Genomic DNA, 55,880 nt, shown 5'->3' with positions numbered 1-55,880 from the left:
TCCCAGGGCAGCCACGCGCGCAGCCGGAACTCCCCGTCCGAGCGGCCGTGTTCCAGCCGGCCGTCCGCCAGCCGGGCACGTTCGGCGAGGCCGGTGAGACCCTGCCCGGCGCCCGGGAGGCCGCCGCCCGGGACACCGCCGCGCGAGGCACCGCCGCCCGGGAGGCCGGCGCCGAGGGTGCCGCCGCCTCGCAGGACGCCACCCGGCAGGACGCCACCCGGAAGGGCGGCGGCCGGCACCGGCGCGGGCACCGCGTTGCGCACCTCCACCACCAGCCCGGTGCCGGGGCCGCCCTCGACGGTCACGGTGACGTCCGCGCCGGGCGCGTGCTTACGGGCGTTGGTGAGCCCCTCCTGGACGATCCGGTACGCGGTACGCCCGGTGACGTCGGCCGGCGGCCCGCCGGCGGACGTACCGGCGGCGGCCCGCGCCCCGGCCTCGACCCGCACCTCGGCCTCGACACGCATCCCCGCCTCCCGCGACTCGTCGACGAGCCGCGGGATGTCGTCGAGGGTCGGCTGCGGCCGGTCCGGGGCGTCCCCGGCGGGCAGCCGCAGGACGCCGATGATCTCGCGCAGGTCCTCCAGGGCCTGGTACGCCGCGTCCCGGATGATCCCGGACGCCCGCCGGACGTCCTCGGCGGGCGCGTCCGGCCGGAACTCCAGCGCACCCGCGTGCACGCTGAGCAGCGAGAGGCGGTGCGCGAGCACGTCGTGCATCTCGCGCGCGATCTCCTCGCGCACCTGCCGCCGCGCCTCCTCCGCCGCCCGGTCGGCGCGCTCCCGCAGCCCGGCGACGAGCCGGCCGCGGGAACGGACGTAGAGGCCCCAGCCGAAGGCGCCCGCGACCAGGGCGAAGTAGGTGAACGCGGAGGCGGTGCCGGGCTCGTCGAACGCCGGCCGGCCGAGCAGGAAGACGGGCAGCGGCAGGGCCGTGAACGCGGCCACCCATCCGGTGACGCGCGGCGGCCGGTGGGCCGCGACGGTGAACAGGGCGACCATGATCGGCCCGGCGGCGAAGTGCGAGAAGGACCCGGTCACCACGAGCGCCACCGCGACCTGGACCGGCCACCGCCGCCGCAGGAACAGCGCCGCGCACGCGAGCCCGCCCGCCAACTGGTCGGCGAACAGGACCGCTTCGGACAGCCGGCGGCCGTCCAGCGCGTCCTCGGCGGTGGCCACCGAGAAGGCGGCGGCGAGCAGGAAGCACCCGAGGTCGGCGAGCCGGTCGCGGGTGGCGGGACGGAGGCGGGTCATGACCGGACGGTACGCGCTCGGGGCGGCGGGCGTACGGCCCGCCGGCCGGCCCGGTACCTTCGCCCGACACCTTCGGCGCGTCCCGATACCTTTGGACGACACCGGACCCTCCAGAGGCCTCCTTCGGCCGGCGCACCGCCTCCCGACGGCCGACGCCGCGCCCGCACGCCACCTCCTACCTTCGCCGCATGAAGAGTGCGCTGGGTTTTCTGAGTTTCGTCCTGACGGCCGGCGGAATCACCGGTCTGCTGCACGAATGGCTGGGCTGGTTCCGGCTCTTCGGCTTCCTCCGGTATCTCGCCCCCGACGGTTACGCGGTCTACGCGAACACCGTCTTCGTGGTGCTGGGCATCGCCCTGGGCCTCCTCGGCGGTTCCCTGGGCCGGCGCGGCACCCCCTCCTGACCGGCAGGGCACCCCTTCTGACGGGCGGGGACGCGTACCCGGCCGGCGCCGAAAAGCCCTGGCGCTCCGCCCCTCCCCCGTGCAGGATCACGGCCATGCAGATCCGAGAGGCCACCGGGCACGACTGGCCCGCCATCTGGCCGTTCCTCCGCGAGATCACCGCCGCCGGCGAGACGTTCGTCTACCCGCTCGACCTCGACGAGGAGGCGGCCCGCGCCCTGTGGCTGCTCCCGGCCCCGAACCGCACGGTCGTCGCCGTCGACGACGCCGGTACGGTCCTGGGCACCGCCAACATGACGGTCAACCGGCCGGGCAACGGCGCCCACATCGCCAGTGCCAGTTACATGGTGGACCCGGCGCACGCCGGCCGGGGCGTGGGCCGGGCCCTGTGCGCGCACACCCTGGAGTGGGCGCGGGCGGCGGGCTTCCGGGGGATGCAGTTCAACGCGGTCGTGGAGTGCAACGAGCCGGCCGTGCGGCTGTACCGGTCACTGGGCTTCGAGGTGGTGGGCACCGTGCCGGGCGCGTTCCGGCATCCGCGGGAGGGCTACGTCGGGCTGCACGTGATGTACCGGGAGCTGTGAGCGGGCGGCCCGGCGACGGCCGTCCCCGCGCGCCCCGCGCCCGTCACCCGCGCGCCGCGCACAACTCCTTCTCCGCCTTCTCCGCCTTCTTCGCCATCTCCCCTTCCCTCGCCTCCTCCGTCACCGCAGGCCCACCGCTCCCCCGGCGCCGCAGGTCGGGGACGAGGGTGAGCAGGCCCAGGACGGCCAGACCGGCGCCGAGCCACACCGGCCCGCGCAGGCCGTAGCCGGAGACGGTCAGCCCGCCGACCGAGGACCCGATGATGATGCCGAGGGTGATGAAGGAGGAGTGGATGGTGTTGACCAGGGGACGGGCGTTGGCGGTGCGGTGAACGCGGGTGATCATCGCCGGGTTCATGGTCACGCCGACCAGTCCGATGCCCATCATGCAGATCACCGCGGGTACGGCGAGGTGGGCGAGCAGGGCGAGGCCGGTGAGGAAGAGGGCGTTCAGCGTCAGGCCGGTGAGCAGCACCGGGAGGGTGTGGCGGTCGGCGAGCCGGGCGACGACGGAGTTGCCGAGCACGGTGGCGGCGCCGTAGGCGATCAGCAGCAGCGGCACGGTGCCGGTGCCGAAGCCCGTGACCTCGGTGAGCAGCGGGTTGAAGTAGCTGAACGCGGCGAAGGTGGCCCCGATGATCAGGGTGCTGGTGGACAGGACCAGCCACAGCCGGGGGTTGCGGAAGGTCTCCAGCTCCTGCCGGAAGCTCTCGCCGCCCTGGGGCCGGCCCGGGCGGGGGACGCCGACGGCGGTGCACACCGCGGCGAGGGCGGTGAGCAGGCTGATCGCCCAGAACGCGGCCCGCCAGCCGAGGTGTTCGCCGACGAGGGTGGCGAGCGGCAGGCCCAGCAGCGTCCCGAGCATCAGCCCGTTCATGGCCGTGCCGAGCGCCCGGCCGCGCGCCTCGGGGCTCGCGAGCTGGGCCGCGAGGGAGAGGCCTATGCCGAAGAACGCCTGGGAGGCGACGCCGGTGACGATCCGGGCGATCAGCATCACCGGGTAGTCGGTGGCGGTGGCGGCCAGCACGTTCCCGGCCAGGAAGACGGCGAACAGCACGTACAGGGCGCTCTTCTGGCACATCCTCATCAGCGCGACGGTGAGGAAGGGGCCGCCGAGGGCCATGGCGGCGGCATAGGCCGTGATCAGGTACCCGACCTCGGGCACGGTGGCGTCCAGCCCCTCCGCGAGCTGCGGCATCAGCCCGGCGACCACGAACTCGCTGGTGACCATGGCGAAGATGCCCAGCGCGAGCACGTAGACGGGCCGGGGGACGGTGGTGGCTCGGCTCATACGGCAACACCTTTCCTAACCGATCGTTCCAATAAAAGGGCGAAGGAAAACCCCCTGGAGCACAGGGGGGTTCGGGACGCCGGGGCAGGCTCAGCGGAGCACGCTCAGCGCCCCGTCGACCGCGTCCTCCAGCCGCCGGCGCCCGCCGGCGGTCTTGCCGACGACGCGCAGGCCCTGGAGGAAGGTGACGAAGAACCGGGCGAGGGCGCGCGGATCGGCGCCCTCCGTCAGCTCACCCTGGTTGCGGGCCCGGACGAGGGCGCCGGCGACGGCCGTCTCCAGTTCGTCCAGGGCCGAGGCGACCCGCCGCTCGGCCTGCTCGTCGCCGGGCAGCACCTCGACGGCGGCGTTGGTGACCAGGCAGCCCTTGCGGTCCGGGTCGTCCATGGTCTCGGCGGCGTAGCGCAGCAGCAGTTCACGGACGGCGGGCAGGGCGGGACCCGGCCGGCCGAGCAGCTCCAGGGTGGCCTCGCCCTTGAGTTCGCAGTACCGGTCGAGGGCACGCAGGTAGAGGGCGTGCTTGCTGCCGAAGGCCGCGTAGAGGCTCCCCCGGTTGATGCCGAGGTGGTCCACCAGGTCCTGCATCGAGGTGGCCTCGTACCCCTTGCGCCAGAACAGGTCCAGCGCGGACCGCAGCGCGGCGTCGGGGTCGAACTCCTTGTTCCTGCCCATGGACGGGACGCTATACGAATCTAACCGAACGTTCAAGAATTGACGGGAGCGGGTCGCGGCTCCCCGAACCACCGGCGGAGTGCGGGGTCCAGCCCCTCTCGGTCGCCCTCCGCGTCAGCCGCCCAGGCGACGACGCCGTCCGGCCGGACGAGCAGGCCGGCGAGCCCCGGCCGGTCCGGGCACGCGACGGTGACCGTCTCGACCCGGCCCCCGTATCCGTCGGCGCGGGCCCGGAGTTCCGGGTCGTCGCGGAGGTCGACGAGCAGGGCGCGGCCGTGGTGCAGGTGGTCGCCCAGCCTGCTGCCGTCGGCGAAGGCCAGGTCGGGGGCGCTGCGGCCGGTCAGCGGGTGGTCGCCGGGGAGGTCGTACCGCTGCCACACGCCGGAGATCTTCTTGACGAGGTGGGTGGTGCCGTCGACGGTCCCGGCCAAGTCGCGGACGACCGCCCGCAGCGCGCGGGCGTGCGGATCGGGCCGCATCATGGCCACTTGGGCCCGCGTCCACTCCAGCACCCAGGCGCCGATCGGGTGCCGTTCGGCGGAGTAGGTGTCGAGCAGGCCGTCGGGCGCCCACCCCCGGACGGTGGCGGCGAGCTTCCAGCCGAGGTTCACGGCGTCGCCGATGCCGAGGTTGAGGCCCTGGCCGCCGAACGGCGAGTGGACGTGGGCGGCGTCGCCGGCGAGCAGGACGCGGCCCTTGCGGTAGGTGGACGCCTGACGGGTGTTGTCGGTGAACCGGGTGGCGGTGTGCACGGCGGTGACGGTCACGTCGACGCCGGTGACCCGGCGCAGGCTGTCCTCGATCTCCCGGGCGGTGACCGGGGATTCGCGGTCGGCGGGCGGCCCGTCGAACTCGACGGTGAGGACGCGGCCGGGCATCGGCCCGTGGACGTAGTGCCCGGTGGGGGTGGTCTGCCAGCCGGAGCCGAGCGCTTCCGCACCGGTCATCTCGACGAGCGCCTGCCGGCCGGTGATCTCGGGGTCGGTGCCGGGGAAGGGGAAGCCGGCGAGCTTGCGGACGGTGCTCCGGCCGCCGTCGCAGCCGACGAGCCAGCCGGCACGGACCGGGCCCGCGTCCGTATGGACGGTCACGCCGGTGTCGTCGGCGACGAAGCCGGTGAGGGTCACGCCGCGGCGGATGCCGACTCCGAGCCCGGCAGCCCGCTCGGCGAGCAGCCGCTCCAGGGGCTCCTGGGGGACGAGGCCGACGTCCGCCGCCGGTCCGGCGTTCCCGAAGTCGGGGTCGGACGCGTCGAAGAGGTCGGCCCGGAGCGGTATCGCCGCGAAGTGCCCGGCGAACCGGGGCGGCGGCGTGGGGGTGGACGCCCCGGCGGCCCGGCGGCCGGCGAGGAAGGAACTGAAACGGCCCATCGCCTCCCGCTGGATCTCGGCGAGGGCCGGCAGCATGCCCCGGCGGTAGAAGGCCTCCGCGCTGGGGGTGTTGATGGCGCCGGCCTTGATGGTCCGGTCCACCTCGGTGAGGCGTTCGAAGACCAGGACGCGGGTGCCGGCCAGGGCGAGTTCGCAGGCGAGGGTGAGGCCGACGGGGCCCCCGCCGGCCACGATGACGTCGTGCTCCGAGGAATCCATGAGCTGCGTGGGGTTCATGGTGTCACTGTAGTCACTAAAACTTTGTGTTCGGTATAGCCTCCTGCTCATGAGTGGACGGAAGGCACCGGATCCGGCGGAGCTGCCGCTCCGGGAACGCAAGAAACTGCGGACGCGGCAGCGGATCTCGGACGTGGCCACGCGGCTGTTCTTCGAGCGCGGCTTCGAGGAGGTGACGGTGGCGGAGGTGGCCGAGGCGGCCGAGGTTTCCGCCATGACCGTCTTCAACCACTTCCCGCGCAAGGAGGACCTGTTCCTCGACCGGATCCCCGAGGGCGTCGACCTCGCCGTCGCGGCCGTCCGGGACCGCGCCCCCGGAGAGACCCCGGTCGCCGCGCTCCGCGGTCTCGCGCTGCGGCTCGTCGACGAGGGACACCCCCTGTCGGCCGTCGGGCATCCGCCGTTCTGGCGGATCGTGTACGGGTCGCCTGCGCTGCAGGCTCGCTTGCGCGAGGGGGTCGACGAACTGGAGGCCGCTCTGACGGCGGCGATCGCGGCCCGCCCCGGGCCCGGCGATCCTCAGCCCCGAATGACCGCGGCTCTTGTGGTCGCCGCGTATCGGGGGGCTTGTGCGACGTCGTTGCGGCGGATGTTCGCGGGGGACGCGCCGGAGGAAGTTCTGTCCGCGCATCGGGCCTTGTTGGTGCGGGTGTTCGGGGAGTTGGAGCGGGTGTTGCCGCTCGGGGGGTAGGTGCCCCGGTCCCGCCCTTTCACCGTTTCTTGCGGGGGCCAGCCCCCGCACCCCCGAAACCGCGCTCCGCGCGCTCGCCCTCAAACGCCGGACAGGCTGAAAAATCAGCCTGTCCGGCGTTTGAGGACGAGCGGCGAAGCCGCGATGCGACGCACCCCCTCCACCAGCTCCGCCTCCCCCGCAACCGCCGCCACACACACCCGCACATAAGCCGCCGGCGGCTCCGCCGCGTAGTACAGCCGGCCGGGCGCGACGGCGACCCCCGCGCGCAGCGCCGCCGAGACGAAAGCGGCCTCCTCCGTGCCGTCGGGCAGCCGCAACCACAGGTGGAAGCCGCCCGGCGGCACATGGTCGACCGCCACGGAGGGCAGTTCCCTCCGCACCGCGGCGAGGAACACCCGCTGCCGAGCCTGGAGTTCGGCCGCGACCGTCCGCGCGTGCCGCGCCCAGGCAGGCGCACCCACCAGTTCAAGAGCCGCCTCCTGAAGGGGCCGCGGCACGAAGAAGCTGTCGATCAACTGGACCGCGCGCAGCCGCTCGACCACCGGCCCCCGGGCCGCGAGCGCGCCGACCCGCAGGCTGGGCGAGACGAACTTCGTCAGGGACGTCACGTGCACCACGACGCCGTCCGGGTCCTCGGACGCCAGGGTGGGCGGCTGCGCGGGAGCGTCCGCGTGGACCAGGCTGCGGGCGAAGTCGTCCTCGACGACGAACGCCCCGGCGGCCCGGGCGATGCGCAGGACCTCGCGGCGGCGCTCGGCGGAGAGGACGGCGCCGGTCGGGTTCTGGAAGAGGGGCTGGCAGAAGAAGACCCGCGCACCGGTGGCCCGGAACGCGTCGGCCAGCAGGTCGGTGCGGACCCCGTCGGCGTCCACCGGGACGGGCACGGGGCGCAGCCCGGAGGCGTACGCGGCGGCGAGTACGCCGGGGTACGTGGGTGACTCGACGAGCACGGGAGCGCCCGGGGGCGCCAGAGCGCGCAGCGCGGTGGTGAGGGCGCTCTGGCCGCCGGCGGTGATCAGGACGCCGGAGGCGGCGACCGTGCCGTCCGGCCCGCCGATCGCCCGCGCGAACCAGGCGCGGAGCTCGTCGACGCCCTCGACCGGGGGCCGGTCCCAGGCGCCGGGGCGGCGGCCCGCCCGGCCGAGGGCCGCGGCGAGGGCGCGTTCCGGTTGCAGCGAGGTGTGCAGGTAGCCGCCGGCGAGGTCGATCGTCCCGGAGGGTGTGGGGGTGAACGTCGCGCAGATCCGGGCCGCCTCGACGGAACGCGGCACCGTGCGGTCGCCCGGTTCGGCGCTCAGCGCCACCTGCTGCCAGGAGGTGTCCCCCAGCGGCGCGCGGCCGGCGGCCGTCCGCGCCTCGGCGCGGAACGCGCCCGCCCCCGGCCGGGTGACCACCAGCCCCTCCGCCGCGAGGACGGCGAGGGCCCGGGAGACGGTGACGGGGCTGACCCGGAAGCGGTCGATCAGGGCCCGACTGGACGGCAGCTTCTCACCGGGTGAGTAGCGGTTGACCTCCTGCCGCAGGAGTCCGGCCAGTTCGGAGACGCTGCTACGCTCGTGCATGACAGCACAAGATAGCGCTACTCCCCGGATGCCGATAGCGGTCAACGCCAGCCTGGTGAACGGCGGCACGCTCCTCGCCCTGCTCGCCGTGGGCATGTTCTCGCTGACCTTCCCGGCGACCGTCTGGGCCCTGGACGGGCTCGGCCCCTGGTCGGTGGTCGCCTGCCGCGCCGTCCTCGCCGCCCTGCTCGCGGGGGGCTTCCTGCTCGCCGGCCGGGTGCCGCCACCGGACCGCCGGCACTGGGGCGGGCTGTTCGCGGTGGCGGCCGGCTGCGTCGTCGGATTCCCCCTGCTGACCACGCTGGCCCTGGAGTCGTCGACGACCTCGCACGCGGCCGTGGTCGTGGGCCTGCTGCCGGTGACCACCGCCGTCTACGCCACGCTGCGCACCGGCGCCCGGCACTCCCGCGCCTTCTGGGTCGCCGCCGTGGCCGGGGCCGTGGTCGTCATCGCCTTCGCCCTCTACCAGAGCGGCGGCCGGCCGGGCACCGGCGACCTGTACCTGTTCGCCGCGCTGCTGGTGTGCGCCTCCGGCTACGCCGAGGGCGGCCGGCTGGCCCGGGAACTGCCCGGCTGGCAGGTCATCGCCTGGGCCCTCGTCCTCTGCCTGCCGGCGGGCGCAGCCGGGGCAGCGGCCGCGCTCGCCCTGGAGCCCGTCCACGTCACGGCCAAGGCGACCGCCGGTCTCGGCTGGCTGGCGTTCTCCCAGTTCGTGAGCATGTGGCTCTGGTACCGCGCGATGGCGGCGACCGGGGTGGCCCGCGCGGGCCAGCTTCAGCTTTTGCAGCCGCTGCTCACTTTGGTGTGGTCGGTGGCGCTTCTCGGCGAGCGCCTTGCGCCTGCGGCGCCGGTGGCTGCCGGCGCGGTGCTGGTGTGTATCGCGGTGACGCAGCGGACGTGAGGGGGGCGTTGGGGGTGCCCCGGTCCCACCCCATCGCCGCTTCCTGGGGGCAAGCCCCCAGACCCCCGAAACCGCGCTCCGCGCGGTTGTCCTCAAACGCCGGACCGGCTGGATTCAGCCCATCCGGCGTTTGAGGACCTCGCGGCGAAGCCGCGATGCCGGGGCCCCAATCGGGCCGTCCCCCGGGCCGAACCGCCCCCGCACCCCTAGACTCGAAAGGGCCGCGCGCGTCAGCGCGTACGCGCACAAGCCACGACCGACCCCGACGAAAGGAGCCGCGTCGATGCATGCGAGCAAGGGCGACCGTCTGGTCGTACATGGCAGGGTCGTCGGACAGCAGGACCACGTCGTGGAGATCGTCGAGGTCCTGGGCCCCCAGGGCACACCCCCGTACCGGGTCCGTTCCGAGAACGGCCACGAGACCATCATGTCGCCGGGCCCGGACTCGGTGGTGGACCACCGCAAGGCCACGGGCGAGCGGTAGAAGCAACGGCACTCAGCGCGGCGGGCGCGCGCGGCGAGGGTAGTGGTCCCGGACCACGCGCGCCATCGCCCCGATCGGATCGTCACGCACCTGCCGGGCGGAGAAGTAGACGTTCCCGCCCACCTCGCGGTGGCGCCGGCAGAGCGTGAGGTGGCGGGAGAGTTCGGCCGGGTCCTGCCAGGGTGCCGGCTGTGCGGGGTCGCCCTGCCGGTAGAGCGCCTCGCCGATGTACAGGCCGACGCGTGTGCCGTGCACGGTCCGGGCCCACCACGGCACGAGGGTCGCGTAGTCGGCGGCGGTGTTGCCGATGTGCCAGTACACCTGGGGGACGATGTAGTCGATCCACCCTTCGCGCACCCATTTCCGGGTGTCCGCGTACAGGTCGTCGTACGTCTGCACCCCGGCCCGGGTGTCCGAACCCCGGGAATCCGTCGCCTTGTTGCGCCACACGGCGAACGGGCTCACCCCGAACCGCACGTGTTTCTTGCGCCGCTTGATGCGCTCGCCCGTCTCGCGTACCAGCCGGTCGATGTTGTCCCGCCGCCAGGCGGCCCGGTCCGGGAACTTCCCGCCGTACCGCCGGTAGGCCGCCGCGTCGTCGAACTCCTGTCCCGCCACCGGGTACGGGTAGAAGTAGTCGTCGAAGTGCACCCCGTCGAGGTCGTAGCGGAACACCGCGTCGAGCATGGCGTCCTGGACGAACCGACGGACGTCCGGCAGGCCGGGGTTGTAGTAGAGCTTCCCGCCGTAGGGCACCGCCCATCCCGGGTGCTTCCGCGCCGGATGGGACGGGACGAGCCGCCCGGGGTCGGTGTGGTTCGCGATGCGGTACGGATTGAACCAGCCGTGCAGCTGCAGGCTCCGCCGGTGCGCCTCGCGGACGGCGAAGGCCAGCGGGTCCCAGCCCGGGTCCTTCCCCTGGGCGCCGGTCAGGAACTCGGACCACGGTTCGTACCGCGACGGCCAGAACGCGTCGGCGGTCGGCCGGATCTGGAGGAGGACGACGTTGAGCCGCCGGGCCACGGCGGAGTCGAGGAGGGCGAGGAGTTCCTCGCGCTGCCGCGCCGGGGTGAGCCCCGGGCGGGACGGCCAGTCGATGTTGGCGACGGTCGCGGCCCATACGCCCCGGAACTCCGTGGGGGTCCCGGCGGCGTCCGCCCGTCCCGCGTCCGGGAACAGGCCCAGGGCCGTCACCGCCCCCGCCCCGACCGCCGTGAACCGTCTTCGCGTCATACGCACCATATGTTGCTCACTCCTTGTCGGATGTGTCACACCGTGCGCGCTGAGCATGCCCTCCCCGGGCCCCCCGCTACCGGACCGCGCGGAGTAACGTCTGACCGAGGCGGGAGCGACCCCGGCACCCGCCGGTCGACGAAGAGCACCGAAAGGCAACGTCTTGAGCGACATCGAACGCGTGGGAGTGGTCGGCTGCGGCCAGATGGGCGCGGGCATCGCGGAGGTGTGTGCCCGGGCGGGCCTGGACGTCAAGGTCGCCGAGACCACGGGCGAGGCCCTGGAGATCGGCCGCACCCGGCTGACCAACTCCCTCGGCAAGGCCGCCGAACGCGGCAAGATCACCGAGGAGGAGCGGGACGCGGCCCTGGGCCGGCTGAGCTTCACCACCGACCTCGGCGAGTTCGCCGACCGCGACCTGGTCATCGAGGCCGTCGTGGAGAACGAGCAAGTCAAGACCGAGATCTTCCAGGTGCTCGACCAGGTCGTCACCCGCCCGGACGCCATCCTCGCGTCCAACACCTCGTCCATCCCGCTGGTCAAGCTCGCGGTCGCCACCTCGCGCCCGGACCAGGTCATCGGCATCCACTTCTTCAACCCCGCCCCGGTGCAGAAGCTGGTCGAGATCATCCCGGCGCTCACCACCTCCGACGAGACGGTCAAGCGCGCCGAGGCACTGGTGGCCGGCGTCCTGGACAAGCACCCCATCCGCGCCCAGGACCGCTCCGGCTTCATCGTCAACGCCCTGCTGATCCCGTACCTGCTCTCGGCCATCCGGATGTTCGAGTCCGGCATCGCCAGCCGCGAGGACATCGACAACGGCATGGAAATGGGCTGCGCCCACCCCATGGGCCCCCTCAAGCTCTCCGACCTCATCGGCCTCGACACCGTCGCCTCGGTCGCGGACAGCATGTACGCCGAGTACAAGGAGCCGCTCTACGCGGCGCCCCCGCTGCTCCAGCGCATGGTGGACGCGGGCCGGCTCGGCCGGAAGTCGGGCGCGGGCTTCTACCCCTACGGCTGATCCGGCCTCAACGCTACGCCGGAGCCCCGCGCCCCGGGGGCGTCCGCCCGGCCGCCGGGAGCCGGGCGGACGCCCCCGGGGCCGCCAGGCGCTCCCGAGGCTTCAGCGCGCCCCGCCACAGCGCTCCGACGCGCCGGGCGCCCCGGCCGATATCCGGGAAAACGCCCGGCCCCACGGCCGGCCCGCGACCCGCGAGGAGCGCCCTCATGCTGACGCGCCGACCCGTCACCATCCCATCGGTCGAACCCTCCGAAGGCCGCGAGGGCACCCTTGTGACCATCCGGGGCACGGGTTTCGCCCCGCACGTGCGGAACAACTGCGTCGTGATCGGGGGCATGGGCGCCTGCGCCCGGCCCGAACCCGGGTCGACGGACACCGAGTTGAAGGTCAGGATCGGCCCGGTGGCCCGGGCGACCGAGGGCGACCTGCTCATGTGGCCGGGCACCGGCACGGACGTCCACACCGAGCGCATCGCCCACGGGGACACGACGCTGACGTTCTCGGAGGTGTCGGTGTTCCGCAACGGTGCCCCGGTCGCCTCGGCGGGCATCGGCTTCCGGCTGACGGATCCCTCGCCGCACACCTACGCCGGGTTCGTCGGCCGGTCCCCGGCCCGGGTGGACCTCGGCGGTCTGGAGGGCGGTCCGGCGCTGTGCGTCCGTTTCCCCCATGACTCCGGTGCCCCGTCCGATGCCGGGTGGTCCTCGGTGGACATCTGCCTGGTGCTGAAGGAACCGACGCTCGCCATCGACTTCTCCGCCGAGTTCTCCGGCGACCGGAGCCCGGCGCAGTGCCTGGGCGCCGTGGCCAAGGCCGTCACCGCCAACGCCGCGCTGCTCGGGGAGCGGGTGTACGCGGACGTCGTCGACGGCGGGGACACCGGGGAGTGCGAGCTGTACGTCACCAAGCCGTACCTGACCAACGGGATGTTCGTGCTCCGCTTCGGCGCCGCCGCCCGCTAGCGCCGCGTCCGGCGGCGTCCGCCCTGTCGGTGACGGCGGGTGGGCTCCGGTCGTCGGCTCGGCGGTTCCGTCAGCCGGGCTCGTGAGCCGGGCTCGTGAGCCGGGCTCGTCAGCCGGCCTCGTCGGCCCGGTGCCGCCGGACCGAGCGGACGGCGGCCGCCGCCAGGACGAGCGCGCCCGTTCCGAAGACGGCGTTGCCGGTCAGGGCGACGGCGGTCGGGGTGCCGGAGTCCGCCGCCTGCGGGAAGCCCGCCCAGACGTAGGTCAGCAGAGCGCCGACGGCCACGGCGACCCCGGGGGCCCGGCGTCCGCGCCCGCGGCCCCTCCGTCAGGCCGCCACCAGCCGCTCCGCCAGCAGGAACGCGCCGATGCCCACCATCGCGACGCCCGACAACCGGCTGACCCCGCGCGCCACGGACGGCCGGGCCCGCAGCACCCGGCGGGCCAGCGTTCCGACGCCGAAGTAGACCACGCCGCAGGCCGCCACGTGCAGCACGCCGAGCGTTCCGGTCTGCACCGCCACCGGCCAGGCCCCGTGCCGGTCGACGAACTGCGGCAGCAGCGAGACGTACAGCAGCAGCCCCTTGGGGTTCAGGCCGCTGGTGCCCGCGCCCTGGAGCAGGACGCGGGCCGGTGGCAGCCCGGCCCGGGTCTCCGCCGCCGCGCCGGGGACGGAGGGCCGGCGCAGCGTCGCCACCCCGAGCCAGAGGAGGTACACCGCGCCGAGCACGGTGAGCGCGGTCAGCAGGCTCGGCGTCCCGGCGACGATCGCGGCGACCCCGGCCACCACGACCACCGTGAGCCCGGCGTAGCCGAGCATCAGCCCGCCGACCGCCGGTATGACGGAGCGATCGCGCAGCCCGGCGGCTATCGCGTAGGCCCAGTCGGCGCCGGGGACGAGGAGGAGCAGGACGGAGACGGTGAGAAAGGCGGTCATGGAGCCGACGGCCATGCGCTGCGCACCCCTTCCGGACGGTGTCCGATTCCGATGAATTGCCGTTGCGGTGGGGAAGGTTATGCGCGATCCGGCGGGAAGTGTTGTCGGCTTTTGTCCCCAACCGGCAAGGCTGAGGGAGAATATCGCCCATGGACAGCCTCGACCGGAAAATTCTTGCCGAGCTCCAGCAGGACGGCCGCCTCACCGTCACGGAGCTGGCCACCCGGGTGCGGCTCAGCGTCTCCCCCTGCCACCGCCGGCTGCGCGAGCTGGAGCGCTCGGGGGCGATACGCGGCTACCGGGCCGTGGTGGATCCCCGCGCGCTCGGGCTGGCCTTCGAGGCCCTGGTGTTCATCACCATGCACCAGGAGGACCGCGAGACGGTCAGCGACTTCGAGAGGGCCGTCGCCGCCGTCCCGCAGGTGGTGCGGGCCGAGCGGCTGTTCGGCGACCCGGACTACATGCTGCGCGTGGTCACCGCCGATCTCGACGCCTACCAGCGCCTCTACGACGAGCACCTGGCCACGCTGCCCGGCGTGCTGCGGCTGGACTCCACCCTGGTGATGAAACGCGTGGTCGAGGAACGCCCGCTCCCCGAGCGGTAGTTCCCCGGGCGCCAGTCCCCCGCAAGCCCGTTCACACGGGGTGTGCGCATCTGACCCGTACTCACCCTCCGCACACGCTCCCGCCCCACCGCGCCCCGCGCTTTCCTTGTCGTACAGCGCATTCGCCACGGAAAGAGCCGTGGGGCCTTCCGGAAGGAGTACGGACCGTGACCTTGCATCCCGAGCACGCCGCGAAGACGGCAGAGCTCGCGGAGCTCCGGCGCAGACTCGACGTGGGCGTCGTCCGCATCGACGGGCGTCTCGCCCTGCTCACCCAGCGCAGCGACCAGGCGCAACGCGAGATCACCGAAGTGGAGGAGCGCGTCAAGGCGCTGGAGAGCGGCCGCTGGCCGGTGTCCTCCCTTGCCGCGCTCACCGGCCTGGCCGGGCTCGGCCTCGCCGTCTGGCAGGTGGTCGGCCGGTGAGCGCGGGGGTCCCCCGCCGCCCGAAGGTGATCAGGTGATCACGTCATCGGTGACCGGGTGATCAGCCGAGGCGCGTGTGGTGCAGCAGGAGCAGGGCGGCGGCCATGTTGGCGGCCGGCACCTCACCCCGGGCGATCAGCTCCGGCACCAGCTTGAGCGGGACCCATTCGCGGCGGTCCGACTCGAAGCCGTCCTCCGGTTCGCCGATGTACTCGGCCTCGTCCGCCCAGTAGACGTGGTGCCGGGCGTCGGTGAGGCCGTTGGACGGCTCGACGGTCATCAGGTGCCGCAGCGGACCGGGCCGCCAGCCGGTCTCCTCCTCCATCTCCCGGGCCGCGGCCCGGGCGACGTCCTCGCCGTCCTCGACGACCCCGGCGGCCAGCTCCCAGCCCCAGGTGTCGGTGATGAACCGGTGCCGCCAGAGCAGCAGGACCTCGTTGGCATCGTTGACCACCGTGGCGACGGCCACGGGCCGCATCCGGATGAGGAAGTGGTCGAGGTGCCGGCCGTCGGGGAGTTCGACGTCCGCGAGATTGACCCGGAACCAGCGGTTCTCATAGACGTTCCGCTCCGCGAGATTCTTCCAACGCACGTGTTGCCACCTTCCGCCGAGGTGGCCACCTACCCGGGCGTCGCCCGCACAAGGGTCGTCACAAGGGCACGCGCAGCGCCCCTTCGATCATTTCGGCGGCCTCGGCGGTGGCCGCGCACCCGCTTTCGACCAGGTGCTCGCGCACCGCCCGGAGCCGGTCCCGTAAGCGCTGCGATTCCATGCCCCTCGCCTGCTCGGTCATCTCCTGAGCGGTGGCCACCGCCTTGTCCGCGTCTCCCTGACGCAGCTCGATGTGCGTGAGCATGGCGAGCCGGTGGACACGGCCCCGGTCGTGGGCGGGGGTGTCGACGGCCCGGTCGGCGTGCTCACGGGCGGGTCGGAGATCACCGAGGCTGAGCAGGGCCTCGGCCACCTGGACGTTGACCAGTCCCGGCTGGACATAGCCGGTCTCGGCGGGCTCCTGGCCCCGGTGGATGCGCTCGGCGGCCGACTCGGCGCGGCGGATGCAGCCCAGCGCCCCGGCGCCGTCGCCGAGCCGGGCGTACGCCTTGGCCTGCATGGCGTAGAGGTCGGCGGCGAGGGCGGGCGTCAGGTGCGGGCCGCCGGAGCGCAGCGCGGACTCGGCGAACGCGACGGCCTGCCGGTACTCCCCCAGGAACAGCGACTGGTTGACGAGCAGGGCTATCACATAGGCGCCCAGCCCCCGGTCCCCGCTGGCCTTCGCCAGCCGCAGCGCCTGGTGGAAGTAGCGCTGGGCGAGGCCGTGCGCGTCGGAGTCGTAGGCGCAGATGCCGGCGACGGCGACCAGCCCGCCGGTGGCGCGGTGGAGGTGGCGGCCCGTGGCGTCGGAGTAACTGCCGCGCAGCAGCGGGGCGGTCTCGGCGTTGAGGAATCCGACGATCCGGGCGCGGGTCGCGACCCCGCCGGCCTTGCGGTACATCTGCTCATAGTGCGTCCGGGCGGCGCGCAGCATGGCGATGTCGTCCATCGAGACGCGGGTGAGTCCGCGCCGGGAGACGTCGGCGTCGTCGGGCGGGTTCTCCCACTCCCAGACGGGCATGACGGCGTGGGTGCCGGTGACGGCGGGGGCGGTGACGACGTGCTCGCGCTGCTGTTCGTCGGAGCGCCACAGGGCGGTGGCCCGCTCGACGAAGCCGGAGAGCGGGGTGCCGGGGACCCGGGGGGCGCCGGGGGTGCCGAGGCCGATGTCGTCGAGGGTCAGCGGCCGGTGCAGTCGCTCGCCCAGCACCTCGCAGATGAGGTCGGGCACCTGTCCGCGCGGCCGCTGGCCCTTCAACCAGCGGGCCACGGCGGTGTGTTCGTAACGCAACGCCAGACCCCTGGCCCGTCCCGCCGCGTTGACGTGGGCGGCCAGGCCGGCGTGGGACATCCCCGCCTCGTCGAGTATGGCGTCGAGCAGAGTGTTGGGCTCCATGCCGCCCCTCCGTGAGCGCTCGGTCGACCCAGCGTAACGGAAACGGATTCGCACGGGGTGTGAACGGGCGTGCCCCACAAGGGAGTTCAGCCGTACGGGCAGGTGCGGGCCAGCGGTCCGTGCGGGGTGCGGTCCGGGACGCGGTGCCGGTCGTTGCGCAGGGCGAGCAGGGCGAAGTCGTCGGTGAGGACGCCGCCGGTGTGCCGGAGGACGGCGGCGCGGACGCGGTCGACGACGGCGGCGGGCACGACGGGCGCGCCGGCGGCGGCCTCGGTGAGGGCACGGGTGAGCGGGAAGAAGCGGCCGGCCGCGTCCCGGGCGTCCTCGACGCCGTCGGTGTGCAGCACCAGGACCTCGCCGGGCAGCAGCCGGGTGAGCCGGCGGACGGGCGGTTCGGCGGGGAGCGGGAACATGCCCAGCGGGGGCAGCGGGTCGCCGGACGAGAGGACCTCGGCCCGGACGCCGGGCGTCCGGCCGCCGTCGCCGGCCAGCCGGTGCGGCCAGGGGTGGCCGCAGTTGAGGGCCGTGACCTCGCCCTCCGCGCCGATCTCCAGCATCAGGACGGTCGCGAAGTCCTCGCCGGAGGGCGGCGACTGGCCGGACGCGCGGTCGCCGAGGTGGCGGTGGAAGGCGCGCTCCATGCGGCGCAGTACGCCGGGGAGGCCGTCCTCGTCGTGGGCGGCCTCGCGGAAGCTGCCGAGCAGCGCGGCGACCGTCCCGAGGGCGGGCAGGCCGTGGCCCCGGACGTCCCCGATGACCAGCCGGACGCCGTGCCGGGTGGCCAGCGCCTCGTAGAGGTCGCCGCCGAGGAGAGCGCCCTCACTGGCGGAGCGGTGGCCGCCGGCCAGGGTGAGCCCGTCGAGGCGGGGCGGCAGCGGGCGCAGGACGGCGTGCTGGGCGGTGGCGGCGATCTCCCGGAGCCGTTCGAGCTCGCGGGTCAGCCTCAGGCGGCGGTGGCTGGTGAGCCAGGCCGCCGCGACGACGGCGAGGACGGCGCAGCAGGTGCCCAGCCGCATGGCCGGGTCGGCGCGGCCGGCGGAGCCCAGCGGGACGAGGGCGAACAGCGCGCAGGCGCCGCCGAGCAGGACGCACTGGCGGCGGCCGCTGCCGGCGCAGGCGATGGCGGGGGCGGCGGCGAGGAGTTGGACGAAGTGGATGCCGAGCGGGCTGAGCAGCTCCCAGACCACCACTCCGGCGACCCAGAAGCCGGGCAGCGCGAGCACCGCACCCCGTCGGCAGCGCGCCGCCGCCCTGGTACGGATCATGCCGTCGGCCCCCCTTGCGCAATGACGCGCTCGATTCTTGCGAGCGCGGGCGCGGAAGTAACGACCTGAACCCCGTTTTCCACCCCATCGGGTGAAGCCCGGTGGGTGCGAGGCTGACGGTGCGCGAGGTGTGCAAGGGGCGCCCCGGAAAACCGGAGCGCCCCTCATGTCACACCATCGCCGTTACGCGCCGCGCAGCACCGCGCCGGTGCGCTCGACGGCCACCTGGACGGCGGCGTCGCGGGCCGCGGACGCCTCGTCGGCGGTCAGCGTGCGGTCGGACGCGCGGAACCGCAGCGCGTACGCCAGCGACTTCCGGCCCTCGCCCAGCTGCTCGCCGGTGAAGACGTCGAACAGCCGCAGCGACTCCAGCAGTTCACCGGCGCCGGACCGCAGCGCGGCCTCGACCTCGCCGGCCGGCACGCCCGCGTCCACCACCAGGGCGACGTCCTGCGTGGCCACCGGGAACGCGGAGACGCGCGGCGCCTCCAGGGCGCCCGCGCCTGCCTGCTCCAGGCGGTCCAGCTCGATCTCCATCGCGCAGGTGCGCTCCGGCAGGCCGAACGCCTTGATGACGCGCGGGTGGAGCTCACCGGCGTTGCCGACCAGCACCTCCTGCCCGTCGACCACGGCGAGCAGCGCGGCGCAGCGGCCCGGGTGGAACGGCGCCACCTGGTCCTGCCGGACGATCAGCTCGACGCCGGCCTCGCGGGCCACCGTGCGGCCCGCCTCGATGGCGTCCGCCCAGGTCGACGGACGGGCCTGGCCCCACCAGCCGGCGCGCTCACGGGCGCCGGCGAGGACCACGGCCGCCCGGCGCGGCTGCCGGGGCAGCGCGGCGTCGAGGCCGGCGATCTCCTCGTCGGTGGGACGGCGGTCCACCGGCAGCCGGCCGGCCGGGAGCTCCTCGCCGGTGGGGCGGAAGACCAGGCCGGTCTCGAAGAGGGCCAGGTCGTGCTCGCCCCGGCTGTCGTTGCGGCGCAGCGCCGCGAACAGCCCCGGCAGCAGGGTGGTCCGCAGCGCGGGCTCCGCCTCGGAGAGCGGGTTGACCAGGCGCACGGTCAGCCGTCGGGCGTCGTCCGCCTCCAGGCCGAGGTGGTCCAGGGCCCAGTCGCCGACGAACGGGTAGCTGGGCGCCTCGACGTATCCGGCACCGGCCAGGGCGCGGCCGACGCGGCGGTGCAGCCGCTGCCGCGCGGTCAGACCGCGGCCGGCGGGCGGCTTGGGCAGCGTGGAGGGCAGGTTCTCGTAGCCCTCCAGCCGGATGACCTCCTCGGCGAGGTCGTTGGGGTCGGTGAGGTCGGGCCGCCAGCTGGGGACGGTGACGATCAGCTCGTCCTGCCCGTAGACGTCGCAGCCGACCTCCTGGAGGCGGCGGACGACGGTCTCCCGGCCGTACTCCACGCCCGCCACCCGGTCCGGGTGGTTCGCGTGCAGCGCGATGGTGCGCGGGGCGCTGGGGGTGATGAACTCGGTGACCCCGGCCTCCGGGGTGCCGCCGGCGAGCAGCACCAGCAGGTCGACGGTCCGCTGCGCGGCGGCCGAGGCCGCCTGCGGGTCGACGCCGCGCTCGAAGCGCTTGGCCGCCTCGGAGGACAGCTTGTGCCGGCGCGCGGTGCGGGCGACGGAGACGGCGTCGAAGTGCGCGGCCTCGATGACGACCTCGGTGGAGCCGCCCTCGGCCGCCCCGGCGATCTCGGTGCCGGCGCCGCCCATGACACCGGCGAGCCCGATGGGTCCGTTGTCGTCGGTGATGACCAGGTCCTCGGCGTCCAGGACGCGCTTGGTGCCGTCGAGGGTGGTCAGCTTCTCGCCCGGCTCGGCGCGGCGGACGCCGATCGTCCCGGCGATCCGGGAGCGGTCGTAGGCGTGCAGCGGCTGGCCGAGCTCCAGCATCACGTAGTTGGTGATGTCGACGGTCAGCGAGACCGGGCGCATGCCGGCCTTCTGCAGCCGGCGCTGGAGCCAGATCGGCGACCGGGCCTCGGGGTCGAGGCCGGTGACCGTACGGGCGGTGAAGCGGTCGCAGCCGGCCGGGTCGGCGACGCGCACCGGGTGGCCGTACGAGTTGGGCGCGGGCACGTCCAGCAGCGCCGGGTCGCGCAGCGGCAGGCCGTACGCGGTGGCGGTCTCGCGGGCGATGCCGCGCAGGGACAGGCAGTAGCCGCGGTCCGGGGTGACGGCGATGTCCAGGACGTCGTCGCGCAGCTCCAGCAGCTCGATCGCGTCGGTGCCGACCTCGTGCTCCGGCGGCAGCACGATGATGCCGTGCGTGCCGTCGTCGCCCATGCCCAGCTCGTCGCCGGAGCAGATCATGCCGCGCGAGACCTTGCCGTACGTCTTGCGCTCGGCGATGGCGAAGTCGCCGGGCAGGACGGCGCCGGGGAGCGCCACGACGACCTTGTCGCCGACGGTGAAGTTGCGGGCGCCGCAGACGATCTCCTGCGGCTCACCGGTGCCGTTGGCCATGCCGACGTCGACGGTGCAGAAGCGGATGGGCTTGCGGAAGCCCTCCAGCTCCTCGATGGTCGCGACCTTGCCGACGACCAGCGGGCCGGTGAGGTCGGAGCCGAGGTGCTCGACCCGCTCGACCTCCAGGCCGGCGGCGATGAGCTTGGCCTGCACGTCGCGGCCGGTGGTGCCGGCCGGCAGGTCGACGTATTCCCGCAGCCAGGAAAGCGGGGCGCGCATCAGATCTCCATCCCGAACGGCCGGGTGAAGCGCACGTCACCCTCGACCATGTCTCGCATGTCCTCGACGTTGTGGCGGAACATCAGCATCCGCTCGATGCCGAAGCCGAAGGCGAATCCGCTGTACTTCTCCGGGTCGATGCCCGCGGCGACGAGCACCCGGGGGTTGACCATGCCGCAGCCGCCCAGCTCGATCCAGCCCTCGCTGGAGCAGGTGCGGCAGGGGCGCTCGGGGTTGCCCACCGACGCGCCGCGGCAGACGTAGCACTGCATGTCCAGCTCGGCGGACGGCTCGGTGAACGGGAAGTACGCCGGCCGCAGCCGCGTCTCCAGCCCCTCGCCGAACAGCGCCCGGGCCATGTGCTCGATCGTGCCCTTGAGGTCCGTCATGGTGAGGCCCTCGTCGATGGCGAGGAGCTCGATCTGGTGGAACACCGGGGTGTGCGTGGCGTCCAGCTCGTCCGTGCGGTACACGCGGCCAGGGCAGACGACGTACAGCGGGGGCTCGCGGTCGAGCATCGAGCGGACCTGCACCGGGGAGGTGTGGGTGCGCAGCACGACGCCGGTCTCGGCGTTCTTGGGGCCGGCCACGAAGAAGGTGTCCTGCATGGCGCGGGCCGGGTGGTCCGGCGTGAAGTTGAGCGCGTCGAAGTTGAACCACTCCGCCTCGACCTCGGGGCCCTCGGCGACCTCGTAGCCCATGGACACGAAGATGTCCTCGACGCGCTCCATGAACGTGGTCAGCGGGTGGCGGGCGCCGGCCGGCACGCGGTCGTACGGCAGGGTGACGTCCACCGCCTCCTCGACCAGCACACGGGCGTCGCGCTCCGCCTCCAGCTCGGCCTGGCGGGCGGCCATGGCCTTGTTCACGGCACCGCGGGCCATGCCGACGCGCTTGCCCGCCTCGGCCTTGGCCTGCGGCGGCAGGGCGCCGATCTCGCGGTTGGCGAGGGCGAGCGGCGAGCGGTCGCCCATGTGGGCGGTCTTCGCCTCCCGCAGGGCCTCGAGGTCGGCGGCGGCGGCGAAGGCGGCGAGCGCCTCGTCCCGCATGCGCTCGATCTCTTCCGGTTTCAGTGCCTCGACCTCGACAGGGTCGTACGACTTATTGGGTGCCGACATTTCTTCCCGTACTTCCGAAGTGGCTGGCTCCGCTGGCTGCGCGGCTTCGCCCGACTGTATTGGCCAAAGTGGCCCCAGAAACGTGCCAAAGGTCGAGTCTAAGGGGCGCGGGGGTCCGGAGAGCCCGCGGGCCCGCCGCCTCGGCCCCGGGACTGTGCCGCCTTCGGGAAAACGCGAGGCTCAGCCCTGGGACAGGAACGCCGGCGCGCCCACGGGCAGGGTAAATCGGAACCGGGCGCCGCCGTGGGCCGAGCGCCCGACGGTGATCGTCCCGCCGTGCGCCTCGACGATGCCCTTGACGATGTAGAGGCCCAGGCCCGTGCCGCCGCGCTTGCTGCCCCGCCAGAAGCGGGTGAAGACGCGGGTCATGGCGTCCTCGGGGATGCCGGGCCCTTCATCGCTCACGGTGACCGCCGTTCCCTCCGTACGCGCGTTCGTCAAGGCGGGTGCCACCTCTATGGTGACCGTTCCGCCGCCGTGGCGCACCGCGTTTTCCAGGAGGTTGCCGAGCACCTGGTCGATCTTGTCCGGATCGGCCCAGAGCGGGGGCAGCGGCTCGACGACCCGGACCACGAAGCGGTCGGCCTGCTGGCCGCGGGCGGTGTGCGCGGCGACGTGCCGGCGGACGGCGGCGGCCATGTCGACGGGCTGGCGGCGCACCTCCAGCCGTCCCGAGTCGATCCGGGAGATGTCCAGCAGCTCGGCGATCAGCCGGGTGACGCGATCGGCGTCCGCGTCCACGGTCTCCAGCATCAGCCGCTTCTGGTCGTCGGTGAACCGCTCCCACTTGGCGAGCAGCGTGGCCGTGAACCCCTTGACGGAGGTCAGCGGGGAGCGCAGCTCGTGGGCGACGGTGGCGATCAGCTCGGCGTGGCTGCGCTCGGTGCGCCGCCGGGCCTCCGTACCGCGCAGCTGGATGACGAGCCGCACCAGCGGGCCGAGCGGGCGCTCGCGCACGTAGCGGGCGGAGACCAGCACCTCGCGGCCGCCGGGCAGCAGCAGGTTGCGCTCCGGCTGCCCGGTGCGGGTGGCGAGGCCGCCGTACGGGTCGGACAGCGGCCACCAGCGGCGGCCGTCCAGATCCTCCAGCGGAAGGGCGCGGTCCAGCGGCCGGCCGAGCGCGTCGGCCGGGCGGAGCGCGGTGATCCGGGCCGCCGCGGCGTTGAACGCGACGACGCGGCCCGCGGCGTCGGCGACGACGAGGCCGTCCGGCAGGTCGTCCGGGTGCAGCACGCATCCGGCCCCGGCAACGCCGTCATCGATGACGGCGGTCCCGCCCGCGGCACCGCCCACGGCAGCTTCCCCAGTCACACCCGACGCCCCCTCCCGAGCCCCAGGTGCGTCACCCTACTAGCTGGAGGTAACAGAGCGGCACCCTCCGGACGCGCGCTGCGCACGGGCGGAGGCGTAGAGGCACACGGCGGCGGCCGTGGCGAGGTTGAGGCTCTCGGCCTTGCCGTGGATCGGGACGCGCACCACGGAGTCGGCCAGCGCGCGGGTCTCCTCCGGCAGGCCCCACGCCTCGTTGCCGAAGACCCAGGCGGTGGGGCCGCCCATGGTGCCCCCGTCCAGCTCGGCGTCGAGGTCGCGGTCGCCCGCGCCGTCGGCGGCGAGGATCCGCACGCCCGCGCCCCGCAGGCCGCGCACGGCGTCCTCGACGGGGACGCCCACGGCGACCGGCAGGTGGAAGATGCTGCCCACGGAGGCCCGGACGGACTTGGGGTTGTACAGGTCGACGGAGGCGTCGGTGAGCACGACGGCGTCGGCGCCAGCGGCGTCCGCGCAGCGCAGGACCGTACCGGCGTTGCCGGGGTCGCGGACGTGCGCGAGGACGGCGACCAGCCGCGGCCGGGCGGCCAGGATCTCCTCGAAGGGCGTGTCCAGGAAGCGGCAGAGACCGACCAGGCCCTGCGGGGTGACCGTCTCGGACATCTCCGCGATCACTTCGTCCGTCGCGGTGAGGACGGGCACTCCGGCGGCGCGCACGGAGGCGACGATGTCGGCGTGGCGCTCGGCGGCGTCCGGGGTCACGTACAGCTCGACGAGGTGGTCGACGGCCTCACGGACGGACTGCGGGCCCTCGGCGAGGAAGCGGCGCTCCTTGCCGCGGAAGCTGCGCTTGGCGAGGCGGCGGGCCGCGACGACGCGGGGCGATCGCAGGGAGGTCAGCTCGGGGGCCGCCATGGGCTCACTTTCGATTGCTGGGGGGTCGTGTGGGAAGGGCCGGAACACGACCGGACCCGCAGACCGACGAGGGCCTGCGGGTCCGGACCATGCCAGAGGATGCCTCACGGCATCGGTCAGGCGGCAGCCTTCGGCGCGTTGACGTCGGCCGGCAGCGCCTTCTGGGCGACCTCGACGAGCGCGGCGAACGCGTTCATGTCGTTGACCGCGAGCTCGGCCAGAATCTTGCGGTCCACCTCGATGTTGGCGGCCTTCAGGCCCTGGATGAGGCGGTTGTAGGTCATGCCGTTCTGGCGGGCGGCGGCGTTGATGCGCTGGATCCACAGCTGACGGAAGTCGCCCTTGCGCTTCTTCCGGTCGTTGTAGTTGTAGACCAGGGAGTGGGTGACCTGCTCCTTGGCCTTGCGGTACAGGCGCGAGCGCTGACCGCGGTAGCCGCTGGCCTGCTCCAGGATCGCCCGGCGCTTCTTGTGCGCGTTGACTGCGCGCTTGACGCGTGCCACTTGTTAACTCCTTGTAGCGGGGCCGCGGTTGACTCTCACGCGGCCCGGAAACGATTGGGTCCCGGTCCTTCGACGCGCGCCCTGCCGGGGAGGCGGGGCGCAGGGCGTCACTTGCCGAGAAGCTTCTTGATCTTCTTGGCGTCGCCCGGGGCCATCTCGGCGTTGCCGGTGAGGCGACGCGTCAGACGGGACGACTTGTGCTCGAGCAGGTGGCGCTTGCCGGCACGCTCGCGCAGGACCTTGCCGGAGCCAGTGACCTTGAAGCGCTTGCTGGCACCGCTGTGCGTCTTGTTCTTCGGCATCGCGCCGTATCTCCTCGTCGGTGGCGCTCCCCGCCCGTGGTGCGGGCGTGTGGGAGCGTCAGCTCTGTTCGTTTGCTGTCCGGGGCCTGGCGGCACCGGCGGTGAACCGGGGCTGACGGGCATCAGCCCCCGGTGTTCACGCCTCTGCGGGCTCCTCGGCGGCGTCCGCACCCGAACCGCCCTGGCGCTCGGCCTTGCGGGCGGCCTGGGCCTCGCGGGCTTCGGCCATCGCCTCGGTCTTCTTCTTGTGCGGACCGAGAACCATGATCATGTTCCGGCCGTCCTGCTTGGGGTTCGACTCGACGAAGCCCAGGTCCTGGACGTCCTCCGCGAGCCGCTGCAGCAGTCGGAAGCCCAGCTCGGGCCGGGACTGCTCGCGACCACGGAACATGATCGTGATCTTGACCTTGTCGCCCTGCTTGAGGAACCGTACGACGTGACCCTTTTTGGTGTCGTAGTCGTGCGGGTCGATCTTCGGCCGGAGCTTCATCTCCTTGATGACCGTGTGCGCCTGGTTCTTGCGCGCCTCACGGGCCTTCATGGCCGACTCGTACTTGAACTTCCCGTAGTCCATGAGCTTGCAGACCGGCGGGCGGGCGTTGGCCGCCACCTCGACCAGGTCGAGGTCGTACTCCTGCGCAAGCTCCAGGGCCTTGGCAAGCGGCACGATGCCGACCTGCTCGCCGCTGGGACCGACAAGTCGCACCTCGGGAACGCGAATCCGGTCGTTGATGCGGGGCTCGGCGCTGATGGATCCTCCTCGGTAGCACCACACGGCCGCCTGGCGGGCTGCCGCGTAACGTCTTTTCCTAAGACCAACCGCGCCGGTGCATCAAAAAATGCCCCGGACGGGACACAGGCGGGGCTCCATGCAACCGGAACACCGCCACGGGTGTACCCGTGGGGCTATCGGACGGTTCCATCGTCCGTACGGAACGATGGGGACCGTCTGACCGGAGACCTGCCGACCGTGAGCCGGCGAGGTGGGAGTGCGGAGCCTCCACTTGTGGGTCGGGCACGCAGATGTCCGACCGGTCGATCCCCCACTCTACCAGCAGGGGTGCGAGGGTGCTAACCCCGGACAAAACCCGCGGCGAACCCGTGTTCCCCCGGGACGTATCGTGTCCGCCATGAGCGACGCGACCCCCGCCCCCGAGGCCGGCCCCGACTTCGACAGCATGACCCGCGACATCGCCGACGTCCCGGCGGTCGAGGTGATCACCACCGTGGCGGTGCACCTGATGTCCTCGGCGGCCGTCAACCTCGGCCTGGCCGAGGAGGGCGACCGGCACAAGGACCTGGACGAGGCCCGGAAGCTGATCACCGCCCTGGCCGGCCTGATCACGGCCAGCGCCACCGAGATCAGCAACTTCCACGCGGGACCGCTGCGCGACGGCCTGAAGTCGCTCCAGCTCGCGTTCCGCGAGGCGTCCGTGGTGCCGGACGAGCCGGGGCAGGGGCCGGGCGAGAAGTACACGGGCCCGGTCTTCGGCTGAGCCGTCGCCTGTCGCCTAGAGCCCGACCGGCGGGGTGGGCCCGTCCGTGGATCCGCCCTTGGGGCCGCTCCCGGGGCCACCGGTCCCCGGGCCCGCGGTGCCCTCCCGGCCCGCCGGGGGCTCGGGCGGCCGGCGCCGCGCGGCACCCGCCTGCCGCTCCGCCTCGACCTCGGCGGTGTCGGGCGGCAGCTCGTAGGCCCGGTGGCCGCCGATGGCCCGCTCGTCCGCGATCAGCACGGGCGCGCCGTGCGGCTGGACGACCTGGTGGACGAAGGCGGCCAGGGCGGCGCCGATCAGCGGTGCCACGAAGAACAGCCAGTAGTCCGCCATCGCCTCACCGCCGGCGAAGAGGGCCGGGCCCAGGCTGCGCGCCGGGTTCACGGAGGCCCCGGTCAGCGGGACGCCGATCAGGTGGATCAGTGCCAGGGTGAAGCCCAGCGCCAGCGGCCCGAAGCCGACCACCGCCACCTTGTGGGTCACGGCGAGCCAGACGAAGACCAGCAGGAAGGTCAGCACGACCTCGGCGAGGAACGCGCCGCCCGTGTTGAGGTGGACCGCCGAGCGGTCGCCGAACCCGTTGGAGCCGAAGGTCCCGTCGGTGCTGAGCCCAGGGACCTGCTTGGCCAGCAGGAGCAGCAGCGCGGCGCCGATGATGGCCCCGACGAACTGCGCGACCCAGTACTCGATGGCGGTGCGCAGCGTGATGCGGCCCTGGAGCAGCATTCCGAGGGTGACCGCGGGGTTGAGGTGGGAGCCGGAGACGGGCCCCAGCGCGTAGGCCAGGGCCATCAGGGTGAACCCGAACGCCAGCGCGATGCCGAGGGCGCCGATGTAGTCCGCCGCGAGGACGGCGGACCCCACGGCGAAGAAGACCAGCAGCAGGGTGCCGATGAACTCGGCCGCGACCGTCCGTGTCTCCACGGGGTCGAGCTTCATGGGGTCCAGCTTCGCGTCCATGGCGTCCTCCCGGGGATCTCGTGGACTGTCCTCGCATTGTCGGACGGTCCACTCCGGGGCGCCTGTCGAAAGATCGCCGCTCGGCGGCGGCGATGCTCAGCGGCTGAACAGCGGCTCCCCGGGCACCTCGGCGCCCACCGGCAGCAGCGCCAGGTCGAGGCCGCGGACCAGCCGGGCGCGCAGCACCTCGTCGGCGGCCAGGGCTCCGGCGATCCGCCGGGCCACGTCGGCGGGCGCGGCGCCGTCGGCCAGCGCCAGCGCCAGCGTCCCGTCCGCGTCGGCGGCGGGGACGAGGTGCGCCTTGAGGACGCCGGCCTCGGCGGCCAGCAGCGCGCGCAGGGCCTCGGCGACGGCGGGGTCGGCGAGCGGGTCGGTGCTGGTCCGCCCCTCGGCGAGAGCGAGCAGGGCCCGCCCGGTGAGGGGATAGGTGACGGGACCCGCCATGTCCACGACGATCGTGTCGGCCTTCTCGTGCGCCGCCGCCTGGAGCGCCTGGTGCAGGGGGACGGCGACGGGCCGGGCGTCCGCGCGCCAGCGGTGGAGCGTCTCCATCGACGTGAACGCGGGCAGCGCCCGCCGCCCGTCCGGCGCCTGAAGGGTGGGGACGGCCATGTCGCTGGTCTTCTCCCGCTTCAGCCCGTCCGGCCCCGTCTCCACCTCCCCCAGCACGGCCACGACCGGCACCAGCAGCCGCGCGTCCTTGAGCGCGGCCAGCACCCGCCCCTCCGCCGCCCGATCGGCGGCCCAGGCGGCGAGCGCCTCGGCGAGTACGGGGTCGGCGGAGCCGTCGTCGTCGGAGAAACCGGGGTCCGGAATGTTCTTGAGGGCCACGGGTCGAGGGTATCGGGAGGGGGATGGTGCTCACGGTGGGGGTTCGACCCAGGGCTGGGGGTCGGGTGGCCCTTGCGGGGCGCTCCGCTGGGGCGCCTGCGGCGGGCTGGAATAGCCCGTCCGGCGTTTGAGGACAACCGCGCGAAGCGCGGTTTCGGGGGTGCGGGGGCGGAGCCCCCGCAGAAACGGTGAAAGGGCGGGTCAGGGGCACCCCACCCGCCCCCGGCGCCACCACAGCACCCCCGCGACCACCAGCAAGACAAGACCGGCCGCCCCGGCCCCCAGCACGGAACCACCCGGCCCGGAAGCCGACGGCCCGACCCGCCGGGCACCCGGCCCCGCACCGAAGTACCGCGGCGCCACCCCGCCCGCCCCCGGCGGATCGGGTACGGGCCGCGCCGCCCGGTCCAGCGCCGCCGCCGGATCCACGACCCCCGCCCCGAGCTCGTCGCTCCGCCCGCCCACCGGCACGTCCCGCGCGCTCTCCACGAGAACCCGCCGCACCTGGTCCGGCCCCAGCCCGGGATGGGCGGAGCGGACGAGCGCCGCCGCCCCGGACACGAACGCCGCGGCGGCGCTCGTCCCCCACCCCTCGTAATACCGCCGGTCGGGATCGGCGATGACGACCCCGACACCGGGCGCACTGAGCGTCGCGTACCACCGCCGAGTGGAGAAAGCGGCCCGGCCGCCGTTGCGGTCGACGGCGGTCACGGCGATGACGCCCGGGTACGCGGCCGGGTAGGAGGCGTGGTCGCCGTCCCGGCCGCCGTTCCCGGCGGAGGCGACGACGACGGAGCCCTTGGCGAGGGCGTAGCGGACGGCGGCGTCCTCGCCGGCGTCCGGGTGGGCGGTGGCGCTGTCGTCGCCGAGGGAGAGGTTGATGACGTCGGCGCCGTGGTCGGCGGCCCAGCGGATGCCGTCGGCGAGGGCGCCGCCGCGCGCGCCGCGCGCCTGGGCGCGGGCCGGGTCGCCCTCTTCGAGGATCACGCGCACGGGCAGGATCCGGGCCTCGGGGGCGACGCCCAGCACCCCGTCCCCGTCACCGTCACCGTGTCCGCGGCCGGCGACGATCCCGGCCATGGCGGTGCCGTGCCGCGCCCAGGTCCGGTCCCCGCGCCGGGCGCCGAAGCCGACGAGGTCCTTGCCGGGCAGCACCCGGCCGCGCAGATCGGGGTGGCCGGCGTCGACGCCGGTGTCGAGGACGGCGACGGTCACGCCGGCCCCGCGCGTGGTCCGCCACGCCTCCTGGAGGTGCAGCGCGTCGAGCGCCCACTCCTGCACCCGGATGGCGTCGGCCCGCGCGGGGGCGGCACCGGCGAGCACGGCCGAGAAGACGGTGGCCAGGACGACCGCGACGGCGGCCGCCGCGCGGCGGGCCCCGTCCCCCGCGACGCCCCGAGGACCGGGGCCCGTGCCCGTCCCGCGCGGGACCGCGCGGGAGGACGGCGCGGCAGGTCCCGCCGCCCCGGTGGGAGCCCCCCGTTCGCCGTTCGCGGTCCTAGTGGCCGGCCGGAAGGTCGTCGCGGCGGGTCCCGGCCCGGACCGCGCGGCCGTGCGGCGGGGCTCCCGGCCCGCCCGCGCCCCGCTCACCGTGCGCCTCCCGCCGGCCGTGTCGTGGGCACCGCGCCCTTCCCGGGCACGGATTCCGCAGATCGCCGCCTCCATCCGTCCGGGCCCGCGACCGTCGCCATCGTGTGCGCGCTTCCGCCGAGCCACGTACCGGAGGCCGTCCGGCCCGTACCGCCCGGACGTCCCGGCCGCGCATCCGCCCGGCCCCGTCCCACCCCCACCGCGCTCACCGCGCACCACCCGCCGCCGGCCCCCCGCGCGCCGCCGCCCGATAGGCGCGTTCGACGTGCGCGGCCAGCGCCGTCGCGTCGTGGCCGAGGCCCGCCTCGGCCGGGGCCGTGGTCGCCGTGGGGGCGACGGCGCGGGCGGCCGGCTCGGGGCGGAGGGTGGGGCGGCCGTCGGCGAAGGCGGTGACCGACCAGACGACGACCGGCAGGTCGGTGAGCACCCCGACGCGCCAACTGGCGCGCTGCGCCTCGCCGAACCGCTCGGCGGAGGTGCCGGGCGGGGCGTACGGGCGGGGCAGCATGTCCGGCCGCTCGTCGAGCCGTTCGGCGGCGAACCGGTCGCGGAGCGTCCGCATCCCGTCCGCGTCGGCCTCGGTGACGAGCAGCCCGACGGTGGTGACGCTCGACGACGTGGCGTCGGCGTACGTCGCGCGCAGCAGCCGCTTGCAGCCGGCCGGGCGGAGGGCGAGCGCGAGCGCGGGGTCGAAGGCGGCGGCGCAGCCGGTGTCGGGGGCCACACCCAGCCGGACCCAGTCGCGGGACGCGCCGCCGGGGCCGGCGGTCGCGTCGTGCACGGCGGGCGGGAAGAGGCGGTCGACCGGCTCGGTCTCCCAGACCGTTCCGGCGCGGGCGTACACCGCCTCGGCGGCGGTCCGTTCCGGCGGCCGGGCGGTGAGCCAGCCGCCCGCCGCCGCGCCGCCGACGAGCCCCGCGCCGAGGATCGCGCAGACGGCCGTGGCGGCCCCGCGCCCGGCGCGCCCGGGGGCGGTACGGGGTGCGGGGGCCGCCGGCGGACGGGCGGGGCGCGGCGGCAAGGCCACGGGCACGGACGGAGGCGCGGGCATCCAGAGCCGTTCCGCTTCGGTGCCCACCCTGCGCTCCCCCGCCCGACGGCCGCCGCCGGCCTCTCGACTGCCCTGTGGGGCGGGCCGGTTGCCGCCGGGCCCGGCCTCCCCGCGCTGTACGCGGCCGTGGTGATCCACGGCGCGCGTCACTCTACGGGGCACGCCGCACCGGAGGCCATCCGCGGGCGTTCCCACTCCCCCGCGCACACCCCTACCCAGTGGTAATCCGCTCTGGCAAGCTGCCCGCCATGACGCCCGCCTTCGCCCACGCCACCGGCGCCTTCGCCGACCGGGCCCGCTACGACCGGGCCACCGCGCACCTCGACGCGCCGCTCGCCGTCGTCGACCTGCGGGCGTTCGACGCCAACGCGGCGGATCTGGCGCGCCGGGCGCGGGGCAAGCCGATCCGGGTGGCCACCAAGTCGGTACGCTGCCGCGCCCTGTTGGAGCGGGTGCTGGAGCGCGACGGCTTCGCGGGGGTGATGAGCCACACGCTCGCCGAGTCGCTGTGGCTGGCCCGTTCGGGCGTGGACGACGTGCTGCTCGCCTATCCGTCCGCGGACCGGGCCGGGTTCGCGGAGCTGACGTCCGACGCCCGGCTCGCCCGCGCGGTCACGGTCACGGTGGACGACCCGGCGCAACTGGCGCTGATCGACGCGGCCCGGGCGGGCCGTGAGGAGATACGGGTGTGCCTCGAACTGGACACCTCGCTCCGCCTGTTGGCCGGCCGTGTCCGGGTGGGTGCCCTGCGCTCGCCGCTGCGCGACCCGGCCCGGCTGGCCGCGCTGGCCCGTGCCGTCGTCCGCCGCCCCGGCTTCCGGCTGGTGGGCCTGATGGCGTACGAGGCGCAGGTGGCGGGGGTGGCGGACGCGGTGCCGGGCCGGCCGCTGCGTTCCCGGGCGGTCCGGTTGCTCCAGGCGGTCTCCCGGCGGGAGCTGGCGGCGCGCCGGGCGGAGGCCGTGCGGGCGGTCCGTGCCGTCGCGGACCTGGAGTTCGTCAACGGCGGCGGGACGGGCAGCGTCCACCACACGGCGGCCGAGGCGGCGGTGACGGAGGTGGCGGCGGGTTCGGGGCTGTACCAGCCGCGGCTGTTCGACCACTACACCGGTTTCACGGGCCGCCCGGCGGCCCTGTTCGCCCTGCCGGTGGTCCGCCGGCCGGGCCCCGGCGCCGTCACCGTCCTCGGCGGCGGCCTCCCGGCCTCCGGCCCGGCCGGCCGCGACCGGCTGCCCGTCCCCCACCTCCCGGCGGGCCTGCGCCTGACCCGCCAGGAGGGCGCCGGCGAGGTGCAGACCCCGCTGCTCGGCGCCCCCGCGGACGACCTGCTCGTCGGCGGCAAGGTGTGGTTCCGCCACTCCAAGGCCGGCGAACTCTGCGAACGCTTCGCCGGCCTGCACCTGATCGACGGGGACCGGGTGGTGGGGACGGTCCCGACGTACCGGGGCGAGGGGAAGACGTTCCTCTGAGACCTGTGTGCCTTCTGAGACCTGTGTGCCTCCGTCAGGTCAGAGCGCCGCGGTGTCCGTCTGGTCCGGGATCACCGTGCCGTCGGTGCGGCGGACGGGGGCGAGGGTGCCGTCGGGGCGGGTGTAACCGGCCGTGGCGCAGGGGTAGGTGCCGGTCTTGCGCGGCATCGGGTCGATGAACATCGGGTTGGCGACCCAGCGGCCGTCCTCGTTGTCGTACGCCCGGCACATCAGCTCGGCCTTGTTGCGGTTGACGGCGAGGTGGGCGCCGGTGGCGTCGCCGACGAAGGTGACGTCCGTGTCGGCGTCGCCGGCGCCGAGGGCGATGCGGTGCCGGAAGTCCTGCTGCTTCCAGGCGTCGGCGCCCTTGATGCCGAAGATGTGCTCGTTGATCATGCAGCGCTTGCCGTCCATGTACGGCAGGGCCTCGCCCATGCCGTCCTTGACGTCACCGCAGCCCTTGATGCCGGCCGTGAGGCGGCCGTTCTTGACGATGCTGCGGATGCCGATGGTGTGGGCGCGGTCCAGGCCGACGCCGCCGGACCAGGCCTCGGCGATGGGCTCGGAGGAGGCGGAGACGATGTAGACGTCGAAGCCGGCCGCCTTGAGCGTGCGGATCAGGTCCTTCTGCTGGTCGTAGTAGCGGACGTAGCCGGCGATGGTGTGGGTGCCGACCGTCTGCTTGCTGCCCACGGGCGCGGCGAGCTGCTCGGCGCGGGCCTTGCGGGCGAAGGAGGAGAGCGCGGCCGGGGTGTGGCCGGAGAAGAGCTGCGGGATCCAGGCGTACGCGGGGACGGTACGGCGGTGGTTCCAGTCGCCCGCGAACGCCGGCTCGCCGGCCATCGTCTTCGACTTCTCGCGGATCTCGAATATCTCGTCCGCGCACCGGACGTTCTTCGCGGTGGGCAGCGGCTTGCCGGCCGGCACGGAGGTGCCGCAGGCGGCGGTGAGGGCCCGGTCGGCGGCCGGGGTCAGCCACTTGCTGGTGTCCTTCCAGCTCTTCGGCCGGAGGATCTTGTCGTGCCGGAGCGACCAGGCGAGGGTGGCGTCGGTGATGTCGTTCTTGACGACGGTGTTGTCCCAGTCGAACGCGGCGACGGGACGGGCGCCTGTCCGGCCCGAGCAGGTGCCGCGCTCGTCGATCATCCGCTGGAGCTTGGCGCGGTTGGTGCCGAACCACGGGATGTTCTTGTCCAGCTGAGGACAGTGGGCCGCGGCCCGGGCGCCGTGCGCCGCCGGGGCCGCGCCCGCGGTCGGTGCCGAGGTGGCGAGGGTTGCGGTGACCAGGAAGCCGGCGGCGATGGCGTACTTCGTGCGCATGCGTTCTCTTCGGTGCTCGGTGCTGAAAGGGCAGGACACACGCCCGAGCCGAACGGGAACGTCCGACTCCGGCGTCTGGTCATGGACCTTACAGGCGGAGCATCCGCTGTTACAGGGGGGTCACGTACGCCCCTGAAATGCCCCCGTCCACCAGGAATTCCGCCGCGTTCACAAACGACGCGTCGTCACTCGCCAGGAACGCCACGGCCGCCGCGATCTCCTCCGCCTCCGCGAACCGGCCCACCGGCACATGCACCAGGCGCCGCGCGGCCCGCTCCGGATCCTTGGCGAACAGCTCCTTGAGGAGCGGTGTGTTGACGGGCCCGGGGCACAGCGCGTTCACCCGGATCCCGTCCCGCGCGAACTGCACCCCCAGCTCCCGGGACATCGCCAGCACGCCGCCCTTCGACGCGGTGTAGCTGATCTGCGACGTCGCCGAGCCGAGCACCGCGACGAACGACGCGGTGTTGATGATCGACCCCTTGCCCTGGGCCCGCATGTACGGCAGGGCCGCCTTGCAGCAGAGGTAGACGGAGGTGAGGTTCACCTCCTGGACGCGCTTCCAGGCGTCGAGGCCGGTGGTCAGGATCGAGTCGTCGTCGGGCGGGGAGATGCCGGCGTTGTTGAACGCGATGTCGACGGAGCCGTAGGTGTCGTTCGCAGCCTGGAAGAGGGCTTCCACCTGGGCGGCGTCGGTGACGTCCGTCCGGACGAAGAGGCCGCCCACTTCTTCGGCGGCCGCCTGGCCGGCCTTCTCGTCGATGTCCGCGCAGACGATGTTCGCGCCTTCGGAGGCCAGGCGGCGGGCGGTGGCGAGGCCGATGCCGCCGGCCGCGCCGGTGATGACGGCCGTTCGGCCGGGGAGGCGGTGGCAGGTGGGGGTTTCGGTCACGAGGGTTCCCTTTCCGTGGGTGGTGGGTGGCGCCTGCGGCGGGCGGTGCCCCGGTCCCGCCCCTTCGCCGATTCCTGGGGGCGAGCCCCCCAGCCCCCCTTATCGCGGCTCCGCCGCTCGTCCTCAAACGCCGGACGGGCTTGATTCCGTGCCCGGGCGCACACTTCAGCCCGTCCGGCGTTTGAGGACAACCGCGCGGAGCGCGGTTTCAGGGGTCTGGGGCTCGCCCCAGGAATCGGCGAAGGGGCGGGACCGGGGCACCTCACTCCACCGCAACGAACACGTTCTTCACCTCAGCGAACGCCGCGACCGAATCCGGCCCCAACTCCCGCCCCAGCCCCGACTGCTTGAACCCCCCGAAAGGCGTCCAATACCGCACGGAACTGTGCGAGTTCACGGACAGATTCCCGGCCGCGACGGCCCGCGACACCCGCAGCGCCCGCGAGACGTCCCGCGTCCAGAGAGACCCGGCCAGCCCGTAATCCGTCGCGTTCGCGATCCGCACGGCCTCCGCCTCGTCCTCGAAGGGGATGACGACGGTGACGGGCCCGAACACCTCTTCGCGGGCGACCCGGTCGTCAGGGGAACCCTCCAGCACGGTGGCCGGGTACCAGAACCCCTTCCCGCCCGGGGCCTCGCCCCGGATCGCCGCCGGCGCGGACTCGGGCACGTACGAACGAACCCGCTCCCGGTGGGCCGCCGAGATCAGCGGACCCATCCCCGTCGCCGGATCGGCCGGATCGCCGACGACGACGGCGCGGACGGCCGGTTCGAGAAGTTCCATGAAGCGGTCGTAGACGCCCCGCTGCACGAGGATGCGGCTGCGCGCGCAGCAGTCCTGGCCGGTGTTGTCGAGGAACGAGCCGGGGGCGGCCGCGGCGGCGCGCTCGACGTCCGCGTCCGCGAAGACGATGTTGGCGCTCTTGCCGCCGAGTTCGAGCGTCACCCGCTTCACGCGCTCGGCGCACTTCGCCATGATCCGCTTGCCGACGCCGGTCGACCCGGTGAAGACGATCTTGGCGACGCCGGGGTGCTCGACGAGCGCGTTCCCGGCGACCGGGCCGGCCCCGGGCAGCGCCTGGAGCAGTCCCTCCGGAAGCCCGGCTTCCACTCCCAGTTCCGCCAGCCGCAGCGCGGTGAGCGGCGTGGTCTCGGCCGGTTTGAGGAGGACGGCGTTGCCGGCGGCGAGGGCGGGGGCGAAGCCCCAGGCGGCGACGGGCATGGGGAAGTTCCACGGGACGATGACGCCGACGACGCCGAGCGGTTCGTGGAAGGTGACGTCCAGGCCGCCGGCCACCGGGATCTGCCGGCCGGTGAGCCGCTCGACGCCGCCGGCCGCGTAGTCGAGGAGGTCGCGGACGTTGCCCGCCTCCCAGCGGGCGCTGCCCACCGGGTGGCCGGCCTCGCGGACCTCCAGCAGGGCGAGTTCCTCCAGGTGCGCGTCGACGACGCCGGCGAAGCGGCGGAGCAGCCGGGCGCGGTCGCCGGGGGCGAGGGCGGCCCAGCCGCGCTGGGCGTCGGCGGCCCGCCGGACGGCGGCGTCCACGTCCTCGGCCGTGGCGGCGGGGACGGTGGCGACGACCTCCTCGGTCGCCGGGTTGAGAACTTCCAGCAGCACGGGCCCATCCCTCACATGCGCTCGAAGGAGCGGTAGCGCTCCCAGTCCGTCACGGCGGTGTCGTACGCCTCCTGCTCGACCCGGGCCATGGTCAGGTAGTGCTCGACCACCTCGTCCCCGAACGCGGCCCGGGCCAGGGCGCTGCCCTCCCACAGCTCCGCCGCCTCGCGGAGTGTCGCGGGGACGTGCCGGGCGTCACCGGCGTACGCGTTGCCGGTGCACACCTCGGGGAGCTCCAGCTGGTTCTCCACCCCGTGCAGTCCGGCGGCGACCATGCCGGCGACGGCGAGGTAGGGGTTGACGTCGCCGCCGGGGAGGCGGTTCTCGAAGCGGTGCGAGCGGCCGTGGCCGACGACGCGGAGGGCGCAGGTGCGGTTGTCCGGGCCCCAGGCGACGGCGGTCGGGGCGAAGGAGCCGGGGCGGAACCGCTTGTACGAGTTGATGTTGGGCGCGTAGAGGAGGGTGAACTCCCGCAGCGCGGCGATCTGTCCGGCGAGGAAGTGCCGCATGGTGCGTGACATGCCGTACGGGCCGTCGTCGTCGGCGAGCACCGGCCGTCCGGCCGCGTCGCGCAACGAGAGGTGGATGTGGCAGGAGTTGCCCTCGCGCTCGTCGTACTTGGCCATGAAGGTGAGCGCCATGCCCTCCTGGGCGGCTATCTCCTTGGCGCCCGTCTTGTAGACGGCGTGCTGGTCGCAGGTGACGAGGGCCTCGTCGTAGCGGAACGCGATCTCGTGCTGGCCGAGGTTGCACTCGCCCTTGGCCGACTCGACGGTGAGCCCGGCGGCACCCATCTCGTTGCGTATGCGACGCAGCAGGGGTTCGACGCGGCCGGTGCCGAGGACGGAGTAGTCGACGTTGTACTGGTTGACCGGGGTGAGGCCCCGGTAACCGCCGTTCCACGCCGCCTCGTAGGAGTCCTTGAAGACCATGAACTCCAGTTCCGTGCCCACCTGGGCGGTCCAGCCGCGCTCGGCGAGCCGGTCGAGCTGGCGGCGGAGTATCTGCCGGGGCGAGGCGAGCACCGGGGAGCCGTCGTGCCAGGCGAGGTCGGCCGTGACCAGGGCGGTGCCCGGGTTCCAGGGGGTGCGGCGCAGGGTGGACAGGTCCGGGCGCATCGCGAAGTCGCCGTAGCCGCGCTCCCAGGAGGCCATGGCGTAGCCGTCGACGGTGTTCATGTCCGCGTCCACGGCCAGCAGGTAGTTGCAGCCCTCGGTGCCGTTCTCCAGCACGTCGTCGAGGAAGAAGCGGGCAGCGAACCGTTTCCCCTGGAGCCGCCCCTGCATGTCGGTGAAGGCGAGGACGACGGTGTCGGTCTCCCCGGCCTCGACGAGCCGGCGGAGCTCGTCGACGCTGAGCGGGGGCGTGCGGTCTGCCACGGGTGAGCCTCCTGTCGGTGCGGTCCGTGCGGTGCGACCGGAAGTCTTAAGGTATGCCGGTAGACCATTGATTGGGAAGGGGTCCGATGAACGGGAGCGCGGCCGACCGGCTGTCGTCGGTGCTGCGGCCGGTCCACGCGGGCAACGGCTTCGAGGAGGCCCTGGAGCGGATACTGCGGATCATACGTCTCGGTCTGGTGGCGGACGGCGAACGGCTGCCGTCCGAGCGGGAGTTGGCCGAGCGGTTGCGGATCAGCAGGGTGACGCTCCGCGAGGTGCTGCGGGTGCTGCACGAGCAGGGCCTGGTGGAGAGCCGGCGCGGCCGGTACGGCGGTACGTTCGTCCACGCGCTCCCGGCCCCGGCCCCCACGGCGGACGCGGCCGAACTGCGCGGCCGGGTCGCGGACGTGGACGTCGAGGACACCCTGCGGTTCCGCGAGGTCCTGGAGCTCGGCGCGGCCGAACTGTGCGCCGCCCGGCCGCTCCCGCCGGAGGCCGCGGACCGGCTGCGCGCGGCCCTGGCCGCCACCCGCGACGCCGCCCCGGACGACTACCGCCGCCACGACACGCTCTTCCACCTCACCCTGGCCGAGCTGTCCGGCTCGCCGTCGCTGGCCGCGCACTACTCGGCGGTGCGGGCGACCGTCAACCAACTCCTGGACTGCATCCCACTGCTGGTCCGGAACCTGGAGCACTCGCAACGCCAGCACGCGGCCCTCGCCGAGGCCGTGCTCCGGGGCGACCGGGACGCGGCGCGCGCGGCCATGCGCGAGCACTGCGCGGGGACGGCGGCGCTGCTGCGGGGCTTCCTCACCTGAGGCGGGCGCGGTCGGGGACGGCGGACGGCGCGTTCAAGGGGCGCGAGGCGCGCGGGGGTTGCGCGGCACGCCGTTCACGGGCAAAGGTACGGGGGGCGACCTTTACCGGCTCCCCACCGACGGGCGCGACGCCCGGCGGGACGACGTACGACCGGACCCCCGGCCGGTCCCCACCCCACCGGAAAGGACGCGAGGGTACGTGACACGCCAGCAGAGCCGGACCGGCCCCACGGCCTCCCCGACCCCCCGGACGCACCAGCCGCTGATCGGGGTCACCACCTACTCCACCCGCGCCCGCTGGGGCGTCGCCTGGGACCAGCACGCGGCGCTGCTGCCGAGCACGTACCCGGAGTACGTCCGGCGGGCCGGCGGCCTGGCCGTCATGCTGCCGCCCGCCGCCCCGGACGCCGCGCCCGCGCTCGTCGCTCGCCTCGACGGCCTGGTCCTCGCGGGCGGGGAGGACGTGGACCCCGCCCTCTACGGCGAGGAGCCGCACCCGCGCACCGGCCGCCCGGTCCCGGAGCGCGACCTGTGGGAACTGGCCCTGCTGGACGCGGCGTTGCGGCGCGGCACCCCGGTGCTGGGCATCTGCCGGGGCATGCAGCTGATGAACGTCCACGCCGGGGGCACCCTCAACCAGCACCTCCCGGAGACCGTGGGCCACAAGGGCCACAACCCCCGCGTCGGCACCTTCTCCGAACACCTCGTGGAGATGGTCCCCGGCACCCTGACGGCCCGTCTGATGCCCGTCCCGTCCGACGTCGCCACCCACCACCACCAGGGCGTCGCCCGGCTCGGCCGCGGCCTCGTCGCCTCGGCCCATGCGGAGGACGGCACCATCGAGGCCCTGGAACTCCCGCCCGCCGAGGGCCGTTTCGCCGTCGGCGTGCAGTGGCACCCGGAGGTCCGCGACGACCTGCGCCTGGTCCGCGGGCTGGTCGCGGCGGCCGCGGAGCCGTCGCCGGGCGCCGCCGGGCGCGCGGCCGGCCGCCACCGGGCCCCGTAGCCCGCCGGGCCCCTGAACCCGCCGCTCCCGGACGGGAGCGGTTCGACCGTCGTCGGACCCCGTAGGGCCGCCGCTCCCCGGGCAGGGACAGGGCCCGGGCCCGCGGCTCGGCCGACAGCCGGTCGAGGTCCCGGCGGGAGAGATCGGCGGACGCCGTCCGGCGCCCCTCGGGGACGCGGCCGACGACGCGCCGAGCGCGGCCCCGGCCCGATGCCGAAGGGGCGCCGCGCCCATGGGCCGCGCTGCCCCGCCGCCCCTACCCCCGCGTCAGCCCCAGCAGGTCCCACGCCGGTCCCACCGGCCGCTGCCCCAGCGGCCAGACCGCGCGCAGGGCCCGCCGCAGGCCGAGGCCGGCGACGGGGACCTCGACGAGACGGCGGCCGGCGAGTTCGTCGACGACGGCCAGTTCGCTGAGGACGGACGGGCCGGCGCCGCTCACGACCGCCGCCTTGACGGCCGTGGTGGAGGCGAGCTCCAGCAGCGGCGGGGCCGGGCCGTCCTCGGCGGCGAGGGCCGCGTCGAGGACCTGCCGGGTGCCGGAGCCGCTCTCGCGGAGGATCAGGGGGGTGGCGGCGAGCTCGGCGCGGCTGAGGGGCGTCCGGCGGCGGGCCCAGGGGTGGGTGGGCGCGGTGACCAGGACGAGCCGGTCGTGGCCGATGACGGCGCCGTCGAGGCCGGGCGGCAGCTCCAGGCCCTCGACGAAGCCGAGGTCCGCCCGGCCCGCGAGGAGGCGGGCCGCCACGGCCGCCGAGTTGCCGGCGAACAGCGAGACGGCCGTCCCCGGCCGCTCCGTGCGCAGCGTGATCAGCCAGCCGGGCAGCAGGTACTCGGCGATGGTCATGCTCGCCGCGACCCGCAGCCGCGAGTCGCGGCGGGTGCGCAGCGCCTGGGCCCCGGCGTCGAGGGCCTCGGCCGCCTCGACGATCCGGCGCGCCCAGTCCGTCACCAGGACGCCCGCCGGGGTGAGCCGGGAGCCGCGCGGCGAGCGCTCCACCAGGGCGACGCCCAGCATCCGCTCCATGCCCCGGAGGCGGCCGCTCGCGGCGGGCTGGGTGATGCCCAGCTCGCGGGCCGCGCGGCCGAGGCTGCCCAGCCGGGCCACGGCGAGCAGCAGCTCCAGGGCGGCCAGGTCGGGGACGCGCTCCGCGATCGGCCGGGGCGGGCCGAACGAGTCCGACGGGTGAGTCATAAGTCCAGGTTATGTGGTCATAGGGATGTGGTCCCTGGTGAGGGAGGGCCGGAAGGCCGACCGTGGAGGCATGAGCACGGTCGGTTCCCTCACCCCAGTCCCCAGCCCGGCGGCCCCCGGTCCCGCCGCCCCCTCCCCCGGCGTCCGCCGGCTGCGTCACCTCGGCCCGAACTGGTACGCCACGGTCATGGGCACCGCCATCGTGGCGAGCGCCGGCGCGGCGCTCCCCGGGCGGGCCCTGCCGCGTCCGGCCCTGGAGGCCGTCTGGGTCCTGGCGACCGCCGCGCTCGCCGTCCTCCTCGCCACCCGGGCCGCGCACTGGGCGCGCCACCGGGACCAGGCGGCCCGGCACCTCGCCGACCCGGCGGTGGCGCCGTTCTACGGCTGTCTGGCGATGGCCCTGCTGGCGGTCGGCGGCGCGACGCTCTCCGTGGGGGCGGGCGTGATCGGCGCACCGGCGGCGGTGGCGGTGGACGCGGTGCTGTGGACGGCGGGCACGGTCACCGGCCTGGCGGCCGCCGCAGGCATCCCGTTCCTGATGGTGACCCGGCACCGCGTCGAGCCCGGCACCGCCTCGCCCGTGTGGCTGCTGCCGGTCGTGGCGCCCATGGTGTCGGCCGCGCTCGGCCCGGCGCTCGTGGCACACCTGCCGGCCGGGCAGCCGCGGGAGGCCCTGCTGCTCGGCTGCTACGCCCTGTTCGGGCTGAGCCTGCTGATGACGCTGGTGATCCTGCCGCTGTTGTTCTCCCGGCTGGTCCACCACGGCCCGCTGCCGCTCGCCCTCACCCCGACGCTGTTCCTCGTCCTGGGCCCGCTGGGGCAGTCCACCACGGCGGTGAACAACCTCGCCGACGCGGCCCCGGGCGCGGTCGGCGGCCCGTACCCGGCGGCGATGGCGGTTTTCGCGGTGCTGTACGGCGTGCCGGTGATGGGCTTCGCCCTGCTGTGGCTGGCCTTCGCCACGGCCATGGTGGTCCGGGCGGCCCGCTCCGGCATGGGCTTCGCGATGACCTGGTGGGCGTTCACCTTCCCGGTCGGCACCTGCGTCACGGGCGCCGCGGGGCTGGCGCGCCACACCGGGCTGCACGCCCTCACCTGGCTCGCGGCCGGCCTGTACGCGGTGCTGGTCGCGGCCTGGGCGGTCGCGGCCGTACGGACCGCGGGCGGGCTGGTCAGCGGACGGCTGTTCGCAGCGCCCGTCCCAGCACCTCGGGCGCGTGTGTCAACGACGGCCCGTACCAGGTGAGATGACGGCCGCTGACCAGCGCGGCGGGGAGCCCGGGGAACGCCTCGGGCCCGTCGTCGCGCGTGAAGCGGTACGGCTCGTCGGGCAGCACGACCAGGTCCGCCCCGCTCGCCCGCAGCTCCTCCAGCGGGACGCGCGGATAGCGCTCGGCGTGGCCGGCGTACACCTGGCGGACGCCGAGCCGGGCGAGGACGTCGCCGGCGAAGGTGTCCCGCCCGAGCACCATCCACGGCCGGCGCCACACCGGAACCACCGCCTTCAGTACGGGGGTTGTCCCCACATCCCGCCAGGCGTCCCGCGCGTCCGCCAGCCACCCGGGCGCGGCCAGCCCGCAGCCGGCCACGAGCAGCCGTTCCAGCTCCTCGAACGCCTGCTCAAGCGTGCGCACTTCGGTCACCAGCACCTCGAGCCCCGCCGCGCGCAGGGCGGCGAGGTCGGGGGCGCGGTTCTCCTCCTCGTTGGCGACGACCAGGTCCGGCGCGAGCGCGGCGACCCGCGCGACGTCGGGGTTCTTGGTGCCCCCGACCCGGACGACGTCGAGCCCGGCCGGGTGCTCGCACCAGTCCGTGGCGCCGACGAGCAGCTCGGGCGCGGTGGCGGCGACGGCCTCGGTGAGGGACGGGACGAGCGAGACGACGCGGCGTACGGTTCGCTTGGGCGACGTGGTCACCGTGCCACCGTACGCCGTCGGCAGGTGGGGGTGCCCCGGGCCCGCCCTTTCACCGTTTCTCGCGGGGGCAAGCCCCCGCACCCCCGAAGCGCGCTGCGCGCGCTGTCCTCAAACGCCGGACGGGCTGAATATCAGCCCGTCCGGCGTTTGAGGACAAGGGGGTCTGGGGCGCAGCCCCAGGAAGCGGCGAAAGGGTGGGACCGGGGCACCAGCCCGCCGCAGGCGCTCCCTCAGGACGTCTTCACCGGCGCCAACTTGTCCAGCAACCCCGGATGGGCGTCCAGCCAACGCCCGGCGGACGCCTTCTCCTTCCCCTTGCCGCCCTTCTGGATTTCCGCCTCCAGAGAGGCCAGGTCCTTCTCGGACATCGAGAACCCCTTCACCCACTCCGCGATCCGCGGGAAGTCGGCCGCGAAGTCCTTCTTGCCCACGACGTGCAGCTTCTCGCCCTTGCCCCAGGCCCCCTTGGGGTCCTTGAGCTTCTTGAGGTCGTAGGTGCCGTACGCCCAGTGCGGCGACCACAGGGTGGTGACGACGGGCTCCTTGTTCTTGATGGCCCGGTCGAGCTCGGCGAGCATCGTGGAGGTGGAGGACGAGACGACCTTGTACTCGCCGTCCAGGCCGTAGTCCTTCAGGACGTTGCCGTTGAGCTTGCCCATCATGCCGGCGCTGGCCTCGATGCCGACGATCTTCCCGCCGAACTTCCCGGCCTTGCCCTTGAGGTCCTCCAGCGAGTTCACGTCCTTGACGTACGACGGGACGGTCAGTTCCAGGGACGTGGGGCCGTACCACGTACCCAGGTCGCTGAGCTTGTCGCCGTACCGGTCCATGTACTGCTGGTGCGTGGTGGGCAGCCAGGAGTCGAACTGGACGTCCATCTGGCCCTGGGCCAGCGCGGTGTACAGCGGACCGGGGTCGAGCTGCTTGACCTCGGGCTTGTAGCCGCGGGCCTCCAGGACGTTCTGCCAGAGGTAGGTGGTGGCGACGGCCTCGTCCCACGGGAAGTAGCCGATCTTCACCTTCTGGCCGCGGCCGATGTCGGATCCGGCGGCCACGCTCTCCCGGTCCCCACCGCCGGCGAGGTGCATGCCGCCCGCGACGAGCGCGAGGACGACGACGCCGACGGTGGCGACAGCGGTGCCGGGCCGGTAGTTGAGCACGGCCGAGGGCCGTGCGGACGCGGACGCCTTCGCGGACGCCCGGCGGCCGAGCGGGGAGACCCGCTTGCCGAGCGCGCCGGTCATCCGGTCCAGGTACATGGCGAGCACGACGACCGCGAGGCCGCTCTCCACACCGCCGCCGATGTCGACCTGGGTGACGGCCGCGTAGACGGTCTCCCCGAGACCGCCCGCGCCGGCCATGCCCGCGATGACGACCATGGACAGCGCCAGCATGATGACCTGGTTGACGCCCGCCATGATGGTGGGCAGCGCCAGCGGGAGCTGGACGCGGGTGAGGGTGTGCCGCGGGGTGGTGCCGAACGCCCGGGCGGCCTCGACGAGTTCGCCGTCCACCTGGCGGATGCCCAGCTCGGTCATCCGGACGCCGGGCGGCATCGAGAAAATGATCGTCGCGAACAGGCCCGGGATCGGGCCGATCGAGAAGAACATCACGCCGGGGATCAGGTAGACGAACGCCGGCATCGTCTGCATCAGGTCCAGCACCGGGCGCAGCGCCCGGCTGACGCGCTGGTCGCGGGCGGCCCAGATGCCCAGCGGCACCGCGAGCAGCAGGGTGATGAAGCTGGCGACGAGGACGAGCGACAGGGTGGCGGTGGCCTCGTCCCACAGCTCGAAGGAGTCGATCAGGGCGAGGCCGGCGAAGGCGAACACCCCGGCGAGCAGCCCGCGCAGCCACCAGGCGACGACGGCCAGGATGCCGGCCATCAGCAGCGCGTGGGGCGCGTCGAGCACCGCGTGCACACCGTCGTAGAGGCCGGTCAGGACGGTGCTGATGGCGTCGAAGAGCCAGGAGAGGTGGTTCTGGAGCCAGTCCACGGCGGACTGCGCCCAGGAGCCGAGCTTGATCCTAGGCACCGGCGGTCACCCCCGCCGGCTGCTCGCCGAGCACGGCCAGCAGCCGGTCCCGGGTGACCACTCCCGCCGGGGTGCCGTCGGCGCCGGTCACGGTGACCGGTCCGGTGCCGAGGGCCAGCGGGGCGAACAGGTCGGCCAGCGGCGTGTCGGCGGCGACGGTCGCGACGGCGTCCGCGGCCTCGCCCTGCTCCGCGACGGAACCGGCGGTGAGCACCCGCGAGCGGTCGACGTCCTGGATGAAGGAGGCGACGTAGTCGTTGGCGGGCCGGACGAGGATGTCCTCGGCGGTGCCGTTCTGGACGATGCGGCCGTCGCGCATGACGGCGACGCGGTCCCCGAGGCGCATGGCCTCGTTGAGGTCGTGGGTGATGAACACGATGGTCTTCTTCAGCCGCTTCTGCAGGTCCAGCAGCTGGTCCTGCATGTCGCGGCGGATCAGGGGGTCGAGGGCGCTGAAGGACTCGTCCATCAGCAGCAGGTCGGCGTCGGTGGCGAGGGCGCGGGCGAGGCCCACGCGCTGCTGCATGCCGCCGGAGAGCTCGTCGGGCCAGGAGCGCTCCCAGCCGGCCAGTCCGGCGAGCTCCAGGGCCTCGGCGGCCCGCGACTCGCGCTCGGCGCGCGGGACGCCGCGCACCTCCAGGCCGTAGCCCGCGTTCTCCAGCACGCTGCGGTGCGGGAAGAGGGCGAAGTGCTGGAAGACCATGCTGATGTTGCGCGAGCGGACCTCGCGCAGCTCGGCGGGGGTCAGGGCGGTCAGGTCACGCCCGTCGTAGGAGACCCGGCCGGAGGTGGGGTCCAGGAGGCCGTTGAGCATCCGGAGCAGGGTGGACTTGCCGGAGCCCGAGAGACCCATCACGACGAAGATCTCGCCGGCCTCGACCTCGAACGAGGCGTCGATCACGGCTGCCGTGGTGCCGTCCGCACGCAGCTCGTCGCGGCTCGCGCCGCCTTCGAGCCGCTTGACGGCGGCTTCGGGTCGTTTGCCGAACACCTTGTACAAGTGCTCGGCCTTCAGCCTGGACACATACACCTCACGGGTCGAACCTGGTGACGCCCGCCTCCCCCCAGCGGGCGGCCGTGGAACGGGACGGGCATCGGGCCCGCGTCCCGCCCGCGCCGTTCCGGCACAGACGGGTCCGCTCCGCGGCCGCGCCTGCCCTCCTTTATCGGGAGCAAACGGAAGAGTGATCCACTTCACATGGGGCGGGAGGTGTGTCAGTGGCGTACGGCATGATCGGGGTGTGACGCGACGCCTGATGCTCCTCGACACGGCCTCCCTCTACTTCCGCGCGTACTTCGGCGTGCCGGAGTCGGTGCGGGCCCCCGACGGCACGCCCGTGAACGCGGTGCGCGGCCTGCTGGACTTCATCGCCCGCCTCGTCCAGGACCACCACCCGGACGACCTGGTGGCCTGCATGGACGAGGACTGGCGCCCGCAGTGGCGCGTGGACCTGATCCCCTCCTACAAGGCGCACCGGGTGGCCGAGGAAGTGGCGGAGGGCACGGACGAGGAGGAGGTGCCGGACACCCTCTCCCCCCAGGTGCCGGTGATCGAGCAGGTACTGGACGCGGTGGGCATCGCCCGCGTCGGCGCGCCGGGGTACGAGGCCGACGACGTGATCGGCACGCTCACCGCGCGGGCCGCCGGCCCGGTGGACGTCGTCACCGGCGACCGGGACCTCTACCAGCTCGTCGACGACGCCCGCGGGGTGCGCGTGCTGTACCCGGTGAAGGGCGTCGGCACGCTCCAGATGGTGGACGAGGCGGTACTACGGGAGAAGTACGGGGTGGACGGCCCCGGCTACGCCGACCTGGCGCTGCTGCGCGGCGACCCCAGCGACGGACTGCCCGGGGTGCCGGGGGTCGGCGAGAAGACGGCGGCGAAGCTGCTGGCCACGTACGGCGACCTGGCGGGCATCCTGGCGGCCGTGGCCGACCCGGGGTCCAGGCTGACCCCGGCGCAGCGCCGGCGGCTGGACGAGGCACGGCCGTATCTGGCGGTGGCGCCGAAGGTGGTGCGGGTGGCGTCCGACGTGGCGCTGCCGCCGTTCGACGCGGCCCTGCCGGCCGGCCCGCGCGACGCGCGCGCCCTGGGGATGCTGGCCGAGCGATGGGGGCTGGGCGGATCCTTGCAGCGGCTGCTGTCCGCCCTTCCCGGGGAGGAGTAGTGTTAGGTTAGGCATTCCTAACTAAGATCTCGTAACCCGCGCGTGCTCAGGGAGACCGTCCAATGGCAGACCGCCCCGCCCCCAGGAAACGTCCGGTCCACCGGGCGCACGTGCTGCGCACCGAGCACCTGACGCCGCACATGACACGGGTGGTCCTGGGCGGCGAAGCCCTGGACGCGCTCCCGGCCGGGGAGTTCACGGACCACTACATCAAGATCCTCTTCCCCTACGAAGGCGTCGCCTACCCGGAGCCCTTCGACATGGAGGTCATCCGCCGGGACCTGCCGCGCGACCAGTGGCCGCGCACCCGGACGTACACCGTGCGCTCCTTCGACCGCCTCGCCCGCGAACTCGCCGTCGACTTCGTGGTCCACGGCGACGAGGGCCTGGCCGGCCCCTGGGCCGCCCGCGTCGAGCCGGGCGCCGAGGTGCTGTTCATGGGCCCGGGCGGCGCCTACGCGCCCGACCCGGAGGCCGACTGGCACCTCCTCGCGGGCGACGAGAGCGCCCTCCCCGCCATCGCCGCCGCCCTGGAACGGCTGTCGGCGACCCACCCCGAGGCCACCGTCCGGGCGTTCGTCGAGATCGCCCACGAGGACGAGGAGCAGAAGCTCGACCTCGCCCCCGGCATCGAGGTGACCTGGCTGCACCGCGGCGCCGCCCCCGTCGGCGAGGCCCTCGTGACCGCCGTCCGCTCCCTCGACTTCCCGCCCGGTGACGTCCACGCCTTCGTCCACGGCGAGGCCGGCTTCGTCAAGGAACTCCGCCGCCACCTGCGCCTGGAGCGCGAGATCCCCCGCGAACGCCTCTCGATCTCCGGCTACTGGCGCCGGGGCCACGACGAGGACGGCTGGCAGGCGTCCAAGCGCGAGTGGAACCAGCAGGTGGAGGCGGAACAGGAGACGGCGACCGGCCCCGCCGTCCTCTCCAGCCCGTCCGGCGTCTGAGGGCAGCACGCGAACGCTTCCCCCCGCCCCCCCCTCCAGCCCGTCCGGCGCTTGAGGACGCGCGCCGCAGGCGCGCTGGGGGTGCGGGGGCTCGCCCCCGCAAGAAACGGTGAAAGGGCGGGACTGGGGCACTCCACCAACCCCCCGGCCCGCCCCCACCCCCGACCCCGCGGGGATAGGCTCAGCGCCATGCGCCCCGCACGGATATCCCTCGCGAGCACGGCCGCCGCGGTCCTCGCCCTGGCGACGGCCGGTCCCGTCCTCGCCACGCCCGCCCCGGCCATGCCGCACACGGAGATCACCCGCGCGGCCCCGACCCCACGCGGCGGCGACGCCGAATTCGTCGTGACCCTGGAGGGCCCCGCCCCCGAGGGAGTCGACTCCATAGTGGTGGAGTCACCCGTCTTCGACGCGAAGATCACCGTCCCCAAGAAGGACTTCGGCCACAACAAGGCCGACGACACCACCATGCCAGTCCGCGGCCGCGTCCGCTGCGACGCCCGGCCCGGCGAGCACCCGGTCCGGGTGCTGCTGAACGGCACGGGAAACCCCGCGGCGGCCACGCGGCTGACGGTGACCGGCGGGCACACCGGCGCCTGCGACGGCGGCTCGCCCCGCCCCACCGCGTCCACCGGCCCGGCCGGCGCCTCCACGCTGCGCCTGCGCCCCGGCGGCCGCGAGCCGCAGCGCGGTGGCGAGGCCGTGTTCACCATCACCACCGACCGGGCCACCCTCGACGCGCACGACGCCCTCGTCCTCCGCTCCCCCGCCTTCGTCGCCCCCGTCAAGCGCCTGTCCGAGAACTTCAAGGAGGGCAAGGCCGACGGCTGGTGGACCGACCTCGCCGGCATGGTGCGCTGCGACGTCCAGCCCGGCACCTACGCCGTGGACCTCGTGGCCGGTGGCGGGGACGAGGAGGAGGACTCCCCCTTGGAGTCGGTGAAACTCACCGTGCCGAAGGCCATGGACCCGGCCAACCGCGACTTCTGCGCCGGCCCCCACGCGTACAAGGAGATCGTCGACCGGACCAGCGAGACCGCCCCCGACGAGGACGGTTCCGAGGGCGGCGACCACGGCGCCGGAGCCGGCGACGGCGGCCCGGGCACCGGCACGATCGTCGGCATCGCGTCCGCCGCGGCCCTGGTGGCGGCCTCGACCACGTACTTCCTCGTCGGCCGCCGCCGCAGGCGGGCACGGAAGCGGCCTGACAAGTCCTGGTAGCCCGGGCATCGCCCAGCCTGTCGGGAGTCCCCCCTTCCACAGGAGGGACCGGGGCGGGACCAAGCCGGGGCCCCGCCCCCACCCGGGCCTACAGGGACCTACACGGACCGCTGATAAGCCCGGAACGTCCGCCCCGAGACCCACACCGCGACCACCCCGGCCGCCAGCAGCGCCCCACCCCGCACCAGCACCAGGCCCCAGTCCGGGTCACCCGCCAGAGCGGACCGGCTCATGACCAGCGCCCAGTCGACGGGATTGAAGTCGACGGCGTGCCGCATCCATCCCGGCATCAACCCCGGCTTCATGAAGGCGGACGAGACGAACGTCAGCGGCAGCAGCAGAAACGTGTTGAGCGCGATGATCGACTCACGCTGCCGGGCCAGCACACCGATCGTGTTGGACACCGCCCCCGTCACCACGGCCAGCAATACGGAGGCCAGCACCAGCAAGGCCAGCCCGCCGGCCCCACCGGGATACTCCGCACCGCCGGCCAGCCCGAGCAGCACGATGACGACCGACTGGACGGCCGTGCTCACGGCCTGCTGCACGACGTTGGCGTTGATCAGCGCGCCCCGGCTCACCGGTGTGGTGAGGAACCTGTTGAGCGTGCCGCGCTCTATCTCGTCCAGCGTGCTCATCCCCGCCCACATGGCGCTGGAGAGGGCGCTCATGACGACGACCCCCGGCACCAGGTAGTCGAGGTAGCTGCCGCCGAAGCCGGGCAGCTCGACCACCCGGCGGAACAGGGCGCCGAAGAGGAACAGCCAGATCACCGGCTGGATCAGGGTGACCACCAGAAAGGCGGGCTGCCGCACCACGCCCATCAGTTGACGCTGCGTCATGTACCACGTGTGCCGAAGGGCGACACTCATCGCACACCCCCCGCCGGAACGGCGTTCGCGTCCGCGTCCACGTCCGCGAAGCGCCGCCCCGCGTGCCGCAGGTAGACGTCGTCGAGCGAGGGCCGGGCGACGGTGACGGACGCGACCGGAACGCCGGCCCCGGCGAGCGCGGCCAGGACGGCGGGGACGGCGGCGGCGCCGTCGTCCGCCCGGGCGCTCAGCCGGCGCCCGTCGAGGACGGCCTCTCGGACGCCGGCGGACGCGCCGAGCGCCGCCGCGAGGGACGGTCCGGCCGCCGGATCCACCGGATCGCGCAGCTCCACGTGCACGGCGTCGCCGCGCAGTTCGCCCTTGAGCCCGTCGGGCGTGCCCGTGGTGACGACGCGCCCGCGGTCGACGATGGCGATCCGCTCGGCGAGCCGGTCGGCCTCGTCCAGGTAGTGGGTGGTGAGCAGGATGCTCAGCCCCTCCTCCCCGGCGAGCCGGCCGATCTCGTCCCACATGGCCGTCCGCGCCTCGGGGTCGAGCCCGGTCGTCGGCTCGTCGAGGAACAGCACCTCGGGCCGGTGGACCAGACCGATCGCGACGTCGAGCCGGCGCAGCATGCCGCCGGAGTACGTCCGGGCGGGCCGGCCGGCCGCGTCGGTGAGGGCGAAGCGGACCAGCAGCTCGTCGGCGCGGGCGGCGAGGGCGGCGCCCCTGAGACCGTACAGCCGACCCTGGAGCAGCAGGTTCTCGCGGCCGGTGGCCGTGGGGTCGGCCCCGGAGCGCTGGGCGACCACGCCGATGGCGCGGCGTACGCGCTCGGGCCGGCGGAGGACGTCGTGGCCGGCGACGGACGCGGTGCCGGCGTCGGGCCGGGCCAGGGTGGTGAGGATCTTGACGGTGGTGGACTTGCCGGCGCCGTTGGGGCCGAGGAGCCCGAAGACGGTGCCGGCCCGGACGGTCAGGTCGAGCCCGTCCAGGGCGGTCACCCCGCCAGGGTAGGTCTTGGTCAGCCCGCGCGCCTCGATGGCGGGCGCGGCGGTGCCGACGGGCATGGCTGTGCTCATGGCTGAGCGGCCTCCGTGTGTCGGTGGGTTCGGTGCACGCCGAATCCGGTGCCGCCGGATTCGGGTGTATGACGAACCGGTCCACGGGGGTGCCGGGCTATCCTGGGTGTGCCGCACCTCGACAGCCGGCCTGCCCCGCAGGCCCGTTCGGGGTTCCGGGGCCCGGTGGGCGCTGCGCCAACAGCGCCCGCCGGGCCCCTTTCTCATGTCTCAGTCCGCGTCGTCGTTCGCGGCCTCCTCCAGTTTCCGCAGGGTCTCCGGTAGCCGGCCGGTCTCGCTCAGCTCGCGCCACTCGTCCGTACCGCCGACCGCGCCCCGGTCTAGATCGGCGCGGAAGCCGTGGAGCCAGTTCAGCTCGGCCTCCAGCATGTGCAGCCGGAACTCCGTCTCGACGAGCAGCAGCCGGGGCAGCGTGCCGTCGAGGTCCCGGAGCGCCTCCCGGTGCCCGGCGGCCTCACCCTCGCGGGCGGCGATCCGGTCGTCGAACAGGGCGCGGGCCTCGTCGTACGGCAGCGCCATGAGCAGCGACAGGGCCGTCTCGAACAGCGGGTACTCCCGCACCGGAACGGCCACCAGGTCGGCGAGCCAGTCGCGCGCCTCCCGCCGCCCGGCGGGGGTGAGCCCGTAGAGCGTGCGCTCCGGGCGGTTGCCCCGGCGGTCGGTGCCCGCCTCCTCGACGAAGCCGTGCTTCTCCAGGTTGCGCACCACGGTGTAGAGCGAACCGTAGTTGATCTTGATGCTCTGATCCTTGCCCCGCAGCCGCAGCACCCTGGCGATCTCGTACGGGTGCATCGGCCGTTCGAACAGCGTGACCATGACGGCCAGCGCCAGGGGGTTGCTCAGCTTGCGGCGGACTGCCACGTCGACTCCTCGTCGTCGTATATCCGTCCACAAGCATATCGCGTTACCCGCAGGAGGCAAGTCCGCGATGTATCGCGTCTCGGAAAACATCGGAGGGCATCGGGGGGCATCGGGAAACAGGGACGGACGCGAGAGAGCCCGCCCCCGGACGACGTCCGGGAACGGGCTCTCGACAAGGATTCGGCGCGGGTCACCCCACCGACGAGTAAGCCACCACACCCCGCAGCAACCCGTCGACCGCCTTGCGCGCGTTCCGCGCGACCGGGCTGCCGTGCGGCGCGGCGGCCGCGATCTGGCCGAGGACGTCGATCAGCTGCTTGGTCCAGCGGACGAAGTCGCCGGCCGGCATCTCGATCTCGCGCAGCACCTCGTCCAGCCCGTGCCCGGAGGCCCAGCGGTAGGCGGCCCAGGCGAACCCGAGGTCGGGCTCGCGCTGGCCCACGCCCTCCGCCTGGTTGATCCGGTGCGCCTCCTCCAGGGCGTCCAGCCGGCCCCAGATGCGGACCATCTCCCCCAGCGCCGCCTTGGCCTCGCCGGAGGGCAGCTTGGGCGCCACCGCGTCGTCGCTCATCCGCGCCTCGTAGACCAGCGCGGACGCGCAGGCCGCCAGCTCGGCCGGGGCCAGCCCGTCCCAGACGCCCTCGCGCAGGCACTCGGAGGCGAGCAGGTCCAGCTCGCCGTAGAGCCGGGCGAGACGCCGGCCCTGCTCGGTCACCTCGTCGTTCCGCAGATAGTCGAGGTCGGTCAGGAGCGCGCAGATCCGGTCGAAGGTCCGGGCGATGGTGTTCGTCCGGCCCTCGATCCGCCGCTCCAGCTGCCGGGTGTCCCGCTGCAGCCGGTGGTAGCGCTCGGCCCACCGGGCGTGGTCCTCACGCTCGTCGCAGCCGTGGCAGGGGTGCGCCCGGATCGCCGTCCGGAGCCGGGAGATCTCGGCGTCGTCGACCGCCGCCGACCGGCCCTTGCGGTGCCGCTCGGGCACGATGTGCCCGGCCTTGGTGCGCAGCGCCGACGCGAGGTCGCGACGGGACTGCGGGCTGCGCGGGTTGAACGTGCGCGGGATGCGCATCCGCTCCAGCGGCTCCACGGGCACCGGGAAGTCGAGCGCCGCCAGCCGCTTGACCTGCCGCTCGGCGGTGAGGACGAGGGGGCGCGGACCCTCGTAGTCGTAGCCGCGGGAACGGTCGGCACGGCCGGGCAGCCCGGGGTCCAGCACCAGCGCGAGCCCGGCGAACTTGCCGGTCGGCACGTGGATCACGTCGCCCGGCTTGAGCTTCTCCAGGGCGGCGGCCGCGGCGGCCCGGCGCTGGGCGGCGCCCTGCTTGGCCAGCTCGGTCTCCCGCTCCTTCAGCTCCCGGCGCAGCCGCGCGTACTCGTCGAAGTCGCCGAGGTGGCAGGTGATCGCCTCGCGGTAGCCCGCCAGGCCCTCCTCGTTCTTCTGCACCTGCCGCGAGATGCCGACGACCGAACGGTCCGCCTGGAACTGGGCGAACGAGGTCTCCAGCAGCTCCCGCGACCGGTGCCGGCCGAACTGGGAGACGAGGTTGACCGCCATGTTGTACGACGGCTTGAAGCTCGACCGGAGCGGATACGTCCGGGTGCCGGCCAGGCCCGCGAGGGCACCCGGGTCCATGGCCCGCTGCCAGAGCACGACCGCGTGCCCCTCGACGTCGATGCCCCGCCGCCCGGCCCGGCCGGTCAACTGGGTGTACTCGCCGGGGGTGATGTCCGCGTGCTGCTCGCCGTTCCACTTGACGAGCTTCTCCAACACCACCGACCGGGCGGGCATGTTGATGCCCAGGGCCAGCGTCTCGGTGGCGAAGACCGCCTTCACCAGGCCCTTGACGAAGAGCTCCTCGACGACCTCCTTGAAGGTCGGCAGCATCCCGGCGTGGTGCGCGGCGATGCCCCGCTCCAGCCCCTCCAGCCACTCGAAGTAGCCCAGGACGTGCAGGTCCTCGTCGGGGAGCGCGGCCGTGCGCTCCTCCACGATCGACCGCACCCGGGCCCGGGCCTCGTCGTCGTTGAGCCGCAGCCCGGCGTAGAGGCACTGCTGGACGGCGGACTCGCAGCCGGCGCGGCTGAAGATGAAGGTGATGGCGGGCAACAGGCCCTCGGCGTCCAGCCGTTCGATGACCTCGACCCGGCTGGGGGTCCAGATCCGGCTGCGCTGCCGCCGCTCCCGCTCGCGGTCGGCCTCCCGCAGCATCTTGCCGCGGCGGCGGTCGCGGCCGAACGGCCGGCTGTTCTCCATCCGGGCCAGCCGTACGAGGTCCGGGTTGACCTCCCGGCGGCCGGTGACGGGCGTGCCGTCCGGACCCGTCTTCTCCTCGAACAGGTCGTACATCCGCCGCCCGGCCAGCACGTGCTGCCACAGCGGCACGGGCCGGTGCTCCGAGACGATCACCTCGGTGTCGCCCCGGACGGTGTCCAGCCAGTCGCCGAACTCCTCGGCGTTGGAGACCGTCGCCGACAGGGACACCAGCGTCACCGACTCGGGCAGGTGGATGATCACCTCTTCCCAGACGGCGCCGCGGAAGCGGTCGGAGAGGTAGTGCACCTCGTCCATGACCACGTGACCCAGCCCGTTCAGGGCCTGGGACCCGGCGTACAGCATGTTCCGCAGCACCTCGGTGGTCATCACGAGCACCGGGGCGTCGGAGTTGACGCTGTTGTCGCCGGTCAGCAGCCCGACCTTTTCCGCGCCGTAGCGCTTGACCAGGTCGTTGTACTTCTGGTTGGACAGCGCCTTGATAGGGGTGGTGTAGAAGCACTTGCGGCCCTCGCGGAGGGCCAGGTGGACGGCGAACTCGCCCACGATGGTCTTGCCGGAGCCGGTCGGCGCCGCGACCAGCACCCCCTTTCCGGCCTCCAGGGCCTCGCAGGCGTCGATCTGGAACGGATCCAGCTCGAAGTCGTACATCTCACGGAAGGAGGCCAGCGCGGTGGCCTGCTCCGCGGCGCGTCGCTTCGCCAGGGCATAGCGCTCAGCAGGGGACATGTCGTCGGTCATCTTGTCTACGAGCCTACCGGGCGGGTCGGACAGGCACGCGATCTTTACCAAGGGGGCCCTGCGGGCGGCTGTGCCCCGGTCCCGCCCCTTCGCCGATTCCTGGGGCTACGCCCCAGACCCCCTTTCGCGGCTTCGTCGCTCGTCCTCAATCGCCGGACGGGCTGATTCCAGCCCGTCCGGCGATTGAGGACAACCGCGCGGAGCGCGGTTTCGGGGGTCCGGGGGCTTGCCCCCCGGGAATCGGCGAAGGGGCGGGACCGGGGCTCACTCCCCCCGAGCCCCCAGCACCCGCACCGCACCCGGCACCGTCTCCGCGACCACCGGCAAAGCCCCCACCCGCTCCCCATCCGCATACGCCGTAACACCCACCGCTTCCAGCGACACCCGCGCCGCCCGAAACACCCGCACCTTCGGATGCGAAAGATGCGTCCCCCGATAAACACGGGGAAACACCCGCAGCAGCTCCCCCCGCCCACAGGCCCCCACCACCGTCACATCGAACAGCCCGTCGTCCATCCGCGCGTCCCCGCAGATCCGCATGCCGCCCCCGTACGACCCGCCGTTCCCGACGGCGACGAGCGTCGCCTCGACCTGCCGCTCCGGCCCGTCGTCGAACCGCAGCCGGTAGGGAATCGGCCGCAGCGCGGCGAGCTCCGCGAGCAGCGCGAGGTCGTACCGGAGCCGCCCGGAGGGGAACCGCATCCGGTTGCCGCGGTCGTTGACGCGCGAGTCGAAGCCGGAGGCGAGCACGGTCCCGAAGTACGGACCGCCGACCACCCTCCCCAGGTCACGGGGCACACCCCCGTCCCCTTTCAGCGACCCGGCGATCAGACGCGCCGCCGCCTCCGGGTCCCGGACGGGCAGCCGGTTGGCGCGGGCGAAGTCGTTGCCGGTCCCGACGGCGACGACGCCCAGCGGGGTCAGCGTGCCGGCGACGGCCTGAAGCGCGAGCGAGACCAGCCCGTCCCCGCCCACGGCGATCAGCGCGCCGGTGCCGCCGGCGACCGCCTCCCGGGCCCGCCGCAGCGCGTCGGCCTCGTCGGCACCCACGACGGTACGGACGGAGTGCCCGGCCGCGCGCAGCACCCGGGCGGCGGGCCGCGCGGCACGGGCACCGCGGCCCCGGCCGGCCGCCGGATTGACGAAGAGGGTGATGTCGCTGGTCACGCGCGGACCCTACGCGAAGGGGCGGCAGCCGTATACCGACTGCCGCCCCGAAGAACGCGGATCAGGATCAGGTGAAGTCGTCGTACCCGTTCCGCCGCACCGGCTGCCCGTTGTGCCCGTCACGACCGGACTCACGCCCCGACCGGTCCAGAGCGGGCAGCGGCTCCACGTCGCCGACCGACTCCGGCGTCAGGTCCAGGGGCGCCGCCTCATCGTCGTCGAGGAGACGGTCCGGGTTGGCCCTGCCTCTGCGCTTGTCGTTGGCCAGGGCGATGCCGACGGCGATGAAGTAGAGCGCGACGATCGGCCCGGCCAGCATGAACATCGAGTACGGGTCTACGGTCGGCGTCGCCAC

Annotated in this window: 52 protein-coding genes and 1 pseudogene (2 of these 53 only partly in view); 17 read left to right on the top strand and 36 right to left on the bottom strand. The window is 74.0% G+C overall.

Annotation, left to right across the window (positions count from 1 at the left end; genetic code table 11):
- Positions 1–1,256, bottom strand: the 5' portion of a protein-coding gene (locus ACH4PU_RS10635) for a sensor histidine kinase (protein ID WP_398269146.1). The gene continues 76 nt to the left of window position 1, outside the view; 1,256 of the gene's 1,332 nt are visible here — the first part of the coding sequence; the start codon lies at positions 1,254–1,256; the stop codon falls past the left edge of the window.
- Between the two features lie 188 nt (positions 1,257–1,444).
- Between ACH4PU_RS10635 and ACH4PU_RS10630 the strand changes: the two genes are divergently transcribed.
- Complete coding sequence (locus ACH4PU_RS10630) at positions 1,445–1,660, top strand: hypothetical protein (RefSeq protein ID WP_398269143.1); 216 nt, start codon at positions 1,445–1,447, stop codon at positions 1,658–1,660.
- A gap of 95 nt (positions 1,661–1,755) precedes the next feature.
- Positions 1,756–2,244, top strand: coding sequence for a GNAT family N-acetyltransferase (locus ACH4PU_RS10625; protein ID WP_398269140.1), 489 nt, complete (start codon positions 1,756–1,758; stop codon positions 2,242–2,244).
- A gap of 43 nt (positions 2,245–2,287) precedes the next feature.
- Here the strand turns inward: ACH4PU_RS10625 and ACH4PU_RS10620 are convergent, their stop codons facing one another.
- From ACH4PU_RS10620 to ACH4PU_RS10610, 3 genes are all read right to left on the bottom strand, one after another.
- Complete coding sequence (locus ACH4PU_RS10620; RefSeq protein WP_398269137.1) at positions 2,288–3,535, bottom strand: MFS transporter; 1,248 nt, start codon at positions 3,533–3,535, stop codon at positions 2,288–2,290.
- 90 nt (positions 3,536–3,625) lie between these two features.
- The gene (locus ACH4PU_RS10615) at positions 3,626–4,207 is read right to left on the bottom strand and encodes a TetR/AcrR family transcriptional regulator (protein ID WP_398269134.1); all 582 of its coding nucleotides are present in this window, start codon (positions 4,205–4,207) and stop codon (positions 3,626–3,628) included.
- 32 nt (positions 4,208–4,239) lie between these two features.
- On the bottom strand, positions 4,240–5,814 hold the full coding sequence (locus tag ACH4PU_RS10610; protein ID WP_398269131.1) for an FAD-dependent monooxygenase: 1,575 nt from the start codon (positions 5,812–5,814) through the stop codon (positions 4,240–4,242).
- A 49-nt stretch (positions 5,815–5,863) separates the two neighbouring features.
- Here ACH4PU_RS10610 and ACH4PU_RS10605 point away from each other — a divergent pair, with 49 nt between their 5' ends.
- Complete coding sequence (locus tag ACH4PU_RS10605) at positions 5,864–6,505, top strand: TetR/AcrR family transcriptional regulator (protein ID WP_398269128.1); 642 nt, start codon at positions 5,864–5,866, stop codon at positions 6,503–6,505.
- Between the two features lie 104 nt (positions 6,506–6,609).
- On the opposite strand, the gene ACH4PU_RS10600 is transcribed toward ACH4PU_RS10605, so the two are convergent.
- Positions 6,610–8,070, bottom strand: a complete 1,461-nt coding sequence (locus ACH4PU_RS10600) for a PLP-dependent aminotransferase family protein (protein ID WP_398269125.1) — start codon at positions 8,068–8,070, stop codon at positions 6,610–6,612.
- Here ACH4PU_RS10600 and ACH4PU_RS10595 point away from each other — a divergent pair.
- Together ACH4PU_RS10595 and ACH4PU_RS10590 are read left to right on the top strand one after the other, a co-directional pair.
- Positions 8,069–8,971: a DMT family transporter gene (locus tag ACH4PU_RS10595; RefSeq protein WP_398269122.1), complete on the top strand. Its 903-nt coding sequence runs from the start codon at positions 8,069–8,071 to the stop codon at positions 8,969–8,971. The genes ACH4PU_RS10600 and ACH4PU_RS10595 overlap by 2 nt on opposite strands.
- 283 nt (positions 8,972–9,254) lie before the next feature.
- Entirely contained in the window at positions 9,255–9,455 is a 201-nt protein-coding gene (locus ACH4PU_RS10590; RefSeq protein WP_398269119.1) for a DUF1918 domain-containing protein, read from the top strand.
- Positions 9,456–9,467: 12 nt separating this feature from the next.
- Here the strand turns inward: ACH4PU_RS10590 and ACH4PU_RS10585 are convergent, their stop codons facing one another.
- Positions 9,468–10,688, bottom strand: coding sequence for a glycoside hydrolase family 10 protein (locus tag ACH4PU_RS10585; protein ID WP_398269885.1), 1,221 nt, complete (start codon positions 10,686–10,688; stop codon positions 9,468–9,470).
- Between the two features lie 163 nt (positions 10,689–10,851).
- Here ACH4PU_RS10585 and ACH4PU_RS10580 point away from each other — a divergent pair, with 163 nt between their 5' ends.
- Entirely contained in the window at positions 10,852–11,712 is an 861-nt protein-coding gene (locus ACH4PU_RS10580) for a 3-hydroxybutyryl-CoA dehydrogenase (RefSeq protein ID WP_398269116.1), read from the top strand.
- A 206-nt stretch (positions 11,713–11,918) separates the two neighbouring features.
- On the top strand, positions 11,919–12,674 hold the full coding sequence (locus tag ACH4PU_RS10575) for an IPT/TIG domain-containing protein (RefSeq protein ID WP_398269113.1): 756 nt from the start codon (positions 11,919–11,921) through the stop codon (positions 12,672–12,674).
- Positions 12,675–12,783: 109 nt separating this feature from the next.
- Here the strand turns inward: ACH4PU_RS10575 and ACH4PU_RS10570 are convergent, their stop codons facing one another.
- Together ACH4PU_RS10570 and ACH4PU_RS10565 are read right to left on the bottom strand one after the other, a co-directional pair.
- On the bottom strand, positions 12,784–12,960 hold the full coding sequence (locus ACH4PU_RS10570; protein ID WP_398269110.1) for a hypothetical protein: 177 nt from the start codon (positions 12,958–12,960) through the stop codon (positions 12,784–12,786).
- A 42-nt stretch (positions 12,961–13,002) separates the two neighbouring features.
- Complete coding sequence (locus ACH4PU_RS10565) at positions 13,003–13,626, bottom strand: LysE family translocator (RefSeq protein WP_398269107.1); 624 nt, start codon at positions 13,624–13,626, stop codon at positions 13,003–13,005.
- 134 nt (positions 13,627–13,760) lie between these two features.
- Between ACH4PU_RS10565 and ACH4PU_RS10560 the strand changes: the two genes are divergently transcribed.
- On the top strand, positions 13,761–14,216 hold the full coding sequence (locus tag ACH4PU_RS10560; RefSeq protein WP_398269104.1) for an Lrp/AsnC family transcriptional regulator: 456 nt from the start codon (positions 13,761–13,763) through the stop codon (positions 14,214–14,216).
- Positions 14,217–14,383: 167 nt separating this feature from the next.
- Positions 14,384–14,641, top strand: coding sequence for a hypothetical protein (locus ACH4PU_RS10555; RefSeq protein ID WP_398269101.1), 258 nt, complete (start codon positions 14,384–14,386; stop codon positions 14,639–14,641).
- A gap of 61 nt (positions 14,642–14,702) precedes the next feature.
- Here ACH4PU_RS10555 and ACH4PU_RS10550 read toward each other — a convergent pair whose 3' ends face one another.
- The 10 genes from ACH4PU_RS10550 to infC form a co-directional block, all read right to left on the bottom strand.
- Positions 14,703–15,233 (bottom strand): NUDIX hydrolase, encoded by a 531-nt coding sequence (locus ACH4PU_RS10550; protein ID WP_398269098.1) that lies wholly within the window; start codon positions 15,231–15,233, stop codon positions 14,703–14,705.
- A gap of 58 nt (positions 15,234–15,291) precedes the next feature.
- The gene (locus ACH4PU_RS10545) at positions 15,292–16,629 is read right to left on the bottom strand and encodes a tetratricopeptide repeat protein (RefSeq protein WP_398269095.1); all 1,338 of its coding nucleotides are present in this window, start codon (positions 16,627–16,629) and stop codon (positions 15,292–15,294) included.
- 86 nt (positions 16,630–16,715) lie between these two features.
- Positions 16,716–17,894 (bottom strand): PP2C family protein-serine/threonine phosphatase, encoded by a 1,179-nt coding sequence (locus ACH4PU_RS10540; protein WP_398269092.1) that lies wholly within the window; start codon positions 17,892–17,894, stop codon positions 16,716–16,718.
- A gap of 183 nt (positions 17,895–18,077) precedes the next feature.
- Positions 18,078–20,585, bottom strand: a complete 2,508-nt coding sequence (gene pheT, locus ACH4PU_RS10535) for a phenylalanine--tRNA ligase subunit beta (protein WP_398269089.1) — start codon at positions 20,583–20,585, stop codon at positions 18,078–18,080.
- A complete protein-coding gene (gene pheS / locus ACH4PU_RS10530; protein WP_398269086.1) occupies positions 20,585–21,703 on the bottom strand; it encodes a phenylalanine--tRNA ligase subunit alpha in 1,119 nt (372 codons plus the stop codon). The genes pheT and pheS overlap by 1 nt, the downstream gene beginning before the upstream one ends.
- Positions 21,704–21,883: 180 nt before the next feature.
- Complete coding sequence (locus ACH4PU_RS10525; RefSeq protein ID WP_398269882.1) at positions 21,884–22,996, bottom strand: ATP-binding protein; 1,113 nt, start codon at positions 22,994–22,996, stop codon at positions 21,884–21,886.
- Between the two features lie 57 nt (positions 22,997–23,053).
- The gene (locus tag ACH4PU_RS10520) at positions 23,054–23,887 is read right to left on the bottom strand and encodes an RNA methyltransferase (protein WP_185945698.1); all 834 of its coding nucleotides are present in this window, start codon (positions 23,885–23,887) and stop codon (positions 23,054–23,056) included.
- A 116-nt stretch (positions 23,888–24,003) separates the two neighbouring features.
- Positions 24,004–24,390 carry a 50S ribosomal protein L20 gene (rplT, locus tag ACH4PU_RS10515; protein WP_004944290.1) on the bottom strand — a complete coding sequence of 129 codons (387 nt, stop codon included), beginning with the start codon at positions 24,388–24,390 and terminating at the stop codon, positions 24,004–24,006.
- Positions 24,391–24,497: 107 nt separating this feature from the next.
- On the bottom strand, positions 24,498–24,692 hold the full coding sequence (gene rpmI / locus ACH4PU_RS10510; protein WP_004944288.1) for a 50S ribosomal protein L35: 195 nt from the start codon (positions 24,690–24,692) through the stop codon (positions 24,498–24,500).
- Between the two features lie 136 nt (positions 24,693–24,828).
- Positions 24,829–25,467: a translation initiation factor IF-3 gene (gene infC / locus ACH4PU_RS10505; protein ID WP_185945699.1), complete on the bottom strand. Its 639-nt coding sequence runs from the start codon at positions 25,465–25,467 to the stop codon at positions 24,829–24,831.
- Between the two features lie 355 nt (positions 25,468–25,822).
- Here infC and ACH4PU_RS10500 point away from each other — a divergent pair, with 355 nt between their 5' ends.
- Positions 25,823–26,188 (top strand): DUF1844 domain-containing protein, encoded by a 366-nt coding sequence (locus ACH4PU_RS10500; protein ID WP_398269080.1) that lies wholly within the window; start codon positions 25,823–25,825, stop codon positions 26,186–26,188.
- A 249-nt stretch (positions 26,189–26,437) separates the two neighbouring features.
- On the opposite strand, the pseudogene ACH4PU_RS10495 reads toward ACH4PU_RS10500, so the two are convergent.
- The 4 genes and pseudogenes from ACH4PU_RS10495 to ACH4PU_RS10480 all read right to left on the bottom strand — a co-directional run.
- Positions 26,438–27,124: pseudogene (locus ACH4PU_RS10495) on the bottom strand (MIP family channel protein); the annotation flags it as partial.
- Between the two features lie 117 nt (positions 27,125–27,241).
- A complete protein-coding gene (locus ACH4PU_RS10490) occupies positions 27,242–27,976 on the bottom strand; it encodes an SseB family protein (RefSeq protein ID WP_398269077.1) in 735 nt (244 codons plus the stop codon).
- 201 nt (positions 27,977–28,177) lie between these two features.
- Positions 28,178–29,299, bottom strand: coding sequence for a type VII secretion-associated serine protease mycosin (gene mycP / locus ACH4PU_RS10485; protein ID WP_398269074.1), 1,122 nt, complete (start codon positions 29,297–29,299; stop codon positions 28,178–28,180).
- 472 nt (positions 29,300–29,771) lie between these two features.
- A complete protein-coding gene (locus tag ACH4PU_RS10480) occupies positions 29,772–30,644 on the bottom strand; it encodes a hypothetical protein (RefSeq protein WP_398269071.1) in 873 nt (290 codons plus the stop codon).
- A 221-nt stretch (positions 30,645–30,865) separates the two neighbouring features.
- Here ACH4PU_RS10480 and ACH4PU_RS10475 point away from each other — a divergent pair, with 221 nt between their 5' ends.
- A complete protein-coding gene (locus tag ACH4PU_RS10475; RefSeq protein WP_398269068.1) occupies positions 30,866–32,083 on the top strand; it encodes an alanine racemase in 1,218 nt (405 codons plus the stop codon).
- 39 nt (positions 32,084–32,122) lie between these two features.
- On the opposite strand, the gene ACH4PU_RS10470 is transcribed toward ACH4PU_RS10475, so the two are convergent.
- From ACH4PU_RS10470 to ACH4PU_RS10455, 4 genes are all read right to left on the bottom strand, one after another.
- The gene (locus tag ACH4PU_RS10470) at positions 32,123–33,403 is read right to left on the bottom strand and encodes a haloacid dehalogenase-like hydrolase (protein WP_398269065.1); all 1,281 of its coding nucleotides are present in this window, start codon (positions 33,401–33,403) and stop codon (positions 32,123–32,125) included.
- Positions 33,404–33,512: 109 nt separating this feature from the next.
- Positions 33,513–34,295 carry a 3-oxoacyl-ACP reductase gene (locus ACH4PU_RS10465; RefSeq protein ID WP_398269062.1) on the bottom strand — a complete coding sequence of 261 codons (783 nt, stop codon included), beginning with the start codon at positions 34,293–34,295 and terminating at the stop codon, positions 33,513–33,515.
- 262 nt (positions 34,296–34,557) lie between these two features.
- Positions 34,558–35,913, bottom strand: a complete 1,356-nt coding sequence (locus ACH4PU_RS10460) for an aldehyde dehydrogenase family protein (protein ID WP_398269059.1) — start codon at positions 35,911–35,913, stop codon at positions 34,558–34,560.
- A gap of 11 nt (positions 35,914–35,924) precedes the next feature.
- Positions 35,925–37,292, bottom strand: a complete 1,368-nt coding sequence (locus ACH4PU_RS10455) for a glutamine synthetase family protein (RefSeq protein WP_398269056.1) — start codon at positions 37,290–37,292, stop codon at positions 35,925–35,927.
- Between the two features lie 86 nt (positions 37,293–37,378).
- On the opposite strand from ACH4PU_RS10455, the gene ACH4PU_RS10450 reads away from it, so the two are divergent.
- Together ACH4PU_RS10450 and ACH4PU_RS10445 are read left to right on the top strand one after the other, a co-directional pair.
- Positions 37,379–38,110: a FadR/GntR family transcriptional regulator gene (locus tag ACH4PU_RS10450; protein ID WP_398269053.1), complete on the top strand. Its 732-nt coding sequence runs from the start codon at positions 37,379–37,381 to the stop codon at positions 38,108–38,110.
- Between the two features lie 199 nt (positions 38,111–38,309).
- The gene (locus tag ACH4PU_RS10445) at positions 38,310–39,116 is read left to right on the top strand and encodes a gamma-glutamyl-gamma-aminobutyrate hydrolase family protein (protein ID WP_398269050.1); all 807 of its coding nucleotides are present in this window, start codon (positions 38,310–38,312) and stop codon (positions 39,114–39,116) included.
- A 256-nt stretch (positions 39,117–39,372) separates the two neighbouring features.
- Here the strand turns inward: ACH4PU_RS10445 and ACH4PU_RS10440 are convergent, their stop codons facing one another.
- Entirely contained in the window at positions 39,373–40,305 is a 933-nt protein-coding gene (locus tag ACH4PU_RS10440; RefSeq protein ID WP_398269047.1) for a LysR family transcriptional regulator, read from the bottom strand.
- A 70-nt stretch (positions 40,306–40,375) separates the two neighbouring features.
- Between ACH4PU_RS10440 and ACH4PU_RS10435 the strand changes: the two genes are divergently transcribed.
- Positions 40,376–41,551: a TDT family transporter gene (locus tag ACH4PU_RS10435; RefSeq protein ID WP_398269044.1), complete on the top strand. Its 1,176-nt coding sequence runs from the start codon at positions 40,376–40,378 to the stop codon at positions 41,549–41,551.
- Here the strand turns inward: ACH4PU_RS10435 and ACH4PU_RS10430 are convergent.
- The 3 genes from ACH4PU_RS10430 to ACH4PU_RS10420 all read right to left on the bottom strand — a co-directional run bounded on the left by ACH4PU_RS10430 (position 41,478) and on the right by ACH4PU_RS10420 (position 45,281).
- Complete coding sequence (locus ACH4PU_RS10430; RefSeq protein WP_398269041.1) at positions 41,478–42,221, bottom strand: helical backbone metal receptor; 744 nt, start codon at positions 42,219–42,221, stop codon at positions 41,478–41,480. The genes ACH4PU_RS10435 and ACH4PU_RS10430 overlap by 74 nt on opposite strands.
- Before the next feature lie 230 nt (positions 42,222–42,451).
- Positions 42,452–44,257 (bottom strand): ABC transporter permease/substrate binding protein, encoded by a 1,806-nt coding sequence (locus ACH4PU_RS10425; RefSeq protein WP_398269038.1) that lies wholly within the window; start codon positions 44,255–44,257, stop codon positions 42,452–42,454.
- Positions 44,250–45,281, bottom strand: a complete 1,032-nt coding sequence (locus ACH4PU_RS10420; protein WP_398269035.1) for a glycine betaine/L-proline ABC transporter ATP-binding protein — start codon at positions 45,279–45,281, stop codon at positions 44,250–44,252. The genes ACH4PU_RS10425 and ACH4PU_RS10420 overlap by 8 nt, the downstream gene beginning before the upstream one ends.
- Before the next feature lie 217 nt (positions 45,282–45,498).
- On the opposite strand from ACH4PU_RS10420, the gene ACH4PU_RS10415 reads away from it, so the two are divergent.
- From ACH4PU_RS10415 to ACH4PU_RS10405, 3 genes are all read left to right on the top strand, one after another.
- Positions 45,499–46,425, top strand: a complete 927-nt coding sequence (locus ACH4PU_RS10415; protein ID WP_398269032.1) for a 5'-3' exonuclease H3TH domain-containing protein — start codon at positions 45,499–45,501, stop codon at positions 46,423–46,425.
- 62 nt (positions 46,426–46,487) lie between these two features.
- Positions 46,488–47,372 carry a siderophore-interacting protein gene (locus ACH4PU_RS10410; protein ID WP_398269029.1) on the top strand — a complete coding sequence of 295 codons (885 nt, stop codon included), beginning with the start codon at positions 46,488–46,490 and terminating at the stop codon, positions 47,370–47,372.
- Between the two features lie 189 nt (positions 47,373–47,561).
- Positions 47,562–48,593, top strand: coding sequence for a hypothetical protein (locus tag ACH4PU_RS10405; RefSeq protein WP_398269026.1), 1,032 nt, complete (start codon positions 47,562–47,564; stop codon positions 48,591–48,593).
- Positions 48,594–48,691: 98 nt separating this feature from the next.
- On the opposite strand, the gene ACH4PU_RS10400 is transcribed toward ACH4PU_RS10405, so the two are convergent.
- The 6 genes from ACH4PU_RS10400 to tatC all read right to left on the bottom strand — a co-directional run.
- Positions 48,692–49,465 (bottom strand): ABC transporter permease, encoded by a 774-nt coding sequence (locus tag ACH4PU_RS10400; protein ID WP_398269023.1) that lies wholly within the window; start codon positions 49,463–49,465, stop codon positions 48,692–48,694.
- Positions 49,462–50,487, bottom strand: a complete 1,026-nt coding sequence (locus ACH4PU_RS10395) for an ABC transporter ATP-binding protein (RefSeq protein ID WP_398269020.1) — start codon at positions 50,485–50,487, stop codon at positions 49,462–49,464. Before ACH4PU_RS10395 ends, ACH4PU_RS10400 begins: the two co-directional genes overlap by 4 nt.
- Positions 50,488–50,697: 210 nt before the next feature.
- Entirely contained in the window at positions 50,698–51,303 is a 606-nt protein-coding gene (locus tag ACH4PU_RS10390) for a PadR family transcriptional regulator (RefSeq protein WP_398269879.1), read from the bottom strand.
- 235 nt (positions 51,304–51,538) lie between these two features.
- Entirely contained in the window at positions 51,539–54,358 is a 2,820-nt protein-coding gene (locus ACH4PU_RS10385) for a DEAD/DEAH box helicase (protein WP_398269017.1), read from the bottom strand.
- Positions 54,359–54,622: 264 nt separating this feature from the next.
- Entirely contained in the window at positions 54,623–55,525 is a 903-nt protein-coding gene (locus ACH4PU_RS10380; RefSeq protein ID WP_398269014.1) for a diacylglycerol kinase, read from the bottom strand.
- 67 nt (positions 55,526–55,592) lie between these two features.
- Positions 55,593–55,880, bottom strand: partial view of a twin-arginine translocase subunit TatC gene (gene tatC, locus ACH4PU_RS10375; protein WP_398269011.1) — the 3' end only. It continues 690 nt past the right edge of the window; only the last 288 of its 978 coding nucleotides appear in the window; its start codon lies beyond the right edge, outside the window; the stop codon is at positions 55,593–55,595.

The organism is Streptomyces sp. NPDC021100, from assembly GCF_044333095.1.
GTDB lineage: Bacteria > Actinomycetota > Actinomycetes > Streptomycetales > Streptomycetaceae > Streptomyces.
The sequence above is the reverse complement of the archived record's forward strand: the minus strand, read 5'-3'. Positions and strand labels throughout refer to the sequence as shown.

Bases quoted from the DNA above. Each gene is read 5' to 3' on its own strand.
- ACH4PU_RS10395 (WP_398269020.1), bottom strand. From the start codon at position 50,487: ATGAGCACAGCCATGCCCGTCGGCACCGCCGCGCCCGCCATCGAGGCG.
- ACH4PU_RS10440 (WP_398269047.1), bottom strand. From the start codon at position 40,305: ATGACTCACCCGTCGGACTCGTTCGGCCCGCCCCGGCCGATCGCGGAG.
- rpmI (WP_004944288.1), bottom strand. From the start codon at position 24,692: ATGCCGAAGAACAAGACGCACAGCGGTGCCAGCAAGCGCTTCAAGGTC.
- ACH4PU_RS10610 (WP_398269131.1), bottom strand. From the start codon at position 5,814: ATGAACCCCACGCAGCTCATGGATTCCTCGGAGCACGACGTCATCGTG.
- ACH4PU_RS10560 (WP_398269104.1), top strand. From the start codon at position 13,761: ATGGACAGCCTCGACCGGAAAATTCTTGCCGAGCTCCAGCAGGACGGC.
- ACH4PU_RS10435 (WP_398269044.1), top strand. From the start codon at position 40,376: ATGAGCACGGTCGGTTCCCTCACCCCAGTCCCCAGCCCGGCGGCCCCC.
- ACH4PU_RS10500 (WP_398269080.1), top strand. From the start codon at position 25,823: ATGAGCGACGCGACCCCCGCCCCCGAGGCCGGCCCCGACTTCGACAGC.
- ACH4PU_RS10565 (WP_398269107.1), bottom strand. From the start codon at position 13,626: ATGGCCGTCGGCTCCATGACCGCCTTTCTCACCGTCTCCGTCCTGCTC.
- ACH4PU_RS10400 (WP_398269023.1), bottom strand. From the start codon at position 49,465: ATGAGTGTCGCCCTTCGGCACACGTGGTACATGACGCAGCGTCAACTG.
- ACH4PU_RS10575 (WP_398269113.1), top strand. From the start codon at position 11,919: ATGCTGACGCGCCGACCCGTCACCATCCCATCGGTCGAACCCTCCGAA.
- ACH4PU_RS10540 (WP_398269092.1), bottom strand. From the start codon at position 17,894: ATGATCCGTACCAGGGCGGCGGCGCGCTGCCGACGGGGTGCGGTGCTC.
- ACH4PU_RS10545 (WP_398269095.1), bottom strand. From the start codon at position 16,629: ATGGAGCCCAACACTCTGCTCGACGCCATACTCGACGAGGCGGGGATG.
- pheT (WP_398269089.1), bottom strand. From the start codon at position 20,585: ATGCGCGCCCCGCTTTCCTGGCTGCGGGAATACGTCGACCTGCCGGCC.
- ACH4PU_RS10590 (WP_398269119.1), top strand. From the start codon at position 9,255: ATGCATGCGAGCAAGGGCGACCGTCTGGTCGTACATGGCAGGGTCGTC.
- ACH4PU_RS10410 (WP_398269029.1), top strand. From the start codon at position 46,488: ATGGCAGACCGCCCCGCCCCCAGGAAACGTCCGGTCCACCGGGCGCAC.
- ACH4PU_RS10620 (WP_398269137.1), bottom strand. From the start codon at position 3,535: ATGAGCCGAGCCACCACCGTCCCCCGGCCCGTCTACGTGCTCGCGCTG.
- ACH4PU_RS10595 (WP_398269122.1), top strand. From the start codon at position 8,069: ATGACAGCACAAGATAGCGCTACTCCCCGGATGCCGATAGCGGTCAAC.
- ACH4PU_RS10625 (WP_398269140.1), top strand. From the start codon at position 1,756: ATGCAGATCCGAGAGGCCACCGGGCACGACTGGCCCGCCATCTGGCCG.
- ACH4PU_RS10390 (WP_398269879.1), bottom strand. From the start codon at position 51,303: ATGGTCACGCTGTTCGAACGGCCGATGCACCCGTACGAGATCGCCAGG.
- ACH4PU_RS10470 (WP_398269065.1), bottom strand. From the start codon at position 33,403: ATGCGCACGAAGTACGCCATCGCCGCCGGCTTCCTGGTCACCGCAACC.
- pheS (WP_398269086.1), bottom strand. From the start codon at position 21,703: ATGTCGGCACCCAATAAGTCGTACGACCCTGTCGAGGTCGAGGCACTG.
- ACH4PU_RS10585 (WP_398269885.1), bottom strand. From the start codon at position 10,688: ATGACGCGAAGACGGTTCACGGCGGTCGGGGCGGGGGCGGTGACGGCC.
- ACH4PU_RS10450 (WP_398269053.1), top strand. From the start codon at position 37,379: ATGAACGGGAGCGCGGCCGACCGGCTGTCGTCGGTGCTGCGGCCGGTC.
- ACH4PU_RS10405 (WP_398269026.1), top strand. From the start codon at position 47,562: ATGCGCCCCGCACGGATATCCCTCGCGAGCACGGCCGCCGCGGTCCTC.
- ACH4PU_RS10630 (WP_398269143.1), top strand. From the start codon at position 1,445: ATGAAGAGTGCGCTGGGTTTTCTGAGTTTCGTCCTGACGGCCGGCGGA.
- ACH4PU_RS10520 (WP_185945698.1), bottom strand. From the start codon at position 23,887: ATGGCGGCCCCCGAGCTGACCTCCCTGCGATCGCCCCGCGTCGTCGCG.
- ACH4PU_RS10605 (WP_398269128.1), top strand. From the start codon at position 5,864: ATGAGTGGACGGAAGGCACCGGATCCGGCGGAGCTGCCGCTCCGGGAA.
- ACH4PU_RS10600 (WP_398269125.1), bottom strand. From the start codon at position 8,070: ATGCACGAGCGTAGCAGCGTCTCCGAACTGGCCGGACTCCTGCGGCAG.
- ACH4PU_RS10385 (WP_398269017.1), bottom strand. From the start codon at position 54,358: ATGACCGACGACATGTCCCCTGCTGAGCGCTATGCCCTGGCGAAGCGA.
- ACH4PU_RS10475 (WP_398269068.1), top strand. From the start codon at position 30,866: ATGACGCCCGCCTTCGCCCACGCCACCGGCGCCTTCGCCGACCGGGCC.
- ACH4PU_RS10615 (WP_398269134.1), bottom strand. From the start codon at position 4,207: ATGGGCAGGAACAAGGAGTTCGACCCCGACGCCGCGCTGCGGTCCGCG.